General features: G+C 34.1%; 33 protein-coding genes and 1 pseudogene. 17 read left to right on the forward strand and 17 right to left on the reverse strand.

Translation table 11 applies throughout. The annotated features are described in order from the left end of the window. The 7 genes from FEM21_RS06350 to FEM21_RS06380 form a co-directional block, all read right to left on the reverse strand. The gene (locus tag FEM21_RS06350) at window positions 1-3,153 is read right to left on the reverse strand and encodes a SusC/RagA family TonB-linked outer membrane protein (protein WP_035658945.1); all 3,153 of its coding nucleotides are present in this window, start codon (window positions 3,151-3,153) and stop codon (window positions 1-3) included. A 407-nt stretch (window positions 3,154-3,560) separates the two neighbouring features. Beyond that, window positions 3,561-5,537: a heparin-sulfate lyase HepC gene (gene hepC / locus FEM21_RS06355; RefSeq protein ID WP_035658946.1), complete on the reverse strand. Its 1,977-nt coding sequence runs from the start codon at window positions 5,535-5,537 to the stop codon at window positions 3,561-3,563. Window positions 5,538-5,657: 120 nt separating this feature from the next. Next, entirely contained in the window at window positions 5,658-10,364 is a 4,707-nt protein-coding gene (locus FEM21_RS16170) for a chondroitinase family polysaccharide lyase (protein WP_051627509.1), read from the reverse strand. Between the two features lie 272 nt (window positions 10,365-10,636). Continuing rightward, window positions 10,637-11,863, reverse strand: coding sequence for a glycoside hydrolase family 88 protein (locus FEM21_RS06365; RefSeq protein ID WP_035658947.1), 1,227 nt, complete (start codon window positions 11,861-11,863; stop codon window positions 10,637-10,639). A gap of 641 nt (window positions 11,864-12,504) precedes the next feature. Next, window positions 12,505-13,611, reverse strand: a complete 1,107-nt coding sequence (locus tag FEM21_RS06370; protein ID WP_035658949.1) for an alkene reductase — start codon at window positions 13,609-13,611, stop codon at window positions 12,505-12,507. Window positions 13,612-13,621: 10 nt separating this feature from the next. After that, window positions 13,622-14,635 carry a zinc-binding alcohol dehydrogenase family protein gene (locus FEM21_RS06375; RefSeq protein ID WP_035658950.1) on the reverse strand — a complete coding sequence of 338 codons (1,014 nt, stop codon included), beginning with the start codon at window positions 14,633-14,635 and terminating at the stop codon, window positions 13,622-13,624. Between the two features lie 11 nt (window positions 14,636-14,646). After that, on the reverse strand, window positions 14,647-15,600 hold the full coding sequence (locus FEM21_RS06380) for a polysaccharide deacetylase family protein (RefSeq protein WP_035658952.1): 954 nt from the start codon (window positions 15,598-15,600) through the stop codon (window positions 14,647-14,649). A 117-nt stretch (window positions 15,601-15,717) separates the two neighbouring features. Here FEM21_RS06380 and FEM21_RS06385 point away from each other — a divergent pair, with 117 nt between their 5' ends. Continuing rightward, window positions 15,718-16,575 carry an AraC family transcriptional regulator gene (locus FEM21_RS06385; RefSeq protein WP_035658954.1) on the forward strand — a complete coding sequence of 286 codons (858 nt, stop codon included), beginning with the start codon at window positions 15,718-15,720 and terminating at the stop codon, window positions 16,573-16,575. Between the two features lie 40 nt (window positions 16,576-16,615). On the opposite strand, the gene FEM21_RS06390 is transcribed toward FEM21_RS06385, so the two are convergent. Together FEM21_RS06390 and FEM21_RS06395 are read right to left on the reverse strand one after the other, a co-directional pair. Further along, window positions 16,616-17,134, reverse strand: coding sequence for a transposase (locus FEM21_RS06390; RefSeq protein ID WP_035658955.1), 519 nt, complete (start codon window positions 17,132-17,134; stop codon window positions 16,616-16,618). 538 nt (window positions 17,135-17,672) lie between these two features. Beyond that, a complete protein-coding gene (locus FEM21_RS06395) occupies window positions 17,673-18,569 on the reverse strand; it encodes a helix-turn-helix domain-containing protein (protein ID WP_035658957.1) in 897 nt (298 codons plus the stop codon). A 170-nt stretch (window positions 18,570-18,739) separates the two neighbouring features. Here FEM21_RS06395 and FEM21_RS06400 point away from each other — a divergent pair, with 170 nt between their 5' ends. The 9 genes from FEM21_RS06400 to FEM21_RS06435 all read left to right on the forward strand — a co-directional run bounded on the left by FEM21_RS06400 (window position 18,740) and on the right by FEM21_RS06435 (window position 26,456). Continuing rightward, on the forward strand, window positions 18,740-19,591 hold the full coding sequence (locus FEM21_RS06400; protein WP_035658959.1) for an aldo/keto reductase: 852 nt from the start codon (window positions 18,740-18,742) through the stop codon (window positions 19,589-19,591). Between the two features lie 19 nt (window positions 19,592-19,610). Further along, complete coding sequence (locus tag FEM21_RS06405) at window positions 19,611-20,762, forward strand: aldo/keto reductase (protein ID WP_035658960.1); 1,152 nt, start codon at window positions 19,611-19,613, stop codon at window positions 20,760-20,762. An 87-nt stretch (window positions 20,763-20,849) separates the two neighbouring features. Next, complete coding sequence (locus tag FEM21_RS16695; protein ID WP_236353546.1) at window positions 20,850-21,809, forward strand: carboxylesterase/lipase family protein; 960 nt, start codon at window positions 20,850-20,852, stop codon at window positions 21,807-21,809. Window positions 21,810-21,866: 57 nt separating this feature from the next. Next, window positions 21,867-22,412: a carboxylesterase family protein gene (locus FEM21_RS16700; protein WP_236353549.1), complete on the forward strand. Its 546-nt coding sequence runs from the start codon at window positions 21,867-21,869 to the stop codon at window positions 22,410-22,412. Window position 22,413: 1 nt separating this feature from the next. After that, window positions 22,414-23,520: an alpha/beta hydrolase gene (locus FEM21_RS06415; protein ID WP_051627510.1), complete on the forward strand. Its 1,107-nt coding sequence runs from the start codon at window positions 22,414-22,416 to the stop codon at window positions 23,518-23,520. A gap of 21 nt (window positions 23,521-23,541) precedes the next feature. Next, window positions 23,542-24,168, forward strand: a complete 627-nt coding sequence (locus FEM21_RS06420) for a flavodoxin (RefSeq protein ID WP_035658961.1) — start codon at window positions 23,542-23,544, stop codon at window positions 24,166-24,168. Between the two features lie 10 nt (window positions 24,169-24,178). Next, window positions 24,179-24,907: a carboxymuconolactone decarboxylase family protein gene (locus FEM21_RS06425; protein WP_035658962.1), complete on the forward strand. Its 729-nt coding sequence runs from the start codon at window positions 24,179-24,181 to the stop codon at window positions 24,905-24,907. A 10-nt stretch (window positions 24,908-24,917) separates the two neighbouring features. Beyond that, window positions 24,918-25,976, forward strand: a complete 1,059-nt coding sequence (locus tag FEM21_RS06430; RefSeq protein WP_035658963.1) for an alpha/beta hydrolase — start codon at window positions 24,918-24,920, stop codon at window positions 25,974-25,976. Further along, a complete protein-coding gene (locus FEM21_RS06435; RefSeq protein WP_035658965.1) occupies window positions 25,977-26,456 on the forward strand; it encodes a cupin domain-containing protein in 480 nt (159 codons plus the stop codon). Between the two features lie 141 nt (window positions 26,457-26,597). Here FEM21_RS06435 and FEM21_RS06440 read toward each other — a convergent pair whose 3' ends face one another. Beyond that, a complete protein-coding gene (locus tag FEM21_RS06440; protein ID WP_035658966.1) occupies window positions 26,598-27,809 on the reverse strand; it encodes a site-specific integrase in 1,212 nt (403 codons plus the stop codon). An 845-nt stretch (window positions 27,810-28,654) separates the two neighbouring features. Between FEM21_RS06440 and FEM21_RS06445 the strand changes: the two genes are divergently transcribed. From FEM21_RS06445 to FEM21_RS16800, 6 genes are all read left to right on the forward strand, one after another. Continuing rightward, window positions 28,655-31,603 carry an RHS repeat domain-containing protein gene (locus FEM21_RS06445; RefSeq protein ID WP_035658968.1) on the forward strand — a complete coding sequence of 983 codons (2,949 nt, stop codon included), beginning with the start codon at window positions 28,655-28,657 and terminating at the stop codon, window positions 31,601-31,603. An 11-nt stretch (window positions 31,604-31,614) separates the two neighbouring features. Beyond that, on the forward strand, window positions 31,615-32,064 hold the full coding sequence (locus tag FEM21_RS06450; RefSeq protein WP_152547377.1) for a hypothetical protein: 450 nt from the start codon (window positions 31,615-31,617) through the stop codon (window positions 32,062-32,064). Between the two features lie 5 nt (window positions 32,065-32,069). Further along, window positions 32,070-36,635: an RHS repeat-associated core domain-containing protein gene (locus tag FEM21_RS16175; RefSeq protein ID WP_051627511.1), complete on the forward strand. Its 4,566-nt coding sequence runs from the start codon at window positions 32,070-32,072 to the stop codon at window positions 36,633-36,635. Beyond that, on the forward strand, window positions 36,622-37,032 hold the full coding sequence (locus FEM21_RS06460) for a hypothetical protein (protein ID WP_035658971.1): 411 nt from the start codon (window positions 36,622-36,624) through the stop codon (window positions 37,030-37,032). The genes FEM21_RS16175 and FEM21_RS06460 overlap by 14 nt, the downstream gene beginning before the upstream one ends. A 40-nt stretch (window positions 37,033-37,072) precedes the next feature. After that, the gene (locus FEM21_RS16795) at window positions 37,073-37,150 is read left to right on the forward strand and encodes an RHS repeat-associated core domain-containing protein (protein WP_394332867.1); all 78 of its coding nucleotides are present in this window, start codon (window positions 37,073-37,075) and stop codon (window positions 37,148-37,150) included. Between the two features lie 185 nt (window positions 37,151-37,335). Further along, window positions 37,336-37,545 (forward strand): IS1/IS1595 family N-terminal zinc-binding domain-containing protein, encoded by a 210-nt coding sequence (locus FEM21_RS16800; RefSeq protein ID WP_449404109.1) that lies wholly within the window; start codon window positions 37,336-37,338, stop codon window positions 37,543-37,545. Here FEM21_RS16800 and FEM21_RS06465 read toward each other — a convergent pair. The 7 genes and pseudogenes from FEM21_RS06465 to FEM21_RS06500 form a co-directional block, all read right to left on the reverse strand. Next, window positions 37,481-37,915, reverse strand: a pseudogene (locus tag FEM21_RS06465) (PcfJ domain-containing protein); the annotation flags it as partial. The gene FEM21_RS16800 and the pseudogene FEM21_RS06465 sit on opposite strands and share 65 nt — an antisense overlap. 115 nt (window positions 37,916-38,030) lie before the next feature. Next, the gene (locus tag FEM21_RS06470) at window positions 38,031-38,258 is read right to left on the reverse strand and encodes a single-stranded DNA-binding protein (protein WP_236353552.1); all 228 of its coding nucleotides are present in this window, start codon (window positions 38,256-38,258) and stop codon (window positions 38,031-38,033) included. Window positions 38,259-38,762: 504 nt separating this feature from the next. Beyond that, the gene (locus FEM21_RS06475; RefSeq protein ID WP_035658972.1) at window positions 38,763-39,287 is read right to left on the reverse strand and encodes a hypothetical protein; all 525 of its coding nucleotides are present in this window, start codon (window positions 39,285-39,287) and stop codon (window positions 38,763-38,765) included. Then, a complete protein-coding gene (locus FEM21_RS06480; RefSeq protein WP_035658974.1) occupies window positions 39,288-40,484 on the reverse strand; it encodes a hypothetical protein in 1,197 nt (398 codons plus the stop codon). Further along, the gene (locus tag FEM21_RS06485; RefSeq protein ID WP_035658975.1) at window positions 40,484-42,700 is read right to left on the reverse strand and encodes a type II secretion system protein GspD; all 2,217 of its coding nucleotides are present in this window, start codon (window positions 42,698-42,700) and stop codon (window positions 40,484-40,486) included. Before FEM21_RS06485 ends, FEM21_RS06480 begins: the two co-directional genes overlap by 1 nt. Window positions 42,701-42,734: 34 nt before the next feature. Further along, window positions 42,735-44,141, reverse strand: a complete 1,407-nt coding sequence (locus tag FEM21_RS06490; RefSeq protein WP_035658976.1) for a GspE/PulE family protein — start codon at window positions 44,139-44,141, stop codon at window positions 42,735-42,737. 485 nt (window positions 44,142-44,626) lie between these two features. Further along, on the reverse strand, window positions 44,627-45,037 hold the full coding sequence (locus FEM21_RS06500; RefSeq protein WP_035658980.1) for a prepilin-type N-terminal cleavage/methylation domain-containing protein: 411 nt from the start codon (window positions 45,035-45,037) through the stop codon (window positions 44,627-44,629). Window positions 45,038-45,224: 187 nt separating this feature from the next. On the opposite strand from FEM21_RS06500, the gene FEM21_RS06505 reads away from it, so the two are divergent. Then, a partial coding sequence (locus tag FEM21_RS06505) for an RHS repeat domain-containing protein (protein ID WP_035658982.1) occupies window positions 45,225-48,691 on the forward strand: 3,467 nt, incomplete at its 3' end.

Genomic DNA, 48,691 nt, shown 5'->3' on the forward strand with positions numbered 1-48,691 from the left:
TTATAGTGAAATGTTTAAACCTGTAATAAATGATTTTGATCTTGGATATGCACTAAAATCGACTCCAGGAGTTAAGGCATTATTAATTACGCTTACTTCAGGATCATAGCCGGAATATTTTGTAAATACATATAGATTATACAGGGTTAAGTAGAATCTTAAATTAGAAATTTTAGAATCTGCAAGCCATTTTTTAGGTAAAGTATAGCCTAGACTTATGTTGTTAATACGTAAAAATGAACCGTCTTCAATAATATCACTGTATAAACGTCCTGTAGTATTTCCGTTATATACAGGGTTTGTTTTTCCTTGGTTTAAAGCTGCTAATTCAACAGGATCAGTTACTCGTTGTCCAGCGGCATTAATTGTTGTCCATCTGTCAGCAAATCGTGCCAGAGAGTTGATGTTATCCAGATTAAGTCGGGAATTGTTCAAAACATTGGCATTATAAATATCGTTGCCTACAGTAAAGTTAAGGAATACGCTTAAATCAATTCCTTTGTATGTAAATGTATTGTTTAATCCACCAGAAAATTTAGGATTTGCATTTCCAATAGCTGTTCTATCCAAATCATTAATTACACCATCAGGTACACCATCAGGACCACTAATATCTTTAAATTTAATAAAACCAGGTTGTACAGCAACATTATCATTAACCACATCAGGTTTTAGAGTATAGGTACTAGTTGTTGCATTGTAGTCAAAATCACTTACCTGGTATAAACCATCACTTACATAACCATACATAACGCCTACCGGTTTACCCACTTGTAATATATAATCATTTGTAGTAGTGTAACTATTAGTCAATAATGAATTTTCATTATCACTTAAACTCAATACTTTGGTCTTGTTGAAAGCGATATTAAAACTGGTGTTCCAACTAAAATCTGCTTTTTTAACATTTACTGTATTTAAAGTAAATTCTAAACCGCTACTGGAAGTAGATCCAATATTTTGAAACTGTCTTTGAAAACCTGAGTTAGCCGGTATACGAGTGTTATAAAGTAAGTCTTTAGAACGATTATCATACCATTCAGAAGTAAGAGTGATTCGTTGGTTAAAAAATCCTAAATCTAAACCTATATTGCTCGACTTTGTGGCTTCCCATTTTAAGAATGGATTAGGAAGGTTATCTTGAAAAGCTGAAACAACTACCTGATTATTTAGAGGATATGATCCTGTATTGTAAATACCTAATGCAGCATAATTAGCTACTCTGTTATTTCCTGCCTGACCATAACTTAAACGAAGTTTTAAATCAGAAAATATAGAAGAATCTCTCATGAAGTTTTCATTAATAACTCTCCATGCTGCTGAAACTGCCGGAAAATACCCCCAACGGTTTTCTGTTCCAAATTTAGAAGAACCATCTGTACGAATACTGGCTGATAATAAATATCTGTTTTTGTATGAATAATTTGATCTCGCAAAAAAGGACATCATTTTATCATCTTCAGCAAAAGAAGTAGGTATTCCGGGAATAGTTCCCATTTCTAATTTATCCCATCCTAAATTAACAGTTGGAAATGCAGAAGAATTTACAGAAAGATCTTCAGAGTAATTATAAATATATTCCTGACCAGCAGTAATATCAAACTTGTGTCCTTTATTGAATGTATTGCTATAAGTAAGGGTGTTATTGTAATTAAAACGGTTTGTGTTAGTAGTAGAAATTCCACCGTTAGGACCACCGCTCCTGATAGCCTGAATACCAATGCTTCCATTAAAGTATTTCTTTGTAGTATTACTGTCTGTTAAGCTAACTAATCCTCTATAGACTAAGCTAGGAGTTAGGTTGTATTGCAATTGTACACTCGCATTAAAAGCTTTTTTAAGCGACTCTCTTTGTTGATTGTCAATAGTAATTAATGGACTTTGTAATGCAGGTTCGCTAGAATTCTCAAAAGGGTCTAATATTAAATCAGCAAGTTCATCATCAGCTCCTAGTTTACCATTTGTAGGACGATATCTTAAGAGATTTTGTAGCATACTTAACCTGGCATTTCCTCCTTCGTTTGTACCTAGTCCGCTAATTTTTTGGGTTGAATAGTTAACAATGGCATTAACTGAAAACTTTTTACTTACATTGTGATTAATTGCTAATTTAGCAATATCTTTTCTGGATTCGCTTCCTCGCATAATTCCTTTATCATCATTAATCGAATAGAAAATATTGAATTTAGTTTCCTTTTCACCACCGTTGATACTCAGTTTATGGTATTGGCTCACTACTGAATTTCCAAAAACTTCTTTTTGCCAGTTTTTACCCGGTCGGTTGGCGTAGAGTGTCTCTAACTCATCATAGCTCCCAAAATTGTTAGTAAAACCTTGCATCTTTGCAGTGTCAAGAGTATTTTCATATAATAAACTAACATATTGGTACGGATTCATTACAGGAATTTCAGAAGTAACCTTTTTTATCCCTGCATAAGTATCATAATTGATACTTACTTTTCCTGTTTTTGTTTGTTTTGTTGTAACCAAAATTACTCCGTTTCCACCTTGAGCACCATAGATAGAGGTTGAAGAAGCATCTTTTAAAACATCTATAGATTCAATATCCATAGGATCTAAAAATCCTATACCTCCTGTTTGTGGCACACCGTCAATAACATACAAAGGTTCGTTACTTTGGGTAATTGACATTCCACCTCTAATTTTGATGGAAGGTTCTGATCCAGGTGTACCGTCACTCATATTTACCTGCATACCTGCAATACGACCTTGTAATGCTTGGGCTACGTTTTGTACTGGTACTTTTGCTAATTCTTCTCCTTTAACAGAAGAAATAGCCCCGGTAAGATCTTTTCTGGATTTGGTACCATAACCTACAACAACAACTTCATTTAAATTGTTAGTTTCGTCTTGTAATTTAGCGTTTATGGTAGTTCTGCTATTAACTTTTTGTTCAATTGTTTTGGTACCCAAAAAAGAGAATACTAAGATTGCATTTGGTTTTACCTTAATTTGATATTCTCCATCAATTGAGGTAATAGTATTATTTTGGGTTCCTTTTTCTGAAACTGTTGCGCCTGGCATTGGTAAATTGAATCCATCGCTAACTATACCTTTTACGGTAATATTTTCTTGGGCAAAAGCCAATCGACAAGTGGTAAGCAACAAAAATAAAAATATAGTCCTTTTCATAGTTTTGTTTTTTTAATAGAAATATGTTTGTATTTCTATTGATGGTGGTAATTAGTTAAATGTACGTTTTTGATAAATATTCTATTGTAATATTTCAAAGAATGATTTGTCAATTTTTTTGTTTTGTAAATTGTTGTAACTCATTGTTTTTCTGTCATAAATTTTAGGTTTTGGTTTTTTTTATACTAAACAAATTTAGAAATCAACTATTTACAAGGGTTTTGAAAATATCCAAAATACTATTGAATTTGATTAAAAAGCCGTTTAATTATCTAAAATCTAGTATTAAACTTAATAAAACCAGTGTTTTTTTTCTGATAGCTTTAGATAATAGTTAAAAGCTGTGTGAATTCTTTATGAGTTGTTTTGAAGTGGGATAATTTACCCGAGAAAATTATATAAGTTTTCTACAAATTGGTTTTTACTTTAGTTTTTTGACCGTCAATGGTTAGTGTCAGGTTAATATTTCCTTTTTCAAAATCGTTTCCTGAATTTTCTTTTATCGAAATTTTGGGTGCTATTGTGCCTTCATAAGGATATAGAATACTAATAAATTGTTGGGTTTGATTATTAGATTTAGGTTTTTCAAACGCAAATGCAGGTCTGTTTAATTCTTTCATGTATTGGTAAGACACCTTACTTTCCTCTTCAATTAATTTTATATTGTCGGTATTAAGTGATTGAATCAAGAGATTGTTTCCATCTGCAAATGTAGTGTAGACTCTTTTTTCCTTTTGATCAAAAACGGGTTTGCTGTCTTCAATTAATGGAAAATGTACTCCCAATTGTCCGGTAGCGTTGCCAATGGCTTTATCAATGATTAGGAAATATTTTTGATTGATAAAGAGCACACTTCGTTGATGATTTAAACCATCGTAACTAGGATTAGTATAAGTAAGAATATCTAAGTCTTTTCCTGTTTGCCATTTATTCAATTTAGCATCGGTAATAACCATATTTTTGTTATCAAGAGTAAGCGTACTGTGTAACTTGGTTTGACGATACCATTCTCTCATTTGATTAATGGCTGCATCACCACTATAAACATAAGCCCCTGCATCTGGAGTAAAATTTCTGCCTTTTACCCAAAGTTCAAATGTACCATTATCAGGTTGAGCATGGAATTTTCCCGGAGGACTAGCTTTTAAAAGCATTACAGTAGCTTTTTGATCCCATCCGTTTCTGAAAGTATAAAATCCTGAATTTTTTGAGGCATTTGATAAATAATCAGCTATGTTACCTTGTTTGCCATCTGTAGCAAAATATTTGATAAGTTGATTGTCAGGGAATGTTTTTGACCAATTTTGAAAACGTTTTATTCTTACTTGTTTTTCAACAATCCAAGAATCTCCGAACATAGGTGTACGGTAGTCCGGAAATGAGCTGTTTGCTGTTGCAACAACCATATTCTCTATTGTTTTAATGTAACTCTCCGGAAATTCGCTTGCTAGTCCGCTCAATTTTGCCGATTGATAAGCTCTAAGAAAAATATCGATAGTTGCTACCTGATAAGCTGGAGAAAGTTCCCACTGGATACCGTCAGCATATACCTGTTTAATAATTTCTCTGTTAAGAACTTCGATGCCACTTTTGCGCCAGTCATCGGCTGATTTTAGTTCAGGAAAAAAAGCACCTGCACCCAGTAAATGTTCCGCTTCAAATAGTAAATGGTTGCCTTCAGCACTATAATTTTTAGGTATGTAATCTGCCTGTTGAGCATAACAGTTTAGGAAATCCAATAAAAAGTCAGGAGTAAAGTTTGGAGAATTAACAAAAAGATTAAAAGTACCTGGCAAATTTTCCAGTCTGCTGGAAACTTCAAGAGGTCTCCAGGCATAACGGTCGTTTTCTTTTGATAAACCTAGAGCATTTTTTTTAGCCCAATCTCTGAATTGAAAAATCCATTCTTTAGCATATTTTTCATCTCCACTACTGCGATAGGCCATTCCCATTGGTTGCCACCAGGTTACACGGTGTAATTGCCAACGAACTTCATTGTCCTTAACAGGCCAAAATTCCCAGTTGATATCTTTTCCATAATCGTAATAACCATAACCTTTTTGAGGTTGGAATTGGTGTAATAAAGCATTGTCAGCTTTTAATTGATTTGCTTTTCCAATGTCTTTTCCTCTAAAACGGGCTTCATCACCAGTGTTGAAATCAGGGTGTTTAATGTTTTTGCGATTGCGGTAATAATTTAGTAATTCATTGGCAGCTTCATTATATTTAGCAGCGGTAAAAAGTGTATTTACTTTTTCCAGTCCGGGGTAGGAAAGATTAATGTTGTTGAAACTGGTCTTAGTAATAGGTTTTTCTTGTGCATTGGATAGGAATACTATCAATAGCAGAAAAGAAAATAGGGTTGTTGTTTTTAGATTTTTCATTTAATTGTAATTATAATAGTTCTATTTCTTTAAATAAAATAAGTAAGTAAGAAGTTGTCCTGATAGAAGACAACTTCTCACCGTTTTACTATTGGTTCATTAAGTTAATTAAAAGTCCAATTATTGTTTGATTAACTTAACTGTTTGTTTATTCTTACCTTGGGTTATTTCAACAAGGTATATTCCTTTTGTCAAATTATTTCCAACTGTTATTGTTTTTCCTGGATTTGCTTCTAAAAATTTAACTCTTCTTCCTGAAATGTCAAATACACTTACAGAAATAGTTTCTACAGCGTTGCCTGTTACATTTATTTTGAATTCTGTTTCTGATAGAGTTGGAGCAACAGTTACTATAAACTCATTGATTTGTTGTTTACCATTTATGATTTTTTGGTTATTCAAAGTGGTTTTGTTTTCGCAGCTGCCTAGCGAGCACCCATGAGCAATATGACTTGAAACAGCGTTTTTAGAAATACAAAGACTATTAGTATTGTGACATATTTTTACTTTTCCATTACCACATTGAACATCGATTACTGTGATTTGTTTTGTTGTAGTGAATGAACATCCCATAGCATCGGTAATTGTTACCGAATAATTGTGTATTCCTGGCGTTGATGGATTCACAATAGTGCTACTAGTTGTGGCACCATTGCTCCAAGAATAGTTATAAGGAGGTGTTCCGTTTGTAGCCGTTGCACTCAGTGTAACAGAAGAAGGACCATAGCCTAAATAAATGGTATTAACATTACCTCCGGGATTTACGGCATAAACATCCGGAATATTTGCAGAGATTAGACTGTTAATTGTTACGGCTGTTGTACCTGTACTAGTATTTCCAGTAGTATCAATGACTGTCCATTCTATCGTTGAGGTACCCACATTGAAACTACCACTGGCATCCAATCCATTTCCGCTTCTTGTTGTAGCTCCTGTAATTTGATAAGTGCTATTTTCAATAGTGCAATTATCGGTTGCTATTGCTGCTGGAATATTATAATTACCACTTGGGTCGTTGCAAAATGAAACACTAGTAGTGGAGTTTACTGTTGGAGCTTCTATATCAGTAACAGTAACAATTTGTGTAGTTGTAACTATATTATTACTGTCATCAGTAGCCGTCCATGTTACTGTTGTATTACCAGGAGGAAACAAAGAAGGGGCGTCGTTAGTAATACTTGTTACAGTGCAATTATCAGTAACAGTTGGCGGTGTTAATGACACAACAGCACCACACTGATTTGGATCATTATTTACCGTTATTGTAGTTGGTACCGCCAAAACAGGTTTTTCTGTATCAATAACTGTTATGGTAAAGGAACTAGTAGTACTGATGCAATCATTAATTGCTGTCCAAGTAACCGTTGTTACTCCTTTATTTAATATTTGGTTCGCTAGTGATCCATTGCCAGTTGCTACAGTAGCTCCACTTAAGGTATAACTAAGTGATGAGGTTCCGCAATTGCCAGTAGCGTTTACATCAAACTCATTCGCTTGAACAGTATAAGTACAAACACCAGGATTAGTATTAATTGTAGTATCATTTTTTTTATTGTTGATATTAACTAATGCTTTTACTAATTCGGTTTCTACTGTTAACCCATTTTCTGTACTAAAGGAAATGTAGGTATTATCACCACTAATAGTAGCAGTTACATTGTTTGCAGGAGATGATAAAAGCCATTTACCATCAAGAGTTACTGTTACAACATCTATAGGTGAAACCCTGTGATAAATAGATGGGTCGTTAGTAATTGTTCTATAGTTGTAGTTTTCTTCGGGAGCTAATAGCCCAAGAGGATTGGTAAGGCTAATTTTCAGTTTGCTCCCTGCTTCGGTTTGCTGGGTCATCACTACGGCAGGTTTATCTACACTTTTAACTACATCAAAGCTGAATGTACTTGCAGGATTGAAGATTGAATAAGCATAAACACTATCAGGTACATGTTTTGCCACATGCGCCAAGCTATTTTGTTGTAACACATTAAAATAATTAGAAAAATTGTTAGCTAATTCACTTGTGCCTGTTTGTCCGCCCTGTATTACCACTGCATAGCGATATGAAGATGAAGCTGGTGCTGTCCCGTGGTTAATATAAGCGGTGGCAAAATTGCCTGTTCCGGGTATTAAACCAGTGCTGTTTTGTGAAGTTTGCTCGGCTCTTTGAATCGTAATGATGTTATTGTTTGATGAAGTTGTTGCCTCTACAACATATCCGTTACCTACTGCGTCCGTGGTCCATACAGCACCTCCTGTTTGTGTAAAGTTGTAAGCGGTACCAGTTACAGCATTTCCATTTACATAGGTAGGGGTAGTAGTCGTTGGTAAGGCTGTTTGAAACAAAGTGGTGTGAATAGGATTAGTTCCGTTTACATCTTTGATGTTGGAACCCAAACAAAGAATTTTATCTCCGAAAAAGAAATTAGTTTTTAGAGCCACCATGTTGGTAGTTGCGTTTGCATCTTTATAATCCATAGAAAACACACCATTGTCGCCCAGTGAAGCATGCGCCAGGAATTGTCTGCCACTATACAATCTCATTTTGGTAGGAAGCGAAGTTAAAGGAAGATAAGCAACTGTAGTTCCCGCAAGGTGAGACCAATCCCAACCCGTTTCAGTAAGTCCGTTAGCTAATCGATTTACGGGATTTCCTTGTGTCAATATTTCCATGGCACCTGCAGAAAAATAGCGACCATAAATATTTTCGTTGTCACCATTTTCAAAGTGCCAAATATGTTTACTGGTTCCTTTTGTACTAACTTGCCAACCATTGTGTTTATGTATATTAAGTCCTGCATAAGGAAATGTAAAATGTCCTTGTTGCAGTTTCACGGCAGGAGTAATGTTGGCATTTAAGATTTGTGTCATGTCCTGCATACCGCCAAGGGTATTCACTAAGTTGATACTAACAGTATTAGCTCTTTGTAATGAAGTGTTGGCAGATGGTAAGAGGTTCCATAGCCGCATGAACTCTTGTCCTGCATCATTATTGCTAATTGGATCAGCTTGGTAAAGATAGGCCAGTGCGGGTCTAAGATCGTTAAAGGCATCTGTATTACCAGGAAACCTTCCGGCTAGAGCAGTAGGCATTTCAAAGTCATTACAAAATTTACGGTAAGCCATCACAGCATTTTTCAGGTTGCTTTGAGCTGTTGTATTGAGTTCAAAATCAGTGTTTTTGAGTATCAAGTTGAGAATAGAGGCTTGATGAAGTGCATCTATCCCATAGGAATTAGAATAAGCACCCTGATGATGAAAAGTTATGAAATCAGGCTTGATGAATTCAGCCCAACCATTACTTATTTGTAGGGCATTGTCAATAAAACGTTTTAAAAAATCCATATTATCAGCCCTAGTGTTATTGTTTTCATCCTGAGCAAGCACATAGCATAATCGTTGCTGGATAGATGATCGTACTACATCGGCATTATAACCAGGATAAGTAAAATTAAAATAAGGATATTCAGGAGAGATAAAGAAAGTAAGTCCGTTTAATGCTCCTAAATGATTAGCAAATTCGCCTGCAGCTACCAGTTCTTCTTTCATCAGAAAAATAGAAGTAGCATAAGCCGAAGAACGCAATGCAATACCATTGGCACTAGTGGCTACCATCTCGCTGGAGGAATGTTCTTCGTAAGCAAAATCAGCATTAGGATTTACACCTTTTGCTTTCAGGTAGTTGAAGATTTTAAGAATATTCTCTTTTACAGCAGGGCTATGATAGTTGGGATTCGGATTCGAAGATGGTCCTTTTATTTGGTATAAAAAAACCAGTCTGATCAATTTTTGTTCTACTAATGTTGCATAAGCATTTTGATTAGCAGTAATATTGAAATCCCAAATAGGACCAGGATTTATAAAATCATAAGAAGATAAATCCATTGCTCCGAGTCCCGAAGAAAGAAAACGATTATAGCGTTCTATAATCTGGCTTTTTGAGTAATCAACATTTTCGCCGGTGAGCCAGTCACGGTACTTAGTACTAAGATTGTTTATGGCTGATTGATTTGTAGTGTTTTGCGCTAAAAAATTACTATAAGTAATATCGTCCAGATACACGACTGGCGCAGATGTGCCAACACCAATATTAAGTAAATTCATCCCATTAATAACAGTTCCTTGTGGTAATGTTCCATTAGGGTCGGCATTGGTTAGAATTTTGGTATTGTCTAACCAAATGTCAAAAGTACCTGCTGCTAAGTTGTACACAACACTATTATTTGTATAAGAGGTATTGATTGTACCATTGTTCATAAAAAACTTCAGCGTGTAAGCCTGATTTTTATTAATTGTTGTTTGGGATAGTCCTGTGGTTGTATAGTTAGGACTTGTACCCGATGAAAGCCAGTCTAAATTCACAGCTGATGACGTAGGAGTTAACCTTAGTGCGGCAAAGGTTTGACTTACGTTGATTCCGTTGCCACTTGTAAAATTACTGCCATTACCAAAGTATAATAAGAATCTACCATTGGTTCCTGAACTAATGTTTATTTTACATTCAAAAGTAGCTGTTGTAGTTCCGGTAAAAGGAGCCAGACCAAATTTGGCTCCTGTTGTGGTTGTGCCGCCTGTCATTTTAAGTTCGGCTCCAGTGCCAGCTGCTACTCCGGCAGTTGTTAGTTCAATTGCTCCTTCCGTTGCTGATGAAGCTCTTACACCTGCATTTCCGCCACCGGACATGGCTGCGGGCAAATAAGTGGAACTATAAGTAGTGGATGTGTAAGGAGCTATAGCTGCGTTGCCAAAGTCGTACATCCAACTGGAATTTTGTGCTTTTGCTTCTAACAAAGCGAATACACAGTACAAAACAAGTAAATGTTTTTTCATAATTGGTTGGTTTTAGGATTAATAAAAAAAAGGGTAATTCTGAGTAATTAGTCCGTTATTATCCTGAACATATTTTTATAATCAAAAATGCTTTTCTTTAAATGATGGTTAATCATTTATCAAAATCAGGATATTTATTGTTTAGGTTGAGTTATTAGATTATCTTTTTTGTATCATTCATTAAAAGGTTAAGCTTTTTTAGTTTTTGGAGGATTTTACAACTCTTTTGTTATAATGTTAGGAATTGAGTTCAAAAGAGTTGCTAATCATCTTTAATTTACGGAGTAATCATTTTTAACAGCATCAATTTTTTTAATTGCGGCATATCTATTTAATGCTTCTAGATAATAATAGTCAGCATAATCTAATGGAGTATCGATTTCAGAATTGTATAGAAATGCGCCCACACTATGTTTTAAAAGGAAATAACTATTTTCACCTGGTTTAGCCAAATAAGAATCTGATGATAAGGATTTTAATATGTCTTCGGCATAATCAGCATATTTTTTTCCGTCTTTTACCTGTGTACTCAAATCCAATAAGGCAGAAGCGATAACTGCAGCAGCCGAAGCATCTCTTGGTGCACGCTCTTCAGTATCCATTGCATTGTGTACATCAAAATCCCAAACAGGCACTTTATCTTTTGGCATTCGAGGATGATTCATTATAAAAGAAGCAATATGTTCTGCCTGTTGTAAAAACTTAGGATTTTTAGTGTTTTTATAGCATAAGGTATATCCATATAAACCCCATCCTTGTCCACGAGCCCAAGAGGATTCATCAGTTAATCCCTGATGAGTAGCTTTGCGTAATACTTTGCCAGTTTTTGGATCATAATCAACTACATGGTACGAACTGTAGTTTTTTCTAAAATGATTTTTCATTGTGGTTAACGCGTGAGTATCGGCAACTTTTGAATAATCAGGTTTATTGAATTCTTGAGCTGCCCAATATAAATACTCCAGATTCATCATGTTATCTATAATAACTGGATAATGCCACCATGAAAAATCCCATGAACGAATTACACCTATTTTAGGATCAAATCGGGCAGCAAGATTGGCAGCACCATCGCTTAATGCAGGAAGATAGATTTTATCATTTGTAATTCTATAAGCATTACCATAAGAGCAATATAGCATAAAGCCAAGGTCATGAGTGTTTTTTATATAGCGGATAGAATCCAGTGCGAGAGTGAATTTCTTAGCTTCTTCGGCTAGTTTTTTGTCGCCGGTAAGTTCGTATCCATACCAAAGACTTCCAGGGAAAAAACCGGTAGTCCAATCAGTCAAGCCTGCTAAACGAACTGTTCCATCCGGATTTACCGAACGTGGATTTTTTCCAGGCTTGTAAGTTTGAGTAGCATTGTTTAATTGGTAACTAATGACTTCGGAAGCTTTTTTAAACCACTTAACAGATTCTTTGTTTTGATTGGATTGAGCATATGAGCTAAGGGTCATAGTGATGATAGCTAAAAATAAGCTAAGTCTTTTTTTCATAGTCTTGATCTTTTACGTTATAGATGTTTGTCTTCAATGTTTTGATAAAGCGAAGTTATATCTGAGTTAGAAAACACTATTTCAAATTCTATTATAAAACTTTCAAAATTGGTTAACTATGTGTAAAAGAAGATTGATTTTATTGGTTTTAATTTTATTAGCTCAAAGCCGTTTAGGTTTTGGAAACTAAGCTTTAGAAAGTAAACTTTTGGAATTTTGGATAAGTAATGAGGAAACAGAATAGTATTATAAAAAGATTTTTATGATACTATAATTAGAAAATAATTTTTCTTTTTTTAATGTAGTATGGAGAGAATATCCTGTTGCCCTATTGCGTTCTAAAACAAAGTGAGATTTCAGTAATCTATAATAAGACAAGAAAGATTTTAATTAAAATTCCTAGGTGATAAACCTAATAAATTAAAACCCCGAGAACAGTAAAATGTTATCGGAGTTTTTGTGTATAAAATTTAATTTAGCAACTAAATTATTTTAAACTTATTGGTAATAAGTAGTAAAATTAGTCTTAACGATGCCTAATTCGAACCAGGTACTAGAAGGTTTGAAATTAGATGATTGTCTTGAAATATAAAATCAACGATTGAAAGAAATATTTTTTCAAATTTATATTTTTTCTGTTCTTATTTCATCAAAGGATAATCTGTATAGCCTCTTGCTGTGCCGCCACCAAACAAAGTATGATTGTCTGAAATTTCATTTAGTATTGCATGTTGTTTTACTCTTTCAGGATAATCGGGATTGGTTAAAAATTTTCTTCCAAAACCAATTAAATCGACTAAGTTTTCTTCCAGTAACTTCTCGGCTTCATCAGGGGGTTTATTTCCGGTAGCAATTATTGTATTTTTAAAAGTATCACGCAACTGAATTCTAAAATCATTTGGAATTTGTGGTGCATCATCCCAATCGGCCTCGCAAAGATGAACATAAGCAATGTCAAGTTTATTTAACTCAGATGCTGCTAACATGATAGTCTGTAAAATTTCAGGATCATTCATATCCTTAAAGCTAATAAATGGAGATAATCGTACTCCTGTTTTTTTCTTTCCAATCGCTAATGCAACCGCTTTTGTAATTTCAACAAGCAGACGGATTCTATTTTCTTTTGTGCCTCCATAATCGTCTGTTCTTTTGTTGCTGTTGCTTCTTAAAAACTGATCAATCAAGTAGCCATTTGCACCATGAATTTCTACGCCATCAAAACCAGCTTCAATAGCATTTTTTGCACCTTGTACAAATTCTTCGATTACGGTTTGTATATCTGCTTTGCTCATTTCTCTAGGTTCTTCGACGGGTACAAAAGTAGCGTCGCCATTTGGAGCACCGTCAAAAATGTAAACACTAGTATTTTGAGCGATTAAAGCTGAAGGTGCAATAGGCTGTAATCCGTTTACTTTTGAACTGCTCACTCTGCCTACATGCCACAATTGCAAAAATATCTTTCCGCCTTTTTCATGAACGGCATCCGTAGTTAATTTCCAACCTTCGATTTGCTCTTGACTATAAATTCCTGGCGTATTTGCGTAGCCCTTTCCTTGTATCGAAACTTGAGTTGCTTCAGTGATGATGATTCCCGCTGAGGCTCTTTGTCCGTAATATTCTGCCATTAAAGCATTCGGAATATCACCATGTTGTGAAGCTCTTGAACGGGTCATTGGAGCCATTAAAAAACGATTTTTTAATTCGATTCCGTTTAATTTATATATTGAAAATAATTTATCTAAACTCATTTTTATTTATTTAAAAAGTGATAGCAATTTTACCAATTGTTTTTCCTGATTCTAAAAGCTGATGTGCTTTTTTAAAGTTTTCGGCATTGAATCCTGTAAATGCTTCTTCAAGCGTTGTTTTGATTGTTCCGTTATCTAATAAATCGGCAATTTTATTCAGGATATGGTGTTGCTCAATCATATCTTCTGTCTGAAACATCGAACGTGTAAACATTAATTCCCAATGAAAACTCACACTTTTACCCTTTAATTGTCGAATATTTACGCTTTCAACCGGATCACTAATCGAGCCGATATGTCCTTGTGGTTTTATCAATTCTACAAAAGCAGACCAATATTGGTTTACATCAACAAAATCTACAATATAATCAACCTGCTGAAATCCAATAGCACGAACTTCGTCGATTAAATTTTTATGCTTCACAACAAAATCAGCTCCCTGTTGCTTACACCATTCCGTAGATTCCGGACGTGAAGCTGTCGCAATTACAGTTAAGTTCGCCACTTTTTTGGCAAGCTGAATTGCAATAGACCCAACTCCGCCAGCACCACCAATAATCAAAATAGTTTTGCCTTTATCTTTTTCGGGATTAATTCTAATTCGGTCAAATAATATTTCCCAAGCTGTTAAACTTGTTAAAGGCATTACGGCAGCTTCTTTCGCCTGGAGTGATTTTGGTTTTCTTCCAACAATTCGTTCGTCAACAATTTGATATTCTGCGTTACTGCCTGATTTGGTAATATCTCCCGCATAAAAAACTTCGTCTCCTACTTTAAACCGATTTACTTTTTCGCCTATAGCCTCTACAATTCCTACGGCATCCCATCCAATAATTTTTGGTGTTTCCAGAACATTGTTTTTTGCAGCGCTCTGACGAATTTTGTAGTCTACTGGATTTACCGATACTGCTTGAATTTTTACTAATAAATCATTTGCTCCTGGTATTGGTTTTACTGTTTCAAATTCAATAAAACTATCTTGATCTTCAATTGGCAATGACTTTTTAAAACCTATTGCTTTCATAATTATTTATTTTATTTATTATACTTTTCTTCTGAATTATCTATCGGAGTTTTCGGATCATTGATTACCATTTTCGCGATATCATCTTTACGCATATACACAACTCCGGTTTTGGTTTTGGTATATTTTATAAATTGTTCCATAGCGTTCATCATTGCCGGAGTTCCCCCAATTCTATCGTGAAAACTGATGCTCATCATTCTGCGTTTTGTTGCTCCTTCTGCATACAATTGGTCAAATTCCATTTTTAATTGTGCTAAAAACTGATCAGGACTCCAGTGTTTTCCTTCCACATTTACAATATCATTATTGCGAAGCGTGTAAGGGACAATTACAAAGTTTTTTCCCCGTACTTTAGTAATAAACGGCTCATCGTGACTCAAATCATCGATATGATACATATAGCCCAAATCTTGTAATACTTTCAATGTATTTGGACTTCTGCGTAACCAGTTGCAATTGTATCCAACAGCAGGTTGTCCTGTTATAGCAGCCACAGCATCAGTTCCTTTCTTGACAAATTCTAATTCTTTTTCATAGCTCATATCCCATTGGTTTCCCCAAGCATAACCATGTCCAGCAATTTCGTGTCCGCCGTCTGCAATAGCTTTTGCCACTTCTGGATATTTTATAGCTGCTTCACCAACTACGTGCGAAGTGACTTTGATATCGTATTTTTTCCAAAGATCTAACATTCTATAAATTCCTTCTTTGGCTCCATAACGGTACCAGCTTTCAGCAGGCAAATCAGGATTGCCTTTTGGTAATGCCGGGCTAAAGGGGCTTTCAGCTCCTTCTGGCTGTCCGCCCGTTTCAAATTGCATCGAAACCGAAATAACCAATTGTGCTCCCTTAGGCCAGTTTTTAGTTTCTTTAGCTAATTTATTTTGTGCTGAAGTACTGAATGCTGAAATTAATAAAATCATTAATAATAAAGAAGTCAGCTTTGTAATATATTGTCTCATAACATCTGTTTTTAATTAGTTTAAAATTTATACTGCAAAGATATAGGGCGCATCAGTGAATTAATTTGTACAAATTCATTGTATATTTGTAAATATCCATCAATAAAAGAAACTACGATGCAACGATTTAATAGTTTTCATTCCATTAACGTATTTTCACTGGAATTAGACACTTGGATCTATGAATTGCACAAGCATAATTTCTACGAGTTAATCTTTATTGAAGAAGGAAAAGGAAAACATCTGCTCAACGAAATCTCTTTCACTTATCAAAAAGGAGATGTTTTTCTGCTGACTCCAGACGATGCTCATGAATTTATCATTGAAGAAAAAACGATTTTTACTTATGTAAAATTTACAGAGCAGGTTTTTATCGAAAAATTAAGCCAGAATAAAAAGACTCAATGGGAAGAATCGCTGAAGAATGTCCTGACCATGAATGAATTTAATATTGGAAGCATCATTATGAATCAACAGGATAATGATAATTTATTTTTGATTTTAAGGGTTCTTAAATCTGAATTTACAGCTAAAAAAACATTTGGGAACGAAGCCGTGATGGAGCTTTTTGGTGCACTTATGACAATTATAACTCGGAATTTAAACGAAAGTAAAAATGTGCAGAACAGGTTTTCACAAGACATAGAAAAACTTAATAATATCTTGACGTATTTACGGATTAATGCTTTGGATAATAATAAAATGAAGGTAGAAAATATTGCACAACGCTTTTTAATGTCTCCCAACTATATAAGCATTTACATAAAAAAACATACAGGAATATCTTTGCAGCATCACATCATTCAGCTAAAACTTAAAACTGCCGAAAAATTACTAATGCAGCAAAGATTTAATATTAATGAAATTGCCTTAAAATTAGGGTTTAATGATGCTAGCCATTTTAATAAAATTTTTAAAAAATACAAATTGGTAAGTCCAAGGGAGTTTATCGAAAATCAGCTTAAAAAAAATTGATTTGATTGTAATTGCTGGCGTAACGAATTACCAATTGTTGTTAACTTATTTTAGGACTATACACTTTGACTTCTCCAGTATCATTATCAATAATAGAGAGTGTTTTACCTGCATAATCCACATACATTTTATCTCCTGCTTTGTGGTTCATATGCATTACCGGATTGACTCGTTTACTCCATTCTTTGTAATGATGAGCAAATTGAGAACTCCTGTAACCATCAGGGTTTATAGCAATATATTGTTCCCACATATGTTGTATGGTAACGCCAACTTTTTTTAGTTCACGCTCCATTTTAGGAAAAAAATTATGAAGTGTCTGTAATTTGAGATTAATTGATTCAACTGTAGTCTGCGAAAACATAAGTTCTAGTTCCGCATCTGTTCTTTTATCAATTAATTCAAGACTTAATCCCAGAACTTCAAATAAAGAGAGATACTTCTTTACCGTATTCCTGGAAAGGGATAAGTAGCTACTTATAAACAACTTACTCTTTCCGTCACAATAGAATTTAATTACTTTTCTAATTTTACTCATGTCTGTTATTTTGTTTGCCATAATCCGCTTTTTTTTGGCGAATGTATGGTTCTAACAGAATGAAAAAGTTGGTAGTTTTTAATAATTAATTTACCCCAAAATCAGGTGGTCAGTTTACTCCGGAAAGACTGGTCAATTTATACTGGAAACTGGTGGTCAATTTGACCGTTTTTTCCACTATGATAACGGGACTTAAGATAAAATTTTGTGGCACAATTTTAAAATCTCACGCTGTGCCACGAATGCGCCATAAAGATTTTGCGTGATTTTATAAATATTGAAAAGTGGTATAAAAGAAAAAAACCAGCAAATCAAACGATTTGCTGGGTTTACCGCTTTTTTAGGCTTTTTTGAAAACTTTGAAAAGCCTCTTTTTTAGCCCTGAGCGGGGAAAGAGGTACCGAAAACCGTATATAGATCCCAGCAATTACTGGCATTTTTAGCATTTTTTTAAACTTGGTACACCCATAGGTACAGTACAAATTTAACTCTCAATAGTTGATTGTAAAATTAAAAAAAAAATGTGAGATTAATCAATAAATGTCTTTTAGTTAATATTTTAATTCAAAATTCGATACTCATTAGGTGTGTTTCCAACATGCTGTTTGAAAAATCGCGTAAAGTGCTGAGGGTACTTAAAACCAAGCTCATACGCAACTTCATTGATTGTTTTTGTCGAATCGAATATTTTATTTTTAGCTGTATCAATAATTTTATTCTGAATGTACTCCTGAGCAGATTTTCCTGTTTCTTTTTTTATCAGATCACCAAAATAGTTGGGAGAAAGATTTAGTTCGCCCGCAAAATAAGCGACAGATGGAAGTCCTAACAAGTTAGGTTTGTCTGAAGAAAAATAGCTGTTCAGCTGTTCTTCAAATTTTTCCATAATTCCTTTGTTTTCATTATCTCTGGTAATAAACTGGCGGTCGTAGAATCTTTCGCAGTAATTTAAAAACAGCTCAATATTGGATGCAATCAGTTTTTTGCTGTGTTTGTCTATAGACTGTTTCAGCTCCGATTCAATCTTATTGAAACAGTCAAAAACCAATTGTTTTTCTTTTTCAGACAAGTGAAGCGCTTCACTTGTGCTGTAGCTGAAAAAGTTATAGTCATTAATGAGATTTGCAAGCGAAGTGCCACGGATCAGATCAGGGTGGAAAATCAGTCCGTGACCTACCGGCTGGTAAAAATCTACTTTGTTTTCAACGTCTATAATTTGGCCAGGAGCAATGAATACTAAAGTGCCTTCCTGATAGTCATAATAATTGCGACCGTATTTCAGGTCTCCGCATTTGACGTCTTTCAAAAAAATACAGTAAAGCCCAAAATGCATTTTAGAGCCGGTTCTCTTTTCTGCTTTTGAGAAATCAATTACACTCACTAAAGGGTGTAAAGTTTCATGATTATTAAAATCATTATACTGGCTGATCGTATCAAAATTATATGACTTTTCCATTTTTCTATTTTTTGCTACACAAATTTAATGATTAAAATGCTCCGTTGAATGCACCTGTCTTATAATCAGTAATCTTGGTAGCAGATTCAGTAATCCGTATACCAATACCCTCATATTAACTTCGGAAATTTGTAATAATAGAATTATCAAATTTTAAACACACCATTAAAATGAACAATATAAAATTAAATAACGGAATTGAAATGCCGATTCTAGGCTTTGGGGTTTTCCAAATGCAGGATATGGCAGAATGCGAGCAAGCAGTTATTGATGCGATAAATACAGGCTACAGATTAATTGATACTGCTGCATCTTACATGAATGAGCAGGCAGTTGGAAATGCAATCAAAAAAAGCGGTATCGCAAGAGAGGATCTTTTTATCACCACAAAGTTATGGGTAAGCGATGCAGGGTATGAAAACACTAAAAAGGCGTTTCAGAAATCATTAGAGCTTCTGCAGCTTGATTATCTGGATTTATATCTGATACATCAGCCTTACGGCGACATCTACGGTTCATGGCGCGCTATGCAGGAATTGTATCACGAAGGAAAAGTGAAGGCAATAGGCGTTTCGAATTTCCATCCAGACAGAGTCATGGATTTGATAGCCAATACAGGATTTACACCTGCGGTCAACCAGATTGAAACGCATCCTTTTCACCAACAAACGGACTCACAGAAATTTCTTCAAGACAATAATATACAGATTGAATCATGGGGGCCATTTGCAGAAGGAAAGAATGACATTTTCAAAAATGAACTATTGACCAAAATTGCTTCAAAATATAATAAATCGACAGCTCAGGTTATACTAAGATGGCTTACTCAAAGAGGCGTTGTGGCCATACCAAAATCGGTCCGTAAGGAAAGAATGGCAGAGAATTTCAACATTTTTGATTTTGAATTAACGCAAGTAGATATGGATTCGATACAAACGCTGGATACAAATGAAAGCCTCTTTTTTGACCACAGGGATCCTAATATGGTCAAATGGCTGAGTGAACGCAAATTAAACAGATAACCAATAAACTAAGATAAATATGGATAGAAGGTCAATATTAAAAACGGCAGGTTTAGCTTTGGCAGGAAGTGCCCTGCTTCCTTTAAGTTCATTTGCCCATTCAAATTCGGCAGATGATAGTTCAGAACAGGATGACAAATCATTATCTACTGCACCCGGAAAACGTAAATTAGGAAGTTCGCTCCAAGTTTCAAGCATTGGTATCGGCGTGCAGAATATGAGCCGCACTTATCAGACAACGATTCCATTAAGATCTGAAATGCACAATATCATCCGCACTGCTTTTGATAACGGAGTTACCTTTTTTGATGCTGCCGAAGCATATGGACCTCTAGAAGTGGAAAGAATCTTAGGCGAGGGAATAGCTTCATTCCGCAACAAAGTTACTGTAGCAACAAAATTCGGCTGGGACATTGATCCAGAGACCGGCCAATGGAAAGGCGGACTTAACAGTAAGCCTGAGCATATCAAAAAAGCCGTAGAAGGAATGCTTAAACGCCTACGCACAGACCGTATTGACTTGCTATACCAGCATAGAGTCGATCCTCAGGTTCCAATTGAAGATGTAGTTGGAGCGATTCAGGATCTTATGAAGGAAGGCAAAGTACTCAATTACGGACTTTCTGAGCCTGGTGCCCAGACATTGCGAAGAGCTCATACAGTACATCCGATCGCAGCCATACAAAATGAATATTCACTTCTTTGGAGAGGCCCTGAACAGACTATTATTCCGCTTTGCGAAGAGCTGGGTATTGGATTTGTGCCATGGAGTCCGCTTGGAGTTGGATTCCTGACTGGAGCCATTGATGCCAATACACATTATGCACAAGGGGATATCCGAGGGGGAGAGTCAAGATTCTCGGCTGATAATATTAAAAACAATCTTGCGCTTGTAGAGATTTTGAAAAAATGGGCAATTAAAAAAGAGGCTACTCCAGGACAGATATCTCTGGCATGGCTGCTGGCTAAGAAACCTTTCATTGTTCCGATTCCCGGAACAACACAGATGGCGCACATGAAAGAAAATACGGGAGCTGCCAGCATTAAATTCAGTGCAGGCGAACTGGATGAGTTTAACAGGGAAGTGGATGCTATTAAGATTATGGGGGAAAGACTTCCTGCGGGAGTACTGGCTTTGTCGGGAGTGGAAGCTCCAGAAAAAAAGATGTAATAAAGAAGTCTTAATCACTAGTTCCATCATAATACAAGACATCATATGAAGAATATTTTTTTATCCGCACTCGCATTTATTTTTACGGTGTGTCTTCAGGCCCAGCAGGAAACAGCACAGAACAATTCTCCTGAAGTCAGTTTTGATTCAGGAACTGTTCGAGGGGCAATTGAAAATAATACCGCTGTCTTTAGAGGAATACCATATGCAGCGCCTCCAGTAGGAGAATTTAGATGGAGACCTCCACAGCCTGTTTTGGCATGGAGGGGAGTCCGCGATGCATCAAAGCCCTGTGCTGAATGTCCGCAGGCGGGGTGGCCACACGGTTCAGGAATGTCTAAAACGGCTTCTGAAGACTGTCTGTTTTTAAATATATGGAAACCAATTGGTGCAGATAAAAAAGCTAATATGCCTGTAATGGTCTGGATTCATGGCGGAGGTTTTGTTGCAGGAAGCGGAGCAGGCGGAGATTTTACCGGTGCTGCTTTTGCAAAACAGAACGTCATACTGGTTTCAATAAATTATCGGCTTGGGCGTTTGGGATTCTTTGCTTTTCCAGCCTTAAGCAGTGAAAATGCAAAAGAGTTTAAAGGAAATTATGCTTATATAGATCAGATTGCGGCCTTGAAATGGGTGCAGAAAAATATAGCAGCGTTTGGAGGCGATCCTAAAAACGTAACCATATTCGGTGAATCAGCGGGAGGAGTGTCCGTGCATTCGCTGCTTACAATCCCCTCAGCAAAAGGACTTTTCCAAAAAGCAATAATAGAATCGGGAGGAGGACGTGACGGTGTGTTGACCGGCAGGCCAATCAGTAAGGAAAATGCAAATAAGCATTATCCTGTTTCAGCTGAAAGTATCGGAGTGAATTTTGCAAAACGCTACAATATTGAAGGAACGGATGCCGAGGCCTTAAAAAAACTTAGAGCACTTACGGCTGAGAAAATTGTGGATGGAGGACAGGAAACTGCAGGAGCCGGCGGACCATCAATCTATTCGGGACCAATTCTTGACGGCCGATTAGTGACCCAAAGCGCTGAAAGCTAGTATATTGCTGGAGACCAGCCTTCAGTTCCCCTGATTATCGGATCGAACAGTGCCGAAGTGCCCGCAGGATTTGTAAATGCAAATTCCAAGGAAGAATTACTTGCTCTTTTTGGGAACAGAAAGCAAGAGGCGGCAGCTGCTTATGATGCCAATGGAAATACTGAATTTGCAAAGATGCTTGCATATGTAAATACAGACAAAGTATGGGCAGAACCTGCACGTTTTACAGCCAGACGTTTTACGGCGAAGGGTGCGCCTGCTTATCTATACCTTTTTTCATATGTTTCTGCATCTATGCAGCAATGGATGCGCTTCGGTGCATCGCACGCCTCAGAAATCAGCTATGTTTTTGACAACCTTGTAGATCGAAACAACATAGTTTTTACAGAGCAGGACAAACAGGTAGCCAAATTAATGAACGGCTATTGGATAAATTTCGCTAAAACAGGCAATCCTAATGGAAAAGGACTTCCTGAGTGGCCATTATACAATGAAAAAATAAACGAGGTTTTTGAATTCCGCCAAGATGGTTCAGCAGGTGCTATCGAAGATCTGAGAAAAAACAGACTTGATGTGATCGAGAAAACATTTGAAAAAAAATAATATGAAAAAGTTACTAGACAAATTAAAAGATATAAGGACAAATAGCTGCAAAGCCGTATTTATAGCATTGCTGTTAACCGGTTCAGCAATATTTGCCCAAAAAATTAAAAAGAATGAACCTTTGGTAATTGCGGAGCAAGGAAGTTTTGCTGTAGGAGGAACAATAATCCAGAATGAAGGCACCTTTGACCCTTACAAACCGACACCGTCAGGACAGACATTCAGAGGTGATCATGCCTATGTTTTTTATCAGGTTCCTGAAAAAGCGCATAAATACCCACTGATAATGTGGCATGGAATAGGGCAGTTTTCCAAAACCTTTGAAACCACACCAGATGGAGGTGAGGGCTATCAGAATATTTTTCTGAGAAGAAAGTTTTCTGTTTATCTAATCGATCAGCCCCGCAGAGGAAATGCAGGAAGAAGCACAGCAGCGGCAATAATAAATCCTATACCGGATGAACAGCAGTGGTTTGACACTTTCCGAATTGGAGTATGGCCGAAATATTTTGAAGGGGTTCAGTTCGCAAAAGATACAGCAACGCTTAACCAGTATTTCCGTTCGATGGTTCCCAATATAGGGCCAATTGACATAAAGGTAAATACGGATGCCGTTTCGGCTCTGTTCAATAAAATCGGACCGGCAATTCTGCTTACGCACTCTCATTCCGGCGGTATGGGATGGCTTACAGCAATCAAAAACCAGAATGTAAAAGCAATAGTTTCTTATGAACCGGGAAGCGGGTTTCTATTTCCTGAAGGGGAAGTGCCAGCGCCAATTGCAAGTTCGGCAGGACCGCTTGAAGCATCGGCAGTTCCTATGAAGGATTTTATGGAGCTGACGAAAATTCCAATTGTGATATACTACGGAGACAACATTCCTGAAAAGCCTTCTGATAATCCGGGGGCTGATGGCTGGCGTGCCCGTCTTGCAATGGCAAGATTATGGAGAGATGCCGTAAATAAAAAAGGAGGCGATGTTACTGTAGTACATCTTCCTGAAGCGGGACTTAAAGGCAACACACACTTTCCTTTTTCAGATTTAAATAATATACAGGTAGCCGATCTTATGTCGGGCTGGCTGAAGGAAAAAGGGCTGGATAAATAATTATTTGTAAAGCATATTAAAATGAAAAAGATAACTGCTTTCTGGAAGCTGGCAACAGTAATCCTGTGCATGTTTTCGGGCTGCAGCAAAGCGCAGGAAGTTGTCGGAAATATGGACAATACAACAGATAAAAAGATACTTATCGTGTATCTCTCCCGCACTAAAAACACAAAAGCAGTTGCACAAATGATTCATAAAAACGTCGGCGGTTCGATCATTGAGCTTGAATTGGAAAAACCATATCCGACGAATTATAAAGAAATCGTAAGCCAGGTGGCAAAGGAGAATGAAAGTGGCTATTTGCCTGAGCTTCGAACAGAAATTGAGAATATTGAAAAATTTGATATTGTATTTTTGGGCTTTCCAACGTGGGGAATGCAGCTTCCCCCTCCAATGAAAAGCTTTTTGAAAAAATACGATCTAAGCGGAAAAACGGTTGTGCCCTTTAATACCAATGCAGGTTATGGAATTGGAAGCAGTTTTCAAACCGTAAAGGAGCTCTGTCCAAAAAGCAATATCCTTGAAGGTTTTTCTGTTAAAGGAGGAATAGAAAGAGATGGGATTTTATTTGTGATGGAAGGAAAAAAAGAATTGGAAGTCCAGACGGATGTCGAAAACTGGCTCAAGAAAATTAATATGATCAATTAATAAAATTAATATGAAAATCAAGGCAATTATAAATCCGATACTATCTGCAATAATATTAACCATTACTGCAAGTGTAGATGCCCAGAATACTGAAATTCAAGCACTGGATGCTAAACAGCGGTCGATTGTTAAAATAGCTTCGGTTACGGCAGTTGGTGATTTAAGAAAGCTTAAGAAAGAACTCAATGTAGGTTTGAATGCAGGACTTACAATTAACCAAGCCAAAGAAGTGATCGTGCATCTTTATGCCTACTGCGGATTTCCAAGGAGTATAAGGGGACTTCAGACTTTAATGGAAGTTATTGACGATAGGAATAAAAAAGGAATTAGTGATCCTATTGGCGCAGAAGCATCACCCATTAGTGACAATAAAGACAAATACAAGCGCGGCGAAGCTATTCTGGAAATCCTTACAGCTGCAAAGCAGGATGGCCCCAAAAAAGGATATGCGGCGTTTTCACCCGAAATAGATGTTTTTCTTAAAGAACATCTATTTGCAGATATTTTTGACCGAGATGTTTTGACCTATTCAGAAAGAGAACTTGTTACGATTTCTGTGATTGCGGCAATAGGAAGAGCTGAACCCATGCTGCAGTCACATTTAAACATATGCCTGAATGTTGGTCTTACCCCAAAACAGCTGGAGGAATTTGCTGAAATTATCAAAACATCAGTTGGCATCAAAGAAGGCGAAGCTGTCGAAAAAGTGCTGGCGGAGTTATTAAAAGCTAAAAAATAAAATTTAAGTCATGAATAAATTATCAGTACTGATAACAGTAATAACAATGATAACATCGAATATGGGAAATGCACAATCCGCACAGAAAAAGTATGAGAAGAATCCTTTTTCTCTTGTATATGACGGCGCTATAACCAAAAATGAAAAGGGAAAAGTGAATATTCGTCCTGTCAGCTACAAGCTAAATGGAATCGACATTTCAGCCAACGTATATACTCAAGCAGATTACGATAGTTCTAAAAAATATCCTGCTGTTGTTGTAGCACATCCGAATGGAGGAATCAAGGAGCAGATAGCAGGATTATATGCACAGCGTCTGGCAGAGTCAGGCTATATAACCATCACCGCCGATGCGGCCTATCAGGGAGCAAGCGGGGGCGAACCTCGCCATACCGACAAACCAGCTTTCAGAGTTGAAGATATACATGGAATGGCAGATTTTATAACCCAGTATCCGGGAGCTGATGCCAGCCGTTTAGGAGTATTGGGGATCTGCGGGGGAGGCGGTTATACCTTGAAAGCCGTGCAGTCTGATAAACGTTTTAAAGCCGTTGCAACCCTCAGCATGTTTAATTCCGGCGAAGTAAGACGCAATGGGTTTCAGAATTCGGCTTTAGGGACAATTCAGGAACGATTGGTACAGGCCTCAAATGCCCGCCAACAGGAAGTTTCCGGCGGAAAAATTTTATATGCAGGTGTAGCGAGCATTACAGATGAGGAAATAAGTAAAACATCCACAGACCTTTACCGCGAAGGATATCAGTACTATTATAGGGATTACGCACATCCGAATTCTACTTTTCTGTACACAATGAGCAGCCTTCTAGACCTGATGACTTGGGACGCGGCCACCAATATGGATCTAATCACCCAGCCGCTGCTAATGATGGCAGGAAGCAAAGCGGATACAAAATATATGACTGATGAGGCATTTCCAAAAGCAGTCAATTCAGAAAACAAGGAACTTTTTATAATTGAAGGAGCAACGCATATTCAGACCTATTGGAAACCTGAATATGTAAACAAAGCGGCTGATAAACTGGTGCAGTTTTATTCAAAATATTTATAGATGAAAAAGATAAATGTTATCAGAATAGTTGCCATGGTGATTTTATTTTCAATAAACAGCGTAACTGCGCAGTCTGACAAAAAGCATAGTGATAGTGCAGATACTGTCTTTGGCAGAGGAGCTAAGATAAACAACGGCAACTTTACAGGTACGGCTTATCTAAAAATGCTTATTGATGCAGATAAAGATAACCCCATTACGGCGGGCAACGTGACTTTTGAACCTGGAGCCAGAACAAAGTGGCATCTTCATCCTGCTGGACAGATTATTCTGGCTATTGACGGCAAAGGATATTATCAGGAAAAAGGACAACCCAAAAGAGTAGTGCATAAAGGCGATGTTATAAAATGCCTGCCAAATATTGAGCATTGGCATGGGGCAAGCGAGGACAACTATTTTGTTCAGATTGCTGTGGGCAGCAATGAGAAAGGAGCGGTAATATGGTTAGCTCCTGTCACCGATGAAGAATATTATAAATGATTATAAAAATTTGATGTCAAAATTATTTCTTTTTTGAAGAGCTTGTTTTTAGAATTATTAAAAAAGTAATAATGACCTGTGGCTTCAGAAGACGATAAAAGAAACATAAAACTTTTTTTGAATTCGCAGTAATAAAGGGAATTATCTATACTTATCCATTAATTTTTTCATATCCTCTTTAATATTTATATCTAAAACTTTGGCGTAATGCTGAGTCTGCAGGATATTTGCGTGCCCCATCATTGAGGAAACGTTTTCTATTCTGATGCCGTTTCCCAAGGTGACTGTTGTGGCAAAAGTATGCCGTGCCGTGTACCATGTCAGTTTCTTTTTGATGCCGCACAGTGCCGCAATTTCCTTCAGGTATTCATTCATTTTCTGATTTGATATGGCAGGCAGAAGCGTTGGCTGCAAATGTTTGTACTTATTAATTATTCGGTATGCAGGAGGGAGCAGGGGTACATTTTCATGCATTGAGGTCTTTGTTCTGTTTGCCAGAATCCAGAGATCATCGTTGTTGTCAAGAACAAGATTTTCTTCTCTTAGAGCAGAGGCATCAGCTGGTGCATATCCAGTATAACAGCAGAATATGAAGATATCTCTGGTTTTGACTAACCGTCCTGCAGTAATTACCTCTGTTTCTATCGTTTTTAATTCTTCAGGAGTCAGATAAATTGCATCGGTTTCAAATACCTTGCCTTCATACAGGTCGAAGGGGTTTTTAATGATTAAGCCTGATTTGAGGGCATAGTTGAAGGCAGTTTTGTACATGCGCATGTACTTTACCGTTGAATTGTTCCTGATTCCTATATGGCCTTTAAAAGTGCTCTGGTACCTCAGGAATAATTCCAGATTATTAATAAAATTGCCGCTTATTGATTTCCAGCCGATGTCATTTTTTTGATGTTCTTCCCTTATAAAATTTGACAGCAGGTCTTTAGACCGCTCATATTTGCTTAGAGTTGCACGGGACCTTTCATCATGGTTAACTTTTCGGCTGAAAAAATTGATATGGAGTTCCAGAATCTCTAAGACAGTAATTTTGTCCGGCGTTTTACCGTTAAGTTCATTTTTGAGCTGAGCCAGAGAAAAGCCCTCGTCTCTGCGGATGATTTCATTATATTTTTTTTCAATTGCCAATTGGAAAGCATCCAGGCTTCTGCGGAGCGTTTTTTCTTTGTCCATCCTGAGCACACTTCGCAGCTTGTTTGTAAAATCCCATCTCTCTTTAGTTATATACTGTCCGGTTGCTATTGTGATGGAATCATGTTCATGCCAGAGACGCACATAAACCGGAGATTCATTTTTCCAGTTCATTTTTCCAGGTTTTAGAAAGAAATAAATCTTCAGCATGATCGGATCATTTTCAGTTTGAAAAAAAATAAGGATATTAAAGGTCTGAAAATTTTATCAATTTACCTATTTACGATGCTGAAAACGAGTTGAATAATACTGGTTTTTGAGGCAAGATAATACAGATTTTTTATAAAAATAGGGACACCCATAGGGACACAGAAGTATGCCTTATAATTTCAGATTTTGAAAATCTGTAATGGTATAAAAAATAATTTGTCCAGTATTTACGGGGCTTACGAGAGGAATTAATTGTTTTTGATTGCTGGGTTCGAAAAGAAAAGCTCCGCCCTAAAAACGGCGAAACCCTTAGCATTTGCTAAGGGTTTCAAATTCAGCGGAGAAAGAGGCTCCGGAACCTTTATGATAATCCCAGTAATAATGGGGCTTTATAAATAATATTTAAGAACAGGGTCACTAATAGGGTCACTAGACTTTTATAGTTTTTATTATGATTTTGTAAAATTAATAAAAATTAGTTGATTAAGTTTTAATGATTTTTAAATAAGAAAGAATTAAACATAACAACCAAATCGAAAAGTATTAAAAAATGATTTAAAAGTACAATGTAGAAGTTGTGTAATAATCTAAAACCATGATTTAAGTTTAAGAATTCTTATGGGGGCTAATTGTAATTTATTAGTTGTGATGGATCTGTTTATTTTTCAATTTAGTAGATGATTGGGAGTATTTCTAAAATTACATGAGGTGTTCAAATTTTATTTGTAAGTAAAAAATGTAGGTTTTGTTTTGTTAATTTGAAAATAGTGTTTTATATTTGTAAGTAAATGTTTAAAATTAAAGTAATGATTAAATTATTTTAATGTACAATATAAACTTATCATATGAAAGTAAAACTAACTTTAGGATTGACTATTCTCATTAATTTATTATGCTACTGTCAGGATTTGCCTAAAATAATTAAGCCCTCACCAGAAGCAGCAAATTTATCTAGATATGCCGATGTGCCTGTAAGTTTATATACTGGAAAGCCACAAATTAGTTTTCCATTATATACATTAAAATGCGGAAGTCTGGAACTCCCTATTTCTCTTTCCTATTACGCATCAGGAGTTAAGGTTGAAGATTATCCAACTTGGGCAGGTATTGGCTGGGCACTTAATGCTGGAGGTGTGATTACCAGAGTCGTTGCTAATAACGGAACTTATCTTAGTACTCCTAGTAATAATTTACCAATAAGTGGAACTGTAGAAGAGCAGTATGGTAAACTTTTAAATTTGGTAGAACATCCTGAAAAGTCTCACATTATTTATCATTATAATTTTTTACAATATTCTGGTTCATTTCAAGGAAATACTTTTAGAAAACATACTAATTTGAGAGCTGAATTTTCCACGGATTATAATTTTATAACGATTATAGACGATAATGGAATTAAATATTATTTTGAAACTCAATGGGGACTTCTTAATCAGGTTCAAACAGATTACTATTTAACTAAGATTGAGAGTGCAGATAAGTCTAATACTATAAATTTCGAATATATTCGTGGAGATTATTATTATCAAAACCCTCACATTTCAAAATTTTATATTTTAACAAGTAATGGTGCTGGTTATGCACAAGACTCTGAAGCAGTGTACGGACACAAAGAGTCTGGTGTTTTGTTAAGTAGAATATACACATCTAATAATGATTCTGTTGAATTCATTAAAAAAGATATTTATCAGTTTGGTGGACCAAATTCATTAGATAAATATAGGAAAGCATTAGATTCTATTGTTGTATATCATGACAATTATAAATCATCATCTTTTCATTTTAAAACAAACAATATCCAAACAACAAAAATATATTCTCCTTATCCAGATCAGCCTTCATTTTTGTACAGTGAAAATAAGGGAATGAATTATAGGTTGTATTTGGATGGTTTTGAAAAAATAGATGCATTAGGGAATATTGTAGATTCTCATAGTTTTGAATATTATGGAAGAACATCAGAAGGTAAAGATTTATTACCAAATAGATTTTCACGTGCTCAGGATTTGGGGGGATTTTACAATGGGCAAGATAGTAATTCTACTCTAATTCCTCCTTTAAACGAAACTTTAAGACCAGATGATTCTGGTCTATCGGATAGTAATCTTTATAATAATGGTTTTGTTTCCCCTGTAAATATTCCTGGAGCAAACCGTAACCCTAATTTAGAATACATGCAGATGGGAACTTTAAAAAGTATTAAATATCCAACTGGTGGATTAGCAAAATTTTATTATTCACAAATGGAAAATCCGCTTACTCTTGAACCGTTCTGGGGATTAAAAATCGATAAGATAGAATATCTCAATAGTGATGGATCTTTACAAAAAAGAAAGAATTATGACTATCAAAATCCAGTACTTGGTTATCCAATACCATCTTTTTGGCATTATACTTTAAAGCATAGAGATTACAACGATATAACTCCATTTCGTTTAATATGTCAAGCAAGTTCAAGCTATATGGATTGTACGGTTTATAACTCTACGGATAGTTATACTTTTGCTATAAAGTTAAGTCCTGATCCTGTTAATGATCAGGGATTGGATCAAGGTCCGATGATTGGGTATGGACTAGTTAGAGAATATGAAGAAGGAAATGGACATACAAAATATGAGTTTTCCATAGATGGCGCATATGATTATCAAGCTAAGGATCATTATGTTCAAATTTCTCAATTTTATGATGGATTTCCTCGGGAAAGTTTAGTTATGAAAAATTCTTGGCCACTTGGCCCCTTTATGGATAATAATTGGAAAATGGGAACATTATTAAATAAAGCTACGTACAAAGAGGATGGAACAAAAAAACAGGATATACGTTATCATTATTCCTATGATATTTTAAAAACGATACCAGGTATAAATATTTATAGTATACCAAAATACACATCTAATGGAGGATATGTTGCACACAATTCTTTTTATTATCATTATTTTGCATACTTAAGCGTTTGGGAGCGATTGGATTCTGTTACAGAAACAATAGATAATGTTACTAAAGTAACAAACTATATTTATGATGAACGTAAGCAGGTATCTCAAATCAGTACTGTAAAAAGTAATGGAGATAGTTTTAAAACCAATTTTAAATATCCTTATAATTATTCTTCGAATGTCTACAACAATATGGTTTCTAGAAATATAATTGCTCCGGTAATTGAAAAAACAGAAAAGATTAATAATTATCAAGTAAAATTGTTGAAAACAAATTACTCATTTTGGAAACCAGATCCATCTAATAGCAATTTGAATATGTTAACCTCAAATGATTTAACGAATCATATTTATCCATCATCAGTAGAAGTTCAATCAGATGAAAGTCCTATAGAAACAAGATTGAATTATAATAGCTACGATAATAAAGGGAATATTACAAGTGTTTCAAAAATCAATGATGTCGAGACCATCTATATTTGGGGGTACAATGAGCAATATCCAATAGCTAAAATAGAGAATGCGACCTATTCACAAGTATCTAGTAAGGTAGCTAATTTACAATTAAAATCAAATCAGGATAATGATAGGGCAGTGGATATCATTAATTCTAATGGTTCAATAAATTATCAGGGAAATGAAGGAGTATTGCGTTCCGCTTTGGCAGATCTAAGAGATTTTCTTTCAGATGCTATGGTGACTACTTATACTTACGATCCACTAATAGGAATTACAAGTATGACTGATCCTAAAGGTTATACAATCTATTATGAATATGATTCTTTTAATCGTTTAAAACAAGTCAAGAATCAGGATGGAAAAATTCTTTCTGCTAACAATTATCATTATAAGAATTAATAAAAAATAATATGAGAAAAATATTTACACATTTTACATTTTTAATGTTGATTTTCAATTTTTATCCCGTAGCGGCTCAAATTCAAGAAGATCAATTATTGGGTAATTGGGAATTAAATTACAAAGTTACTTCTGAACAGATGGCAGCTGATGCAAAAAAAGTATTTAATAGTTTACCTGAGTCCAGTCACTCCTCTATTGAAAAAGCATATAAGGGCAGACAGATTGCATTTATGAATAATCACTTATTTGAACTTAAATTATCCGATGGAAGATCTTCAGTTGGTAAATGGCAGTTAAACCTTTTTGAAAAAGTTTTAAAAATTAAAAATGATAGAAATAATAAAGAGTATTTGTATAAAATAATTGAATTAGATGATAAAATATTATTTATTGAAGAGCTAGACGTGAAAGGAACAGTCTATTTTAAAAAGCTTCATTATATAAAATCTAAAAGTTAAGAAATATGAACTTTGAAAAATTGAAAAAACTATATTGTTGGACTATTTTTATTATTCTTTTTACAGGTATTGAGTCGGTTTCGGCTCAGTATTATCTTAGTGGACCTACAACAGTATATGAAGGCAGTTATGAATATTATAGTATTACAGGTATAAATGGTCAGGAACCTTCTGATTCATATTTTACGTGGTCTTCTACGGTTGGAGTACTTGAGGGAAGTGATGGTTATGAGCAACTTAGTATGGCACTGACTTTTGATGTACCTAGAAGCGGAGTAATTACTGCGAGCTGGTATGACCCTTTTACTTATCAATATTATTATGCTTCTACTACCGTCGAGGTTAAGAAGCGACTGAATCCAGAAACCCCTTCCGCACTAACAGTAGTAAGTACTGATTGTAATAATACAGTTTTGCAACGTGGTACACCACCAGCTGGTGAGACTTGGTATTGGCAAAACACTTCTGATGGAACTAGCACATCTGATACTAGTTTAACAAAAACAGTACCAAACGGAGCAACTTATTATTTAAGAGCAAGGGATAACAATACATTACTCTGGAGTTTTTCATCAAGCAGTATATATCTTGAAAGAATTTCTGTTCCGGTAGTAGGTACTATAACTCAACCCACATTATTCAACTCAACAGGTAGTGTTGTGCTATCGGGTTTACCAAGTAGTAATAATTGGGTAATTAATCCTGGGAATATTACAGGAAATGGAACTACTAAATTAATAACAGGATTAGCAGCATCCACAACTTACAATTTTACAGTAACCAATGCCTCAGGATGTACTTCTGGTTCTTCTACAAATGTGGTAATTAATGCATCACCATCAGTTTTAGATTTACCGATATTAAGTGGTGTTACTCATGCTAATACTACAACAAATATAGGGAGTTTTACAATTACAAATTATAATCCTTCATTTATTTACACAGTAAGTCCAACAGAAGGGGTAATCTTTTCAGGAGCTACAGTTACAGCTCCACCAGGTAGCTATAGTATAGTAGCATCTTTTCAAGGGAAAATATCTCCCTCAGCAAGTGTAACAGTAAATGCTCAGTCAATTGTTTGTGGAGGAATTAGTAATGAAAATTATATTCATACCACTATACCTCAAATAGAGACAACAGATATTTCGAGCTTATCAAATGTGGAAAAACAAGAATCTGTGACTTATTTTGATGGATTAGGGAGACCAATACAAAAAATAGGAATTCGTGCAGGTGGAGGTACAAGTAGCAAAGATATCATTACTCATATTGCTTATGATAATTTTGACAGAGTAGCTAAAGAGTATTTGCCATATACCGATGATGCCAGTTGTGGTATGTTTAGAACAGGAGATATTGATATTTTGACAAAAAGTTTTTATAATACCAGTAAATATGAAAATACAATTAATCCCTACTCTGAAAAACAATTTGAAGCTTCACCATTAAACAGGGTTTTAAAACAAGCAGCACCAGGTAATGATTGGGCACTTGGTAATGGTCATGAAATAAAAATGGATTATAAATCCAATTTGGATATAGATGAAGTGAAAAAAATTAAGGTTGTTTTAGCATCTTCAATGATTAGTAATACCGTAACTTATCAGCCAGAACTTCAAAATACAGGAAGTTACTATTCGGAAAACGAGTTATACAAAACTGTTACTTATGATGAGAATTCAGCAACAAACCCAATTAATGAATCAGCTGGATCGACAGTAGAATTTAAAAATAAAGAGGGTCAGGTTGTTTTAAAACGAACATATGGAACTGTTGAAAAAGGAAGTGTTAATGAAAAACATGACACCTATTATATATATGATGATTTAGGTAATCTGAGTTTTGTAATTCCACCTAAAGCGGTAGACTTAATTGGTAATGGAACAATCCAGCAGTCAAGTTTAAATTCAACAGCAGTAGTATCTTCAGGCAATACTTTGAATCTTACAGCATCTAATTCTATTACATTGAAAGATGGGTTTTATGCTCAGTCAGGAAGTACTTTTTCAGCTGTTATTTCTTCTTCAGGCAGTTCTTCTGTTTTAGATGATTTATGCTATCAATACAAATACGATCAGAGAAATCGTTTAGTAGAAAAGAAATTACCAGGAAAGCAATGGGAGTTTATTGTTTATGATAAATTAGATAGAGTAGTCGCAACAGGACCAGCATTGTCACCGTTTAATGATACTGCTGCAGGAGCAGTAGGCTGGATGATTACTAAATATGATGTTTTTAGCAGGCCAGTCTATACAGGCTGGGAACAATCTACTACCGTAAATAGTGTTGGAAGGATAGCAAAACAAACAGCCCAGAATAGTACTTCTGTATTTAATGAAAGCAAACAAACTTCAGGAACTATAGACAGTATTTCTGTTTATTATAGTAATGCTATAGCTCCCACAAGTTTTAAATTACTTAAGGTAAATTATTATAATAATTATGATTTTCCAGGTGTAGCTGGTATTCCTAGTGCTGTAGAAACACAAAATGTAATTAGCGCTCCAGCAAGAGTAAAAGGATTAGCAACAGGATCATGGACAAGAGTCCCTACAACTCTTTTAGCCTCGCAATCAGAAATTGCTACAACATTTTATGATAATAAAGCGAGACCAGTTAGAACATATTCTACCAATTTCTTAGGAGGATATACTTTTACTGATACTAAATTGGATTTTACAGGGAAACCGGATTATACTATTAGCTATCATAAAAGACTTTCAACTGATACTGAATTAAAGACTAAAGATATTTTTACTTATTCACCTCAAGGAAGATTACTTACTCATAAACATCAAATAAATGATGGAACTGAGGAGTTAATTGCTAGTAATGCTTATGATGAATTAGGACAATTAGTTTCTAAAAAAATAGGGAATAATGTAGCTACTCCAACTCAAAAAGTAGATTATACTTATAATATTCGAGGTTGGTTAAAAGGAATTAACGACATCAGCGTATTGCAACAAGGATCAGATCCAAAGGATTTATTTGCTTTTAAAATCAATTATAATAACATACCATCACTAATTTCTGGAGTAACAGCCTTGTATAACGGAAACATTGCCGAAACCCAATGGGCAACCAATTCAGATAATGGAGTTGTAAGAACCTATGGTTATAAGTATGATAATTTAAACCGACTAAGAGAAGGTATTTATAAAAAAGAAGCTACGGTAACCAACCTTTATAACGAAAGTATGGATTATGACAAGAATGGAAACATTATGCATTTGACACGTTATGGAAGTTTAGATGATACTAATCAAACCTTAATAGATAATTTAACCTATAATTACCTTAATAATAATACAACCAATCAATTATTGAGTGTAGATGATGCCATTAGTAATAATCCAAATTTTGCAAATGAATTTAAAAATACATCTGGTAATGATTACACTTATGATGCTAATGGTAATATGTTAACGGATGCGAATAAAGGTATCACAACAAATATAGTATATAATCATTTGAATTTACCTACGAAGATTACATTTGGCACAGCTGGAAATATTGTTTACATTTACAATGCATCTGGACAAAAAGTTAGGAAAGAGGTTACTCAAGGTTCAATAACGACAACGGATTATTTAGGAGGGTATCAATATAAAGATAATGATTTGAAATTCTTTCCAACTGCGGAAGGTTATGTTGAACATAATGCAAGTTCTTATAAATACATATATCAGTATAAAGATCATCTAGGAAATATTCGTTTAAGCTATGATAAGAACTTAGTTGTTCAGGAAGAAAATGATTATTATCCATTTGGATTAAAACATACTGGATATGGATATGGTCAAGTTGTTAATTCAGATTACAAGTATAAATACAACGGGAAAGAATTACAGGACGAGAATATTGGAGGGATTCAGTTGAATTTGTATGACTATGGAGCTAGGAATTATGACCCTGCACTTGGTAGATGGATGAATGTGGATCCGCTAGCGGAAAAATATTATAATTATTCACTCTACAGTTACGTAGGGAATATGCCTACTATTGCGATTGATCCAGATGGAAAAAAAATTGTTTTTGCAAAAGGAGTATCAAAGGAGTTTAAGGCTGCATTTGCTAAAGCAATTAAGCACTTAAATAAACATAATTTAGGAGGTATTTATGCAAAATTGCAAGCCAGAAAAGAAATTATCACTATAGCAGAGCTGTCAAAAGATCAGGTTGAGAATGGAAGTTATTTTGATCCTGATACAAAGACAATTAACTGGGATCCTAACCGTGGACTTCTAACAAATAAAGGGATTATGATTTCAGCAACAACCATTTTAAATCATGAAGGAGATCATGCATTAGAGGAACTGACTAATAAAAAACAGAAAGATATAAATAAGTCCACTAAAGATAAAGATTATGATAATTTGGAGGAAAAAAGAGTTATTGAAGGTACGGAACAATTGACTGCTAAAGCATTAGGGGAAATTCAAGATGGAGAAGTTACAAGGATGGACCATGGAGGTATTGAAATGAAAGAAACAAAAGATCCAACCTCTACTTCTGCAAAAAATGAAGTTATAATAAAAGCAAAAAAGAAAAAAAATGAAGAACAATAAGATAAGAATACAGGTGTTTTTAGTATTTTTTTTATGTTTTTTTAAGAGTTTTGGACAAGAAAAAAAAGTTGCAAAACTTAAAATAACAAAAATAAATTATAGTATTGATTTTATAAAAAAAGTTGATTGTAATTCTTTTGATAAAAATTTTCCAAAAGCAAAAACCTATTGTATTAATAGTAAAGATAAAATAGATAGTATTCAACAGATTTTAAATAAGATAGGTGTTATGAAATATGATTACAACTCTGTTTATGAGGTAGATACTAGAGGGAAACTTGTGGTGTTTTATTCGAATAATTCAAGTGATACTATTTGTATATCATTAGCTGCTTTGAGGTTTGATAATCGGATAATTACAGATAGAAAAATGATTGACTATATAATTAAATTATAGCTTAAACGGGAAAGAACTTCAAGATGAGATAGAACTTAATATGTATGATTATGGAGCTAGAAATTATGACCCAGCTTTAGGGAGATGGGTAAACTTAGATGCATTATCAGAAGGGTAATGTATCAGATATGTTGGTGGTTAATTATTCCATCTAATGTTTACAGAAAATCAGAGATTTATAGTAATATCGTGTAAAAATTAAAACAGCTTTCGGGCTGTTTTTCTATTTTATAATTCCTTAAATCAAAAAAAGTGAGCTCAAACTAGACCATGTGTTACAGATGTGTTGGTGACATTCGAAGCATGATAAAGTATGGAAAGACAAAGTTTGGAAATCAAAGATATATTTGCAGAAAATGTGGAAAAACTAGAGTTGAGAATTATATTTATCAAGCCTATAAATCAGATATCAATTATAACATTATTCAATTAATCAAAGCGGGATTTTTTATACAGTTTCATTTTTATTTTTTTTCATTCGTGAGCACACCTGATACAGATTTTTTTGCATAAGATTGAGAATCATTTTATGATGTTTAGAGTTCTTGTTTTTCAAGCCTCTGCACTGAACTATTTTCATTTTAGAAAGTGAAACTTCAATAGTTTCAATAGGTATGTTATCTATTCGGGCAGAGAAGATTAAAGAATCTTTCCTTTTAAAATATTCATTAGTAAAAATGCAGTGATTTAATGTATCGCCCTCTTCCATGAATTCCTGTACATTTTCTAATAAAGATATAGTAAGATTTTCATTGGAAAAAGAAAGCCCAAAAAATGGCTTTTTTTGTTTGGTGTATAGTTGTTGTTCTTTTAGAATTTCATGTCGCATTTTTTCCAAATATTGTTTTCGTTGTAATGCTCGTTTTTTTACAACCAATTTATCATGTGCCTGATGTAAATTTTCAGGACATACGAGAGAGGGAGAATTTAAGTCTTTTTTAAACCATTGAAAAAGGTAAGACTACCTAAAGCTCTACCATCGCTACTGTTGTAAACATTCAATCCAATACGTCCAAAGAGTTGAACCAATGCCGCTTTTTTAGCCATTGGGCAGTTTTTGAGTTGAGCCAATAAGAACAATTGATATAGGTTACTATTTCTTTTATTTCGGTACTACCTTTAGGTTTGTAACTTTCATTGATAGCAATGCTAAAGTTTACTACCTCTTTGTTCTCGTTCACTTTGTGAACGCTTGCATCTGCTGTTAATCTTCCTGTGATTTCCATAACTTTAAGTTTTAAAGATTACTGTTTGATTTTTGTATTCTCTGAAACCGTCTCTCTCATAAAAATTTTTCAAAAGAAAAAACGGAAAAAAAGAAAGCCAGATGCAAGTAGCGCATCCAGTACAGAGTGCTATAAGTCCCGAAGGGTGAATAAGTTAATTGCAGTTCATTATGCGCACGACGTATTGGGGCGTTACTATCTTAGCTGCCCTTTTAGTCCGTTTCAAATGAAAACCTGAATAAAACTTTTAAATCAATTGATTAACTGCTTTTTGTTGTAGTCGAAAAATGTTTAAATATTTATATGAAGAGTATAGAAAGAGCTAAACTAATTGTACTATTTGCGGGAGTAATAGAAAATCTTTACTTTGATAACAGTCTAGTCAAGGAAGAGATTTATAAAAAGATGCTATTTATAAAGCAAATTTAGAATTGATAAGGAGAATTATTTGTTTTGTTATGCTTCAAAGAAGCAAATAAATTTATTCTTGTGTAAAATCGAATATCAATTCACACCACTATTTTTTTGTAAAATGACTTCAACAAAAAGTTGATCCACATTAGTTTTAAAATTCTTCTTTTTGATAAAGTTCAAATGTTTGATACTTCCCAAATTAGGACTGTTTTCAATTTTATTGAGTAAGGATAGGCAGCCATTATAAGAACCTTCTAATGAAAAAATATAACTACTATTCACAAAACCTTTATCAGTAACAATATGAGGTTCTTTAAAATCAATAACTTTAAGATGATGGATATTGCAAAAGTTATTTAACTGTTTGAGTAAATCATTTTGGAAAGACTCTGAAGTAGTAATATTATATTGTGATAAGAGTTCGTCTAATTGATTCTCTTTTTGATGTAATTGATAAGCTAATTTTGGAGAAGAGCTATTGTCTGTAATCAATTCTTCTTTACTATGATACTCTTTATAATACTTTATCGTATTTGAAATAGCAAAAGCATAGCATATATACAATGCAAAAGCAAAGCCGAAAAGTAAAAATTTATTTTTCTTGTTTAATTTCATCTATTTTAAAGTTAGTTTAATAGTGAATAGGGTTTCATGAGTATCATTTTTTCCAAAATGAGTGATTACGACTTCATCAATCCATTTCAATTTTTCAATAGCTTCAATCCATAAAGTAAAATCTTGGTTGTTCATTGTGGTGCCAGATACTATTATGATTTTATCTGAAGCAATGATGGCTTCCTTTGCTTTAATCTTTCTTTCGAGAGGTTGGTACACCAACTCGGTGAGTAAAATAGAAGAAGGTACCCTTTTGGTAATTTCATTTAGTATGGAAGTACTTTGCGATTGTACTCCTGCCATAACATTTTTTAATTTTTGCTCTTTGGAGAGCATACGTTGTTTAGTCTTACTGATTTCTTCAAGAGAAGATTTGTTCAGCATCAAATTCACATCTGTTTCCTGAGATAAATTGTAATAATGAGAAAATACAAAGAAATTGATTAATAGAATTCCTAGTACTATTCCAATTGCTACTTTAAGTCCTTTTGAAAAAAAGTTACGTTGAAGATAATTATCATATTGTTTCTGACTATATTCAATTGTATTACCTGTGTTTTGGCTACTTTGAGATAAAAAGCCTAATACACTTGAAAAAGCTACAAGGTGACTGTTTTGAACAGATAACTCGTTTATAATATAATTTGTTTGAGGTGTTTCTGTATTTGGTGTCAGTATGGGATTGGTCTCATTCCAGGATACAGTCTGATGATTGGTCATGAATGTATCATTATCCGTATAAGCAATAATTTCAGATAAAGAGCATACGCCGAGATGAATACCTGCAATGACAATTTCTTGTTTTGTATAATCTTCTAATAGAGATTCTATATAGGTTTTTCTACTGATTGCTATAATAGATTTGGTTTCTAATCGCCAAATTTCAAAATAAAACTCATCCCAATTGGTATTAGGAAAAGCTTTGTGTAATAGTTTTTCATCTACTAAATCTACGCCAGCTACTTCTTTCTGAATAACCTGATTGGTATTAACTGTTAGAATATAAGGAATCTTTTTATCCCATTTTTCAGGGAAAGTTCCATTGTAATTTACTTTGTCTTTTTTTAAAATACGTAATTCTTCTTTTTTATTTTCAAGCAACAAGACTGCAATCATTTCTTCACCATTCGAGGAGAAATGCTCGATACAGAGGTATTGATTACCAATTAAAACAGAAGATAGCGAAGGGAATTTCATTAGTAAATAACAGTAGGTTTAATTAATACCGATAATTTTTTCTTAGAATCTTCTCTTTTTCTGGAGCTGAATAACCATTTGATAACAGGTATTCTGGATAATATAGGTACTCCAGTTCCAGAATCATTTTTTACAGATTCTTCAAGACCACCAAGTACAATAATATCCTGATCTTTGACACGAATAATAGAAGTAAACTCTCTTGAATTAATTCCCGGGGGAGCGTCTTTATCTACTTTTTGACCATTAAAACTTGACTGAATTACTTTAATATCCATAGTAATCTGACCATCGCCTGAAACCAAAGGCATAATGGTTACTGATAATTCTGCATCAATCGATTGATAGTTTTTCACTTCAGAAGCCTGTGGAATTTGAGAACCATAAAAATTCTGATTGGTTACCACATAATAAGTCGTTTCACCAATAGACAAAAAGGCTTTATGCCCATTTAAAGTAGATAATCTAGGGGATGATCGGATTTTTAAATTCCCATTAGTTTCCATCGCTTTTAGGCTCAGATAGAAATTAGGAACTACACTACCCACATTCAAAGATCCAAAACCGTCAAAACCATTAATGATTTTATTGATAGTAGTGGCACCAAGAGTAATATCAGCACTAGGAAAAACAGTTCCGGAAGTAGTTACAGGTTTATCACCAATACCTGCATTGATACCAGTTTCTACAGTAGCACTTTTGTTAACTTCAAGAAGCATTACTTCAATTAATATAACAGGCACAGCCTTATCGATATATTTTATGAAAGATTCAAAACGTTCAATATTGGTAGCAGGACCATTTACTAAAAAACTATTTAATTCTTTATCAATTTTAATATCCAGATCCGCTTTTATTTCGTCAGGGATTATACTTAAAATAGACTCGGAAGGATTACTAGTATTTGTACTCGATGAGGAGTTAGTACTTAAATTAGAATTATTGTTCTGAGAAGGAAAATTGGAATTGTTTTTAAAGTCTAATGAAGTGTTATTATAGCTAGAAAAATTGTTAGTATTAGGATTGATTCTTCCGGCAGTTCTGCCTTCCTTAGAAGGATCACTCAATAACTCAATGGAACGATGCATTAATGGAATCGACTTAATATTTCTAACGATTAATTGATTTTTGGTTCCAAAATAATATACATTCCCATTTCTTCTGTACGTATAAGTATCGTTTCCAATTCCATTCCCAGCACTTAAATTTCCGTTTCCATTTCCAATATTATTAAACGAAGGAGATTGTTGAGAAGGATTGTTATTTGCTAATGCTTTGCCTTCTGTTTTAGTTTCAAATAATTTGTCAAGCAAAGCATCAAAGCTTATGTTTTTAGCTTTTACAGTTGCGTTACCAGCGCTTTCTAATGGACTGGAAATAAATAGATCAATATCTAATTCATGTCCAATATCATAGACGATATTTGAAATTGGAGTATTTTCAAAATCCACATCTATTATTTTTTTATCAGCATCAACAACATTAAAGAAAAAGTTTGATTTTCTGGCTCTTTGTGGCTTGCTTTGACGGATTGCATTCGCGTTAGCATTTCCTTCTGTTCCAGTAGTAGGAGTGTAATTTCCTTCTAATTGGTCAAAAACATAAAAATTGTCTCTCGATTTTGTTACAGTTAGATTATTGGCATAAGCTAATTTGTTTAAAGCTGCATCAAAAGGCATATTCTTGATATATGCTTGTAATAATTGATTTTCTAATCCCGGAGCAAATACAATATTCTTGCCGCTCTCATCCATGATTTTTTTGAAAACATCATATAGAGGGTCTTTTTTTAAATCCAATGACAGAAAATCATTTGAAGCATCATAAGAAACAATTATAGGCTTTTTTACAGGTATTTCAACAGCTTTTGTAAACGGTTTTATCGCAAGGATATTCCCTGTGAATTCAATAGTAAGATTATATTCTTTACAAAGAAAAACCAATAAATCACCCACAGTTACATCCGAGAAATTATTGACAATATTTTTATTATTCAGTTCTGGTGAAAGACTAATATTTACCTTATGAATTTCTGAAACAGCTAATAAAAAACTCGAAAGAGAAGTCTCTTTGATATTGATGTTTACTTTTTCGGATAAGCCTTTTACATCAGTACTAATTGCTTCGATATTATTTTTTATTTGTTGCATTCTATTCTCTTGCGAATAGCCTAACTGAAAAAGAAAGAATATAAGTAAAATGGTAATTTTCTTCATGAAAGCGTATAAATTGAATTAGCTAATATAGGTTTTATTGGAGCAATAAAGAAAAAACTTCATCGATGGAGGTAGTTCCTTCTTTAATTAATGACAAAGCGTTTTTTTGCAACGTAAATATTTTTTTTTCTTCGATATAATCATCAATGGCTAACTGATTGTTTTTAATTAAAGCTGCCAGTTCTGTATCTATAGGAAGTATTTCATAAATAGCCTTTCTTCCGGAATAACCAGTGTGATAACAATGTTCACAGCCTACAGCTTCATGATGAGAAAGAAGATCTTTTGGAATCTCAAAACCACTAGGGAATGAAGCAGTAGCTATTGGTTTTTCGGTTTTACAATGGCTGCATAATTTTCTAACTAATCGTTGTGCAACACTTATGTTAAGTGTACTGGCTATTAAGAAAGAGGGAATCCCCATATCAATCAATCGGGAAACTGTTGCCCAAGCGGAATTAGTATGTATCGTTGATAAAACCAAATGTCCGGTTAAAGCCGCTCTGATTGCCATATTAGCGGTATTTACATCACGAATTTCACCCACCATAATGATATCTGGATCTTGTCGTAAAAAAGTTCTCAGTGTACTGGCAAAATCAAGTCCGATGTTTTCTCTCAATTGGACTTGGTTAATTCCTTCAAGGGTATATTCTATTGGATCTTCAACGGTAAGTATGTTCGTATTAGCAAGATTCAGTTTCTTTAAAGTGGCATATAAGGTCGTTGTCTTTCCAGAACCAGTTGGACCAGAAATAAGAACAATACCATTAGGCTTTTTAATGTTCTCTAGAAAAGTACCTAATTCTTTTTTTGTAAAACCCAGTGCATTAATATCGATATGGCTGGTATCTTTACTGAGAATACGTAAAACCACTTTTTCACCATGAAGAGTTGGCAGGATAGAAACCCTGATGTCAAAATCTTCATAATCGGTTACAATAGTAATACGACCATCCTGCGGTAACCTTTTTTCAGAAATATCAAGCTGTGCTCTAATTTTTATTTTATTGATGAGAATAGGATATTCGTCGGTAGTAATGTGAAATTGTTCTTTTAATTTTCCATCCAATCGAAAACGAACTCTGGCATTTTTTTCATAAGGTTCGAAGTGAATATCACTGCTGCCTATTTCTTTAGCATTCACGATTATCTTTTCCAGAAAGTCAGCAGAATAATGAATGGTTGAAACTGATTTAGCTGATGACTTGCGATAATTGGTATTTAAATAGCGGTTTAGATTTTCAGTACTTTCTTTTCTTAATTTTGTAGGAAATCCTAATAGAACAGCTAATTCGGTTTGCAAGCCAAGAATATCAGCAACATCCGTCTTTAGTACAATTTGATAGTCTAACTTTTCGATAGGGATAATCCGGTAATGAAATGCTTGCTCAGCACTTACTAATTGTTGTAAGGCTATGGGAATATTGAAGTCTGTCATTAGTTAGTAAGCATATAAAAAATGAAAATTACAGAAAAAACTAAGGCTGTATACTGCAGCAAAAAATAAAGACATATAACCTGCTAAAGGAACTGTTTTTTCTATCTGTTTGTACTTTAATACCAGATGTAAGATTAGTGAAAAAATCAAGGAAAAAACAAAAAGAACCCAAAAGGATACAATAGAAAAAGAAAAAGCAATCGCTATAAAAAATAAAATATCTCCTAATCCTAAAACGGATTGTAGTAAAGATTTTTTCAATTTCAATCTGGCATATAAATAACTAAAAATTAATAAAAAAAGAACCAATAATAAGTTGACACCAGAATTTATTAATGCAATATTCAAAGGGAGAATTTGGGCTTGCAATATAAAAACAAGAATGCCTACAACGGGATACAAAAACCAATAGACTTTTCGGTCTTTATAATCCTGAAAAAAAATAAGGCTAAAAACACCCAGTATAAGAAGTTTTAATAGCCACATCAATCGTTAATGATTTGTTTAGGAACACCATTTTGATCAATTTCCCACACATTAAAAACACCATTACCATTAAAATCAGTCAAAGCAGTTGCTTTAACCTTGAACTCAGTATCAGAAGATTGAATAATTTCATAAGAATAGTTAGCACTACCATTTTCTTTAACAGTTTTAGGAGCTTCAAAATCGATTTCCGCAAAATTAGAACTGTATTTTGAGTACATAAAATAATACTGTTTTTCTGCATTATAGATAGCTTTCAGCTGTACCTGAGCCTCAACACTTTTGGCTTTCGTAATCAAAGGCATCAGATTGGGTAGTGCAATTAAGAGTAAAATTCCAATAATCGCCAATACAATTAGCATTTCTTGAAGATTAAAAGAGAGGATTTTTTTATTTATAAAATATTTCATGTATAAGTGCTTTGTTGACAAAAGTAATTAAAAAATGTAAGAAAAAAACATTCGTTATAATCTTGTTAATTAAAATATAATTTATATTATTGCGTGAAAAATAATATAAAAAACAACTTTCTTAATTGAAAAAACCAATCATTAAACTATTTTTTAATATATCTAATAAATAAATTACTGCTGTAAAATGAAAATAAAATTAACTCTATTTTTGATTGTCTTTATTAATATATTTATTCATTCTCAGAGCATACCTAAGGTTATACCTCCTTCACCTAATGCAGCATCATTAGCTCATTATGCAGACATACCAGTAAGTAATTATACAGGAGTTCCTAATATATCTATCCCTTTATTTAATGTCAAATCGGGGAAAATAGAATTACCAATTTCGTTGAGTTATCATGCATCAGGTATAAAAGTTGCACAAGAAGCAAGTCAAGTAGGTTTAGGTTGGGCTTTAAATGCAGGAGGAGTAATTACGCGGCAAATACGAGGATCTGATGATTTTAAAATTGGTGGCTTTTATAATAATACAGTTCCTCCATCCACAGTAGATTATTTATCACATACTCCAGGTGCGCCTAATTGTCCCCCAGTCATATCACCGCCATATTGGGGGGAGTATTATCATTGGTTAAACTATCCAGACCATCTTTACCGAATTGATGGAGAACCTGATATGTTTTATTTTAATTTTATGGGGTTATCTGGTCAATTCTTTTTTCAAAAAATAAATGGAACTTTAACTGCCACGTGCATCGATCAAAATAATTTGAAAATTATTCGTGGAGGAGAAGCAGGAGGAGAAGGATTTACTATTGTTGATGGTAATGGTTGGAAATATTATTTTGGAAGCGGTTTGTATTCAACTGAAAGTACAACAGATTATGATTACAGTTTTAATAATATTATCGATATTAATCACGAAATTTTTCAAACAAGAAGAATAGGAGGTTATGATTCATCTACAGAGGTTAGTACTACTGCTTGGTATTTAACAAAAGTTGCATCACCTGAAGGAGATGAAATAGAATTTGTATATGCAAATAATTCATCATATAAAACATTAAGTAATCTTAATTATAGCGAGCATCTTGTACAATTAGTTAATCTTTCGAATTTACAAGATCAAATTACCACTGCTAATCAACGTTCTTCAAGCGTAAGCCAGCAAGATGTTCGAGATGTTTATCTAAAAAAAATTGTTTTTAAAAATGGCTATATTGATTTTCAAACAAGTGACAGAGAAGATTTACGTAATTATAACGGTAGTTCGTTTATTTTAAAAGCACAAAAAATGAAGTCAGCTGAGTTATTTGATTTGAATAATAATTCTGTAAAAAAAATAGATTTTAATTATAGCTATTTTAATGAAGATATAATCCAGTCCGATCCTAACCATAAAGAAGATTTTTTAAGATTAAAACTAGATTCTGTTGTCGAATCTTTTAAAAATAAAGATTCAAATACATATAATAGCTTACCTCCCTATGTTTTCACATATAATTCTATTTCTCTTCCTGATAAATTATCTTTTTCAATTGATCATTGGGGATATTTTAATAACAAAAATAATACTCAAATAGACTTAGATGCCTATAGATATGATTATAATGGTTTAAATCACACTAATAACTCTATAGGTTATAGTTATCCTATTCGCATGTTAACCCCTGCTTATAAAAATTTAAGTGCTGCTGATGTAAAGTATTTAGGTGGAGCTAATCGAGATGTAAATCCTGAAATGGCTCAAGCTGCTATTTTGAAAAAAATAACTTATCCTACAGGGGGTAGTATGAATTTAAATTATGAATCTAATACCTATTACTTTACTGAGGATTATGCGCCAGATCTTTATGATGAAGATCGTATAGAATTTTATATAACTGATTATTCTGATGCAAATCCTTGGGAACAAAAGGAGGCAACCTTTACAATTTATGAGCCTACTTTATTTTTTATGGATTATTCTGTATATAAAAATGATTATAATTACAGCAGTAATCCAACATCTTTTGTTGGACAAGCTTATGTGAAAAATGTAAACGGTAATATAATTAGTTTTTTACCTTCTAATATTGAATTTAATGAATGGGGTACATATACAAAAAAGAAGTCCGTATTCTTAGAACCTGGAACTTATAAATTATATGTCGATAAAGGGACTGATGTGTTTTCTGATGTCATGCTTGGTGCTTACTATGATAGAAAGAAGCCCGTTTTTCAAAAGAATGGAGCAGGTCTTCGTATTCAATCAATTGAAACTATTGATTCAAATAAAATAATTAAAAAAAAGAAGTATTCTTACAATAATGAATTTGGTTATTCAACAGGTAGGTTATTAAGTCCTGTCAGTTATTGGTACAATGAATCACTAGAAATCAATTCTAGTTTTGGAATAGATTCTGATCATGGTTCGTATGATGGATTGACAAACTTCATTGTTCGTACCTCAAATAGTGTAATACCATTTGGTTATTCTGCTCAAGGAAAAGTTATGGGATATAATGAAGTAACCGTTTCTGATATTGATTCCGTTAATGCAACTTTAGGAAATGTTAAATATTTTTATAAAAATAGTGTAGATATACCATCTTCTTATTTTATAGTGGGGGATGGATACAGAGTAGATCCTAACAATGGGCAACTATTAAAGGAAATTTATCAGAATAATAACGGAATAAAAGTAAAAGAAAAAAGTTACTCATATAATTCTTCTAGTATATTTACTAGAGCAGTTAAGAAGTATGTTATTGGTTTTCCATATCAACAAACTTGTCATTACGTATATGAACCAGCACCAGAGCTGGGTACGATTGTCCCTGCAAAACAATTTGTGAAAATTTTCAATATTGAGTCTAATTGGAGTTACCTTAAAGGAACAACAGAGAGTATTTTCGATAAGGATGGTAACAATCCAATAACGACTATTACAAATTATAAATATGATAATCCTGCACATAAAAATTTAACGGAGACTCAGACTACTAATAGTAAAGGAGAAAGTATTAAAACAATCAATAAGTATCCATCGGATTATCCTACAGGAACAGGAATGGCTTCAACTGTTTTTGATGGTATGATTTCAAAGAACCTTATTAATCCAGTTATAAAACAAGAAACTAAGATAAATGATAACTTATTTTCAACCCAAGTAACAGCTTATAAAGATTGGGATTTAGATACCAATAATGATGGTATTGCTGATGATATTTTTCTTCCAGAATTTATTAAAACAGCAAAAGGTACAAATTCTTTAGAAAATCGTATTCAGCACCATAGTTATTATGATAATGGTAATATAAAAGAGGTCTCTAAAACTGATGGAACACATGAATTTTATATATGGGGGTATAAAGGAGAATACCCTATAGCAAAGATTGAGAATTTCACATCTTCGCAAGCTACAGCAATACAATCTTTGATAGATGCTGCGGTTACTGCATCTGATGCTGATATTTCGGTAGCTACAGAAAATACACTTCGTCAGAAGCTAAATGATATAAGGAATAATGCTGCCCTTTCAGGAGCAATGATATCTACTTATACTTATGATCCATTAATAGGAATTACTAGTATAACTGATTCTAAAGGCTACATCATTTACTATGAGTATGATGAGTTTAATCGTTTAAAACAAGTCAAGAATCA

It is taken from the genome of Flavobacterium seoulense (assembly GCF_000695795.1).
Lineage (GTDB): Bacteria > Bacteroidota > Bacteroidia > Flavobacteriales > Flavobacteriaceae > Flavobacterium > Flavobacterium seoulense.

Bases quoted from the DNA above. Each gene is read 5' to 3' on its own strand.
- FEM21_RS06385 (WP_035658954.1), top strand. From the start codon at position 15,718: ATGCAACGATTTAATAGTTTTCATTCCATTAACGTATTTTCACTGGAA.
- FEM21_RS06390 (WP_035658955.1), bottom strand. From the start codon at position 17,134: ATGGCAAACAAAATAACAGACATGAGTAAAATTAGAAAAGTAATTAAA.
- FEM21_RS06350 (WP_035658945.1), bottom strand. From the start codon at position 3,153: ATGAAAAGGACTATATTTTTATTTTTGTTGCTTACCACTTGTCGATTG.
- FEM21_RS06435 (WP_035658965.1), top strand. From the start codon at position 25,977: ATGAAAAAGATAAATGTTATCAGAATAGTTGCCATGGTGATTTTATTT.
- FEM21_RS06400 (WP_035658959.1), top strand. From the start codon at position 18,740: ATGAACAATATAAAATTAAATAACGGAATTGAAATGCCGATTCTAGGC.
- FEM21_RS06375 (WP_035658950.1), bottom strand. From the start codon at position 14,635: ATGAAAGCAATAGGTTTTAAAAAGTCATTGCCAATTGAAGATCAAGAT.
- FEM21_RS06440 (WP_035658966.1), bottom strand. From the start codon at position 27,809: ATGCTGAAGATTTATTTCTTTCTAAAACCTGGAAAAATGAACTGGAAA.
- FEM21_RS06420 (WP_035658961.1), top strand. From the start codon at position 23,542: ATGAAAAAGATAACTGCTTTCTGGAAGCTGGCAACAGTAATCCTGTGC.
- FEM21_RS06445 (WP_035658968.1), top strand. From the start codon at position 28,655: ATGAAAGTAAAACTAACTTTAGGATTGACTATTCTCATTAATTTATTA.
- FEM21_RS16795 (WP_394332867.1), top strand. From the start codon at position 37,073: ATGTATGATTATGGAGCTAGAAATTATGACCCAGCTTTAGGGAGATGG.
- FEM21_RS06425 (WP_035658962.1), top strand. From the start codon at position 24,179: ATGAAAATCAAGGCAATTATAAATCCGATACTATCTGCAATAATATTA.
- FEM21_RS06475 (WP_035658972.1), bottom strand. From the start codon at position 39,287: ATGAAATTAAACAAGAAAAATAAATTTTTACTTTTCGGCTTTGCTTTT.
- FEM21_RS16170 (WP_051627509.1), bottom strand. From the start codon at position 10,364: ATGAAAAAACATTTACTTGTTTTGTACTGTGTATTCGCTTTGTTAGAA.
- FEM21_RS16800 (WP_449404109.1), top strand. From the start codon at position 37,336: ATGATAAAGTATGGAAAGACAAAGTTTGGAAATCAAAGATATATTTGC.
- FEM21_RS06480 (WP_035658974.1), bottom strand. From the start codon at position 40,484: ATGAAATTCCCTTCGCTATCTTCTGTTTTAATTGGTAATCAATACCTC.
- FEM21_RS06490 (WP_035658976.1), bottom strand. From the start codon at position 44,141: ATGACAGACTTCAATATTCCCATAGCCTTACAACAATTAGTAAGTGCT.
- FEM21_RS06415 (WP_051627510.1), top strand. From the start codon at position 22,414: ATGAAAAAGTTACTAGACAAATTAAAAGATATAAGGACAAATAGCTGC.
- FEM21_RS06380 (WP_035658952.1), bottom strand. From the start codon at position 15,600: ATGAGACAATATATTACAAAGCTGACTTCTTTATTATTAATGATTTTA.
- FEM21_RS06405 (WP_035658960.1), top strand. From the start codon at position 19,611: ATGGATAGAAGGTCAATATTAAAAACGGCAGGTTTAGCTTTGGCAGGA.
- hepC (WP_035658946.1), bottom strand. From the start codon at position 5,537: ATGAAAAATCTAAAAACAACAACCCTATTTTCTTTTCTGCTATTGATA.
- FEM21_RS06430 (WP_035658963.1), top strand. From the start codon at position 24,918: ATGAATAAATTATCAGTACTGATAACAGTAATAACAATGATAACATCG.
- FEM21_RS06450 (WP_152547377.1), top strand. From the start codon at position 31,615: ATGAGAAAAATATTTACACATTTTACATTTTTAATGTTGATTTTCAAT.
- FEM21_RS06500 (WP_035658980.1), bottom strand. From the start codon at position 45,037: ATGAAATATTTTATAAATAAAAAAATCCTCTCTTTTAATCTTCAAGAA.
- FEM21_RS06395 (WP_035658957.1), bottom strand. From the start codon at position 18,569: ATGGAAAAGTCATATAATTTTGATACGATCAGCCAGTATAATGATTTT.
- FEM21_RS06365 (WP_035658947.1), bottom strand. From the start codon at position 11,863: ATGAAAAAAAGACTTAGCTTATTTTTAGCTATCATCACTATGACCCTT.
- FEM21_RS06485 (WP_035658975.1), bottom strand. From the start codon at position 42,700: ATGAAGAAAATTACCATTTTACTTATATTCTTTCTTTTTCAGTTAGGC.
- FEM21_RS16175 (WP_051627511.1), top strand. From the start codon at position 32,070: ATGAACTTTGAAAAATTGAAAAAACTATATTGTTGGACTATTTTTATT.
- FEM21_RS06370 (WP_035658949.1), bottom strand. From the start codon at position 13,611: ATGAGTTTAGATAAATTATTTTCAATATATAAATTAAACGGAATCGAA.
- FEM21_RS06470 (WP_236353552.1), bottom strand. From the start codon at position 38,258: ATGGAAATCACAGGAAGATTAACAGCAGATGCAAGCGTTCACAAAGTG.
- FEM21_RS06460 (WP_035658971.1), top strand. From the start codon at position 36,622: ATGAAGAACAATAAGATAAGAATACAGGTGTTTTTAGTATTTTTTTTA.